The 57,671-nt window shown below is 62.5% G+C and carries 51 protein-coding genes (1 of these 51 running past the window's edge); 31 read left to right on the top strand and 20 right to left on the bottom strand.

The features are described 5' to 3' along the window. The 6 genes from QCE58_RS19220 to QCE58_RS19245 form a co-directional block, all read left to right on the top strand. Positions 1–71, top strand: partial view of a LysR family transcriptional regulator gene (locus QCE58_RS19220; RefSeq protein ID WP_008347704.1) — the 3' portion only. Its footprint begins 826 nt before the window's first position; the window shows 71 of its 897 coding nt (coding positions 827–897); the start codon falls outside the window, past its left edge; its stop codon occupies positions 69–71. A gap of 196 nt (positions 72–267) precedes the next feature. After that, the gene (locus QCE58_RS19225) at positions 268–1,506 is read left to right on the top strand and encodes an ABC transporter substrate-binding protein (protein WP_409014133.1); all 1,239 of its coding nucleotides are present in this window, start codon (positions 268–270) and stop codon (positions 1,504–1,506) included. A 113-nt stretch (positions 1,507–1,619) separates the two neighbouring features. Further along, a complete protein-coding gene (locus tag QCE58_RS19230) occupies positions 1,620–2,495 on the top strand; it encodes a branched-chain amino acid ABC transporter permease (protein WP_008347709.1) in 876 nt (291 codons plus the stop codon). Between the two features lie 2 nt (positions 2,496–2,497). Next, on the top strand, positions 2,498–3,424 hold the full coding sequence (locus tag QCE58_RS19235; protein WP_008347710.1) for a branched-chain amino acid ABC transporter permease: 927 nt from the start codon (positions 2,498–2,500) through the stop codon (positions 3,422–3,424). After that, entirely contained in the window at positions 3,421–4,935 is a 1,515-nt protein-coding gene (locus tag QCE58_RS19240; RefSeq protein WP_250522250.1) for an ATP-binding cassette domain-containing protein, read from the top strand. Before QCE58_RS19235 ends, QCE58_RS19240 begins: the two co-directional genes overlap by 4 nt. A gap of 207 nt (positions 4,936–5,142) precedes the next feature. Continuing rightward, positions 5,143–6,279, top strand: coding sequence for a porin (locus tag QCE58_RS19245; protein ID WP_250522251.1), 1,137 nt, complete (start codon positions 5,143–5,145; stop codon positions 6,277–6,279). Between the two features lie 7 nt (positions 6,280–6,286). Here the strand turns inward: QCE58_RS19245 and QCE58_RS19250 are convergent, their stop codons facing one another. Next, positions 6,287–7,315 carry an aldose epimerase family protein gene (locus QCE58_RS19250; protein ID WP_250503581.1) on the bottom strand — a complete coding sequence of 343 codons (1,029 nt, stop codon included), beginning with the start codon at positions 7,313–7,315 and terminating at the stop codon, positions 6,287–6,289. A 13-nt stretch (positions 7,316–7,328) separates the two neighbouring features. Continuing rightward, positions 7,329–8,003, bottom strand: a complete 675-nt coding sequence (locus QCE58_RS19255) for an HAD family hydrolase (RefSeq protein WP_309780076.1) — start codon at positions 8,001–8,003, stop codon at positions 7,329–7,331. Between the two features lie 177 nt (positions 8,004–8,180). On the opposite strand from QCE58_RS19255, the gene QCE58_RS19260 reads away from it, so the two are divergent. Continuing rightward, positions 8,181–9,299 (top strand): 3-deoxy-7-phosphoheptulonate synthase, encoded by a 1,119-nt coding sequence (locus QCE58_RS19260; protein ID WP_284502609.1) that lies wholly within the window; start codon positions 8,181–8,183, stop codon positions 9,297–9,299. A gap of 105 nt (positions 9,300–9,404) precedes the next feature. Here the strand turns inward: QCE58_RS19260 and QCE58_RS19265 are convergent, their stop codons facing one another. Continuing rightward, a complete protein-coding gene (locus QCE58_RS19265; protein ID WP_250522252.1) occupies positions 9,405–14,276 on the bottom strand; it encodes a response regulator in 4,872 nt (1,623 codons plus the stop codon). Positions 14,277–14,570: 294 nt separating this feature from the next. On the opposite strand from QCE58_RS19265, the gene QCE58_RS19270 reads away from it, so the two are divergent. Beyond that, positions 14,571–14,825, top strand: a complete 255-nt coding sequence (locus QCE58_RS19270) for a DUF6723 family protein (protein WP_008347724.1) — start codon at positions 14,571–14,573, stop codon at positions 14,823–14,825. Between the two features lie 278 nt (positions 14,826–15,103). Next, a complete protein-coding gene (locus QCE58_RS19275) occupies positions 15,104–16,525 on the top strand; it encodes an MFS transporter (RefSeq protein WP_008347726.1) in 1,422 nt (473 codons plus the stop codon). Positions 16,526–16,636: 111 nt separating this feature from the next. On the opposite strand, the gene QCE58_RS19280 is transcribed toward QCE58_RS19275, so the two are convergent. The 5 genes from QCE58_RS19280 to QCE58_RS19300 all read right to left on the bottom strand — a co-directional run bounded on the left by QCE58_RS19280 (position 16,637) and on the right by QCE58_RS19300 (position 22,446). Beyond that, positions 16,637–17,590 (bottom strand): ABC transporter permease, encoded by a 954-nt coding sequence (locus QCE58_RS19280; protein WP_309780080.1) that lies wholly within the window; start codon positions 17,588–17,590, stop codon positions 16,637–16,639. Between the two features lie 8 nt (positions 17,591–17,598). Beyond that, positions 17,599–18,579 carry an ABC transporter permease gene (locus QCE58_RS19285; RefSeq protein ID WP_008347730.1) on the bottom strand — a complete coding sequence of 327 codons (981 nt, stop codon included), beginning with the start codon at positions 18,577–18,579 and terminating at the stop codon, positions 17,599–17,601. After that, positions 18,569–20,131 carry a sugar ABC transporter ATP-binding protein gene (locus QCE58_RS19290; protein ID WP_008347732.1) on the bottom strand — a complete coding sequence of 521 codons (1,563 nt, stop codon included), beginning with the start codon at positions 20,129–20,131 and terminating at the stop codon, positions 18,569–18,571. Before QCE58_RS19290 ends, QCE58_RS19285 begins: the two co-directional genes overlap by 11 nt. Before the next feature lie 71 nt (positions 20,132–20,202). Further along, the gene (locus QCE58_RS19295) at positions 20,203–21,219 is read right to left on the bottom strand and encodes an ABC transporter substrate-binding protein (RefSeq protein ID WP_008347733.1); all 1,017 of its coding nucleotides are present in this window, start codon (positions 21,217–21,219) and stop codon (positions 20,203–20,205) included. A gap of 138 nt (positions 21,220–21,357) precedes the next feature. Continuing rightward, positions 21,358–22,446, bottom strand: coding sequence for a LacI family DNA-binding transcriptional regulator (locus QCE58_RS19300; RefSeq protein WP_008347735.1), 1,089 nt, complete (start codon positions 22,444–22,446; stop codon positions 21,358–21,360). 211 nt (positions 22,447–22,657) lie between these two features. Here QCE58_RS19300 and QCE58_RS19305 point away from each other — a divergent pair, with 211 nt between their 5' ends. Together QCE58_RS19305 and QCE58_RS19310 are read left to right on the top strand one after the other, a co-directional pair. Further along, on the top strand, positions 22,658–23,458 hold the full coding sequence (locus tag QCE58_RS19305) for a phytanoyl-CoA dioxygenase family protein (protein ID WP_008347737.1): 801 nt from the start codon (positions 22,658–22,660) through the stop codon (positions 23,456–23,458). Then, entirely contained in the window at positions 23,455–24,387 is a 933-nt protein-coding gene (locus QCE58_RS19310; RefSeq protein WP_250522254.1) for an aldose 1-epimerase, read from the top strand. Before QCE58_RS19305 ends, QCE58_RS19310 begins: the two co-directional genes overlap by 4 nt. A gap of 10 nt (positions 24,388–24,397) precedes the next feature. Here the strand turns inward: QCE58_RS19310 and QCE58_RS19315 are convergent, their stop codons facing one another. From QCE58_RS19315 to QCE58_RS19325, 3 genes are all read right to left on the bottom strand, one after another. Beyond that, a complete protein-coding gene (locus tag QCE58_RS19315; protein WP_008347741.1) occupies positions 24,398–24,697 on the bottom strand; it encodes a hypothetical protein in 300 nt (99 codons plus the stop codon). A gap of 308 nt (positions 24,698–25,005) precedes the next feature. Next, entirely contained in the window at positions 25,006–25,320 is a 315-nt protein-coding gene (locus QCE58_RS19320; RefSeq protein WP_250457194.1) for a hypothetical protein, read from the bottom strand. A gap of 107 nt (positions 25,321–25,427) precedes the next feature. Beyond that, complete coding sequence (locus QCE58_RS19325; protein ID WP_008347744.1) at positions 25,428–25,649, bottom strand: hypothetical protein; 222 nt, start codon at positions 25,647–25,649, stop codon at positions 25,428–25,430. 113 nt (positions 25,650–25,762) lie between these two features. On the opposite strand from QCE58_RS19325, the gene QCE58_RS19330 reads away from it, so the two are divergent. Both QCE58_RS19330 and QCE58_RS19335 read left to right on the top strand, forming a co-directional pair. Next, a complete protein-coding gene (locus QCE58_RS19330; protein WP_250522255.1) occupies positions 25,763–26,974 on the top strand; it encodes a putative DNA modification/repair radical SAM protein in 1,212 nt (403 codons plus the stop codon). Next, a complete protein-coding gene (locus QCE58_RS19335) occupies positions 26,974–28,395 on the top strand; it encodes a UdgX family uracil-DNA binding protein (RefSeq protein WP_034470996.1) in 1,422 nt (473 codons plus the stop codon). Before QCE58_RS19330 ends, QCE58_RS19335 begins: the two co-directional genes overlap by 1 nt. A gap of 5 nt (positions 28,396–28,400) precedes the next feature. Here the strand turns inward: QCE58_RS19335 and QCE58_RS19340 are convergent, their stop codons facing one another. Then, on the bottom strand, positions 28,401–29,189 hold the full coding sequence (locus tag QCE58_RS19340; protein WP_008347750.1) for an SDR family NAD(P)-dependent oxidoreductase: 789 nt from the start codon (positions 29,187–29,189) through the stop codon (positions 28,401–28,403). Between the two features lie 258 nt (positions 29,190–29,447). On the opposite strand from QCE58_RS19340, the gene QCE58_RS19345 reads away from it, so the two are divergent. From QCE58_RS19345 to QCE58_RS19355, 3 genes are all read left to right on the top strand, one after another. Further along, a complete protein-coding gene (locus QCE58_RS19345) occupies positions 29,448–30,227 on the top strand; it encodes a DUF4410 domain-containing protein (RefSeq protein ID WP_250436391.1) in 780 nt (259 codons plus the stop codon). A 78-nt stretch (positions 30,228–30,305) separates the two neighbouring features. Beyond that, on the top strand, positions 30,306–31,577 hold the full coding sequence (gene cls / locus QCE58_RS19350; protein ID WP_175980618.1) for a cardiolipin synthase: 1,272 nt from the start codon (positions 30,306–30,308) through the stop codon (positions 31,575–31,577). Positions 31,578–31,683: 106 nt separating this feature from the next. Continuing rightward, positions 31,684–33,753 carry a bifunctional diguanylate cyclase/phosphodiesterase gene (locus QCE58_RS19355; RefSeq protein ID WP_008347756.1) on the top strand — a complete coding sequence of 690 codons (2,070 nt, stop codon included), beginning with the start codon at positions 31,684–31,686 and terminating at the stop codon, positions 33,751–33,753. Between the two features lie 83 nt (positions 33,754–33,836). On the opposite strand, the gene QCE58_RS19360 is transcribed toward QCE58_RS19355, so the two are convergent. Beyond that, positions 33,837–35,378, bottom strand: a complete 1,542-nt coding sequence (locus QCE58_RS19360; protein WP_250522256.1) for a DHA2 family efflux MFS transporter permease subunit — start codon at positions 35,376–35,378, stop codon at positions 33,837–33,839. 145 nt (positions 35,379–35,523) lie between these two features. Here QCE58_RS19360 and QCE58_RS19365 point away from each other — a divergent pair, with 145 nt between their 5' ends. Both QCE58_RS19365 and QCE58_RS19370 read left to right on the top strand, forming a co-directional pair. Then, the gene (locus tag QCE58_RS19365) at positions 35,524–35,967 is read left to right on the top strand and encodes a MarR family winged helix-turn-helix transcriptional regulator (protein WP_175980620.1); all 444 of its coding nucleotides are present in this window, start codon (positions 35,524–35,526) and stop codon (positions 35,965–35,967) included. Positions 35,968–36,054: 87 nt separating this feature from the next. Further along, positions 36,055–36,342, top strand: coding sequence for a DUF4148 domain-containing protein (locus QCE58_RS19370; protein ID WP_008347763.1), 288 nt, complete (start codon positions 36,055–36,057; stop codon positions 36,340–36,342). A gap of 45 nt (positions 36,343–36,387) precedes the next feature. Here QCE58_RS19370 and QCE58_RS19375 read toward each other — a convergent pair whose 3' ends face one another. Beyond that, the gene (locus QCE58_RS19375; RefSeq protein WP_175980622.1) at positions 36,388–36,570 is read right to left on the bottom strand and encodes a hypothetical protein; all 183 of its coding nucleotides are present in this window, start codon (positions 36,568–36,570) and stop codon (positions 36,388–36,390) included. Here QCE58_RS19375 and QCE58_RS19380 point away from each other — a divergent pair. Further along, complete coding sequence (locus tag QCE58_RS19380) at positions 36,569–38,476, top strand: M60 family metallopeptidase (protein ID WP_250522257.1); 1,908 nt, start codon at positions 36,569–36,571, stop codon at positions 38,474–38,476. The two genes, QCE58_RS19375 and QCE58_RS19380, sit on opposite strands and share 2 nt — an antisense overlap. A gap of 77 nt (positions 38,477–38,553) precedes the next feature. Here QCE58_RS19380 and QCE58_RS19385 read toward each other — a convergent pair whose 3' ends face one another. Further along, positions 38,554–39,423: an EAL domain-containing protein gene (locus QCE58_RS19385; RefSeq protein WP_008347768.1), complete on the bottom strand. Its 870-nt coding sequence runs from the start codon at positions 39,421–39,423 to the stop codon at positions 38,554–38,556. A gap of 454 nt (positions 39,424–39,877) precedes the next feature. Further along, complete coding sequence (locus QCE58_RS19390; RefSeq protein ID WP_250522258.1) at positions 39,878–40,999, bottom strand: ABC transporter ATP-binding protein; 1,122 nt, start codon at positions 40,997–40,999, stop codon at positions 39,878–39,880. Positions 41,000–41,189: 190 nt separating this feature from the next. On the opposite strand from QCE58_RS19390, the gene QCE58_RS19395 reads away from it, so the two are divergent. From QCE58_RS19395 to QCE58_RS19420, 6 genes are read left to right on the top strand one after another with little or no spacing between them, the layout of a single operon-like run. Then, on the top strand, positions 41,190–42,560 hold the full coding sequence (locus tag QCE58_RS19395) for a sugar ABC transporter substrate-binding protein (RefSeq protein WP_008347772.1): 1,371 nt from the start codon (positions 41,190–41,192) through the stop codon (positions 42,558–42,560). A gap of 28 nt (positions 42,561–42,588) precedes the next feature. Continuing rightward, positions 42,589–43,518 carry a carbohydrate ABC transporter permease gene (locus tag QCE58_RS19400; RefSeq protein ID WP_235366216.1) on the top strand — a complete coding sequence of 310 codons (930 nt, stop codon included), beginning with the start codon at positions 42,589–42,591 and terminating at the stop codon, positions 43,516–43,518. Positions 43,519–43,529: 11 nt separating this feature from the next. Further along, a complete protein-coding gene (locus tag QCE58_RS19405) occupies positions 43,530–44,381 on the top strand; it encodes a carbohydrate ABC transporter permease (RefSeq protein WP_008347776.1) in 852 nt (283 codons plus the stop codon). 34 nt (positions 44,382–44,415) lie between these two features. Continuing rightward, complete coding sequence (locus tag QCE58_RS19410; RefSeq protein ID WP_008347778.1) at positions 44,416–45,396, top strand: sugar-binding transcriptional regulator; 981 nt, start codon at positions 44,416–44,418, stop codon at positions 45,394–45,396. A 10-nt stretch (positions 45,397–45,406) separates the two neighbouring features. Beyond that, positions 45,407–46,153 (top strand): SDR family oxidoreductase, encoded by a 747-nt coding sequence (locus QCE58_RS19415; protein WP_008347780.1) that lies wholly within the window; start codon positions 45,407–45,409, stop codon positions 46,151–46,153. A gap of 41 nt (positions 46,154–46,194) precedes the next feature. Then, positions 46,195–47,265: an alcohol dehydrogenase catalytic domain-containing protein gene (locus QCE58_RS19420; protein ID WP_250522259.1), complete on the top strand. Its 1,071-nt coding sequence runs from the start codon at positions 46,195–46,197 to the stop codon at positions 47,263–47,265. 120 nt (positions 47,266–47,385) lie between these two features. Here the strand turns inward: QCE58_RS19420 and QCE58_RS19425 are convergent, their stop codons facing one another. Beyond that, on the bottom strand, positions 47,386–48,510 hold the full coding sequence (locus QCE58_RS19425; RefSeq protein WP_008347784.1) for a VIT1/CCC1 transporter family protein: 1,125 nt from the start codon (positions 48,508–48,510) through the stop codon (positions 47,386–47,388). Between the two features lie 148 nt (positions 48,511–48,658). On the opposite strand from QCE58_RS19425, the gene QCE58_RS19430 reads away from it, so the two are divergent. The 4 genes from QCE58_RS19430 (at position 48,659) to QCE58_RS19445 (ending at position 53,241) form a co-directional block, all read left to right on the top strand. Then, the gene (locus tag QCE58_RS19430) at positions 48,659–48,946 is read left to right on the top strand and encodes a hypothetical protein (protein WP_309780091.1); all 288 of its coding nucleotides are present in this window, start codon (positions 48,659–48,661) and stop codon (positions 48,944–48,946) included. A gap of 333 nt (positions 48,947–49,279) precedes the next feature. After that, a complete protein-coding gene (locus tag QCE58_RS19435) occupies positions 49,280–49,735 on the top strand; it encodes a (2Fe-2S)-binding protein (protein WP_008347788.1) in 456 nt (151 codons plus the stop codon). A gap of 1 nt (position 49,736) precedes the next feature. After that, positions 49,737–51,971, top strand: a complete 2,235-nt coding sequence (locus QCE58_RS19440; RefSeq protein WP_250522260.1) for a xanthine dehydrogenase family protein molybdopterin-binding subunit — start codon at positions 49,737–49,739, stop codon at positions 51,969–51,971. Positions 51,972–51,981: 10 nt separating this feature from the next. Then, the gene (locus tag QCE58_RS19445; protein WP_008347792.1) at positions 51,982–53,241 is read left to right on the top strand and encodes a cytochrome c; all 1,260 of its coding nucleotides are present in this window, start codon (positions 51,982–51,984) and stop codon (positions 53,239–53,241) included. A gap of 9 nt (positions 53,242–53,250) precedes the next feature. Here QCE58_RS19445 and QCE58_RS19450 read toward each other — a convergent pair whose 3' ends face one another. Continuing rightward, positions 53,251–53,520, bottom strand: coding sequence for a DUF1488 family protein (locus QCE58_RS19450; RefSeq protein ID WP_250522261.1), 270 nt, complete (start codon positions 53,518–53,520; stop codon positions 53,251–53,253). Between the two features lie 459 nt (positions 53,521–53,979). On the opposite strand from QCE58_RS19450, the gene QCE58_RS19455 reads away from it, so the two are divergent. Together QCE58_RS19455 and QCE58_RS19460 are read left to right on the top strand one after the other, a co-directional pair. Then, positions 53,980–54,420, top strand: a complete 441-nt coding sequence (locus QCE58_RS19455) for a DUF3331 domain-containing protein (RefSeq protein ID WP_008347795.1) — start codon at positions 53,980–53,982, stop codon at positions 54,418–54,420. 296 nt (positions 54,421–54,716) lie between these two features. Then, positions 54,717–55,118, top strand: coding sequence for an H-NS family nucleoid-associated regulatory protein (locus tag QCE58_RS19460; RefSeq protein ID WP_008347797.1), 402 nt, complete (start codon positions 54,717–54,719; stop codon positions 55,116–55,118). 14 nt (positions 55,119–55,132) lie between these two features. Here QCE58_RS19460 and QCE58_RS19465 read toward each other — a convergent pair whose 3' ends face one another. Together QCE58_RS19465 and QCE58_RS19470 are read right to left on the bottom strand one after the other, a co-directional pair. Then, complete coding sequence (locus tag QCE58_RS19465) at positions 55,133–56,605, bottom strand: amidase (protein ID WP_250522262.1); 1,473 nt, start codon at positions 56,603–56,605, stop codon at positions 55,133–55,135. 26 nt (positions 56,606–56,631) lie between these two features. After that, positions 56,632–57,567, bottom strand: a complete 936-nt coding sequence (locus QCE58_RS19470; protein WP_250522263.1) for an LLM class oxidoreductase — start codon at positions 57,565–57,567, stop codon at positions 56,632–56,634. Positions 57,568–57,671 lie beyond the last annotated feature (104 nt).

Raw genomic sequence — 57,671 nt, forward strand, 5'->3', positions numbered from 1 at the left:
ACTGGCATGAACGCGTGCATCGCGATCCTGCGCATCGATGGCTGCGTGAGTTCATCGCGCAAGCTGTTTGAAAGAATGACGCTGCATTGATGATCTTTTCGCATGATCGTCTTTATCGTTATTACTGATTCAGTGCTCGAAAGGCGAGTGCTACTGTTTGTCGGCAAATCCTTAATTGCTGCATGTGTCATGTGTCTGGCTGGCGTCGCTCCATGATCGAATACACAGAGGAGACTGATGATGTCAAAGCGCAAGACGTGGCGGGGAATGAGTACCGTCATTGCAACGGGTACGGCGATGGCGGCCTTGAGTCTCACGGTCACGGCGCACGCGGCAGGGGAGCCGATCAGGATCGGCGTCATCAGCGAAGAGTCCGCGGTGGCGGGCGCTTCGATCAGCAAGGCCGCGCAACTCGCAGCGGAGGAGATCAACGCGAAGGGCGGTGTCGATGGGCGGCAAATCCAGATCATCGCGTATGACGATCACTCGTCGGCATCGGACGGCGTGCGTGCCTTTCAGCGCGCCGCGAGTCAGGACAAGGTAGTCGCGATCATCGGCAGCTACATCAGCGAAGTCGCGCTCGCGATGGAGCCATGGTCCGCGCGCCTGAAGATGCCTTTCATCACGCCGGGCGCGGCGAGCAACGAAATCTCGAAGCGCGTGCATGACGACTACGATCACTACAAGTACACCTTCCACGGCTGGATGACGTCTGCGTTCATCGCGCAATCGATCTGCGATTTCTCGCATGACGTGCTTGTCGGCGAGTTCAAGATGAAGACGACCGTCGTGATGAGCGAGGACGCCGCGTGGACCAAGCCGCTCGACGAGCGCTACCTCGAGTGCCTGCCGAAAGCGGGCCTCAAGGTGCTGGATCACATCCGCTTCAATCCGGACACGTCGGACTTCACGCCGATCTTCAACCAGATCGAAGCGAAGCATCCGGACACGATCACGACGGGCATCAGCCATGTCGGCGTGCAGCCGACCGTCCAGTGGCACGATCAGCAAGTGCCGATTCCGATGTCGGGCCAAAGCTCGCAAGCGACGACCACGAGCTTCTGGAAGGACACCAACGGCGCGACCGAAGGTGTGATCACCGCATCGGCGGCGGCGCCGGGCGTCGCGTTGACGCCGAAGACCGTGCCCTTCGTCGAGTCGTATCAGAAGCACTTTGCCGGCGTATCGCCCGCGTATGACGGCTTCACGAGCTATGACCTCGTGTACATCATCGCGGATGCGATTCATCGCAATCAAGGCTCGACCGATCCCGACAAGATGGTCGATGCGCTCGAAAAGACCGACTATGTCGGCACCATCGGACGCTGGCAGTTCTACGGCAAGAACGATCAGTTCACGCACGCGTTGAAGTACGGCGAAGGCTATATCACCGGCATCAACCTGCAATGGCAGAACGGCAAGCAAGTGGCGATATGGCCGAAGTCGGTGGCGAACGCAACGGTCAAGTTTCCGGCCTTCGTGAAGGTGCAGGCAGCCGCGAACTAAGCGCGTTTGCGTCGTCGCGACGCGCGTGCGCTGCCGATAGCGCGCGCCTTGCGGCGCATGTTGCGGGGACCGGTTCCACGTTGGCATCGACATGGAAGACATAAAGGGCCGCTATGTTGCCACTGCAAATACTCATCGATGGCTTCGCGATCAGCTCGCTCTACGCGCTCGGCGCGATCGGCTTCACGCTGATATTCGGCGTATCCGGCGTGCTCAATCTCGCGCATGGCGGCGTGATGCTGGTATCCGCGCTGCTCGGCTGGGCGCTCGCGGGCGAAGCCGGATTGGGCACCTATCTCGGCACGCCGCTCGGCGTGGTCTGCGGGATGATTGCCGCATACGTCACCTATTTCATGGTGGTGCGGCCCATTCAACGCTCGACTGCGATCCCGCGTGAAGAGAAAGAGATCTTCGTGCTCACGGGCACGCTGCTCTGGGGCATCATGATCCAGCAGGGCATGGCGTATCTCTTCTCCGATAACCCCATCACGATGCGTCCGCTGATTCCCGGCGTCGCGAGCGTCGCGGGCGTGCGCGTGCCCTATAACGAGATCATGATCGCGGTCGTGTGCTGGGTCGTGATCGGATTGCTGTGGCTCTTCGTGAATCGCACGAAGGCGGGCAAGGCGCTGCTCGCGGCGTCGATGAATCCGCGCGGTCTCACGCTGCTCGGCTTCGAGCTGTCGAATATCTATCTGCTCGCGTGGACCATCTACGGTGTGCTCGCGGGCATCGCGGGCGTGCTGCTCGCATCGTTCCTTGGCGTGAGCACGAACAACACCGGACAGCTCACGGCGAGCGCGTTTTCCATCGTCGTGCTCGGCGGCCTGGGCAGCGTGTCGGGCTCGTTGATGGCCGCGTATGTCGTGGGTTATCTGGAGACCGTCACGGCGTACCTCATCTCGCCGACGCTGCGGCCATTGCCCGCGCTGCTGCTGCTCGTGCTCGTCGTATATGTGCGGCCGCAAGGCTTTCTCGGACGGCGCTAATCATGAAAGACATCGTTCGTTCGCGCTTGATCTGGGCTGCGGTCCTGCTCGCGATCGTCGGCGCGACGCTGCCGTGGTGGCTCACCGGGTATATCCTCGGCGTGCTGACGGTCGCGTATTACTTCGGCGTCTTCGCGATGTCGTGGGACTTGCTCTTCGGCTTCGCGGGCGAAGTGAATTTCGGACCGACGTTCCTGATCGGGCTCGGAGCGTATTCCGCCGCGATACTGAACGCGCACGCCGCCGCGCCGATACCGGTATGCGTGATGGCCGGCGGCCTCGTCGCGCTCGTCGGCGGCCTGCTGCTCGCCGTGCCCGCATTGCGATTGCGCGGACCGTACTTCGGTCTCGTCACGCTCGTCGCGGTGTTGCTGCTGCAGAACGCGATCGTGATCTTCGCGGGCGTCACCGGCGGCGAGATCGGCATGATGGTGCCCGACGTGATGTCCGTCGATGCGAGCCACAACTACTGGATCGCGCTCGCGTTCCTCATCGTCTGCGCGATCATTCTGTTCGGCTTGTCGCGCTCGGCCATCGGTCTCATTCTGCAGGCGAGCGGGCAGGATACCGTCGGCGCGCAGGCGCTCGGCTTCAACGTCGTGAAGCACAAGCTCGCGGCGTTCTGCATCAGCGCGGTGTTCTCAGGCGTCGCGGGCGCGATGCTCGTGTTCTATCAGGGCACGGCGTCGGTGAGCACGGTGGTCGATATCGGCATCGGCGTGCAGATCATCATCGCGGCTGTGCTCGGCGGCCGGCGCACGATACTCGGCGCGGTGCTCGGCTCGATCTTTCTCATCGTCGCGGGCGAATTCCTGCGTCCGCTCGGGCAGATCAATACGTTCGTGGTCGCGGCTGTCGCGCTCGCGGTCATCCTGTTCTTTCCCGATGGATTGCTCGGCAACATCCTGCGTGTGAGGGAGCGCGAATGAGCGATACACCTTTGCTTTCGGTGCGCGGCCTCACGAAGCGCTTCGGCGGTCTCGTCGCGGTGAAGGACATCGGCTTCGATATCGAGCCCGGCGAGATACTCGGCCTCATCGGTCCGAACGGTTCCGGCAAGTCGACGGTGATGAAGCTCATCATGGGCATCGAGCGGCCCAACGCGGGATCGATCAAGGTCGATGGCGTCGAGATGGCCGGATGGCTGCCGCATCGAATCGCGCGCGCGGGCGTGGGCATCGTGTTCCAGCATTCGCGGCCGCTGCATCGGCAGACAGTGCTCGAACACATCAAGCTCGCGCTATTGCCCGATTCGCTCGTGAAGCTCGCCGCCGATCCGCATGTGAATCGCCGCGCACGCGAGATCGCGGAGCGCGTCGGACTCGGCAAGGTGATGCATCGTCATCCGGCGACGCTGCCCTTCGCCGATCTGCGTCGCATGGAGATGGCGAAGGCGATCGCGCGCGATCCGCGTGTCGTGCTCGTCGACGAGCCTTTCGCGGGTCTCACCGCCGCCGAATCGGAAGCGTTCTCCGAACTGATTCGCGGCTTTCGCGCGGAAGGGCGCGCGGTGCTGCTCGTCGATCACAACGTGAAGAGTCTCGCGGCGCTCGCGGATCGCGTGCTTGCGATGTATCTCGGCGAGTACGTCGCGGAAGGCACCGCCGAACAAGTGATGCAGAACGAGACCGTGCGGCGCGTCTATCTCGGCGGCAAGATCGAGGCACGCGAGCGTGGCGCGGAAGTCGTGAGCAACAAGCCGTCGATTCTTCAGGTCGAGAGCGTCGGCGTGTTGTACGGCAAGGCGCGCGCGCTCGATAGCGTGGACATGCATGTGCGCGAAGGCGAATTCGTGTCGGTCGTCGGATTGAACGGCGCGGGCAAGACGACGCTCTTCAATGCGATTTCCGGACTCGTGGCGTATCACGGAACCATTCGCTACGGCTCGCGCGATTTGAAAGGCATGAGCGGCGCGGCGATCGCGCGTGGCGGCATCGTGCAGTGCCCGGAGACGCGCGAGCTGTTCGGCGACATGACCGTGCGCGAGAATCTCGATCTCGGCGGCTATCATCTTTCCGACAAGATGCGCGCCGATCAGCTCAAGTGGCTCTTCGAACTCTTTCCGATACTCGAATCGCGTCAGGCGCAGACCGCGCGCACGTTATCGGGCGGCGAGCAGCAGATGCTCGCGATCGCACGCGCGCTGATGATGCAGCCGAAGCTCCTCATCCTCGATGAGCCGACGCTCGGCCTCGCGCCGGTGATTCTCGAGCAACTGTCGAAGGCGATGGAACGGCTGCAGAAGACCACGCCGATCACCGTGCTGCTGGGCGAGCAGAACGTGACGTTCGCGTTGCCCCATGCGGACCGCGTGTATGTGCTCGAACATGCGCGCATCGTGTGGGAGGGCAGTCCGTCGCGCTTCGAGAAGGAGATGGGACGAGGCTTTCTCGAAGCGGTGCGGTCGGAGCCAGCGCAAATTGCGCAGGCGAAAGTTTGAAGCGTAGCGCGCGCAACTAAACACGCGCGCCTTGTTGCCTAAAACGCCACACGTATTGCACCGAATGGGCATCGCGTCATTTGATGTGTTAAAAAACCGCGAGCTTTCGATGCGTCGCGCCAAGCTGCTTTAGCCAAGACAGTTATCTGAAAGGCGACGCGTCGAAGCCATGAAAAACGGCTAACGAATACGCGCTCCCAATACATCATGAAGACATTCACATCGCGTGGCATCGCGGGCATCGGCGCGTCGGTCGTCGCGCTCGCGTGTCAATCCGCATTCGCGCAAAGCTCGGTCACGCTGTACGGCGTCGCCGATGTCAGCGTGCGTTACCTCACGAACGCCAACGCCAACAACGACGGCAAGCTGTTCATGACGAACGGCGCCATTACCAATAGCCGCATCGGCTTCAAAGGCGTCGAAGATCTCGGCGGCGGCCTGAAAGCGATCTTCCAGCTGGAAAGCGGCGTGGAACTGGAAAACGGCCAATACTCCGACAGCGCTCGCGCATTCAATCGCGCGGCTTTCGTCGGCCTGTCGAATCCATATGGCACGCTGACGCTCGGCCGTCAGAAGACGCCGCTCTTCGACATGCTCGGTGACGTCTACGATCCGCTCACGGTCGGCAATTACTTCGAGAACGCATGGTTGCCGGTTGCGTTGGGCGCGGGTCTCTATGCGGATAACGCCGTCAAGTACAACGGCACGTTCGCGGGCCTCACGATCGGCGCGATGTACTCGTTCGGCACGAACTATACGTCGACGGGCGCGGGCGGCTTCTCGGGCCAGGTTCCGGGTCATATGGGCGCGGGCAACATGTACGGCTTCACGGCGTCGTATGCGATGGGCCCGCTGTCCATCGGCGGCGGCTATCAGCAGAACAGCGACAACGCCGCGAACAAGCAGAAGATCTGGAACGCGAACGCGGTCTATGCGATCGGCGCGGCGAAGCTCTATGTCGGCTATCTGCATTCGACCGATGACACCGGCTTCGTCGACAGCATCCTGCAACAGCGTGGCCTCGTATCGGGCACGGATATTTTGAAAGGCTCGGGCCGTCGCGACGATGGCCCGTTCGCGGGCGTCACCTATCAGGTCACGCCGGCGCTGTTGCTCACGGGCGCGTTCTACTACGACCACATGAAGAACGCGGCCATCGGCGGCGGCGCGACGGGCAGCGGCAATCGCTATACGGGCGTCGCGCTGGCGGAGTACGCGCTGTCGAAGCGCACGGAAGTCTACGGCACCGTGGACTTCAACAAGGTGACGGGCGCGGCGGATGTCGAACTGCCGGGCCGCTCGAATCAGACCGGCGTGTCGATCGGCTTGCGCAACATCTTCTGATGACGCTTCAGCGCACGCGCAATGTATAGCGCGTGCGCTGACGATACACGTCGCCGGGCCGCAAGACAGCGCGCTCGCTGTCTTGCATGTTGATCTCGTTGGGAAAGCCGCCCGCTTCCAGGCACAGTCCCGCCTGCTTGCGATAACGCGAACCGCCGCGCGCGGGCACATCTTCCAGATAATTCCCCGAGTAGAACTGCAAGCCGCGCGCATCGGTCGACACGCTCAGTTCGCGTCCGCTCGATGGATCGAACAGCACAGCGACCGTGCGCGGTTCGTTCGCTTGGTCGCTCAACACGTAGCAATGATCGAAGCCGCCCGCGATCGCGAGCTGCGGATGAACCGCATCGAGACGCGTACCGATCGATGCAGGCGCGCGCAAATCGAACGCGCTGTCCCCGACGCTTTCGCGCGCGATTGGAATCGAGGTCGCATCGATTGCGAAGTACGTATCCGATGCAATCGATATCTCGTGGTCGCGAATGCTCGCGCCGTCGTTCAAATTGAAGTACGCGTGATTGGTCAGGTTGATGGGCGTCGGCGCATCGGTGCGAGCTTCGTAATCGATCGATAACGTGCCGTCGTCATCGAGCGCATAGCGCACGGTCACATCCACATTGCCGGGAAAGCCAGAAGCGCCCGCAGGCGATTGCAGCGTCATGACGAGCGCGCCGTTCGCCGCCTGCACACGCCACATCTGCCGATGAAAACCCGCCGAGCCGCCATGCAGAAGATTCGCGCCTTCGTTGCGCTCCGCCTGATGCGCGATGCCATCGAGCACGAAGCGCGCATCGCGGATGCGATTCGCCCAGCGCCCGATGATCGCGCCCATGAACGCGCTGCCGTTGCGGTAATCGTCGGGCATGTCGTGACCGAGCAGGACATTGGCGAGATGTCCATCGCGATCGGGCGCGAGCCATGAAACGAGCGTCGCGCCGAGGTCGCTGATATCGACAGACATGCCCGATGCATTGCGCAACGTGTAGAGATTCGCGTCACCCCAGGGGCGAACGTCGATGGAAGAAGAGGTCGTCATGCGCGAGATCATCTCATGGCCGCGCCGCGACTTCATCGAGATGCAACAGTAAGTCCGCTGGATCTTCATACACGCGCAACGCGCCGGAGCGCTCGAGTTCATCGCTGCCATAACCGCCCGACAGCAAGCCGACGCCGAGCGAGCGGCAACGGCGCGCGGCCAGCATGTCCCAGATGCTGTCGCCGACGACGACCGTATGCTCGATCGGCACGTTCAGACGCTCGGCGGCGGCGAGGAACAGATCCGGATCGGGCTTTGCGTACTTCACCATGTCGCGCGTAACGACCACTTGCTTCGACGGATCGACGCCCAATGCTTCGAGATTGACCTGCGCGGTTTCCATGCGCCCGCTCGTCGCGATGGCCCAGCGCGTGCCGGCGTTCGTCAACGCTTGCAGCAATTCGCGCGCGCCGGGCAGCGGACACACCTGCGCGCGCAGCCGCTTGTACGCCTCCGCATGCAACTGACGCAGCCGCTCGACGCGATCCGCGCTGATCTCGCCGTGCGTCTCGCGCAGTAACTGATTGGTGAAGAGTCCGCCGCTCATGCCGATCTTGCGGTGAATGCGCCACACCGACAATTCGATGCCCTCGGCGTCGAGCGCTTCTTTCCACGCGAGCACATGTTGATAGACGCTGTCGACGAGCGTGCCGTCGAGGTCGACTAGAAATGCTGTTTCGATGCGCATGGTCTGCTCCCTTTGATCGGGTTCGGGCGTGTCGTATCGCTTCATCATACGCACGATCGGGCGAACAGGCTGTTCCAGGTGCGATAATGGATGTTTGCGCCCGCGAGCCGGTTATATCGCGGAATCGCCGCATGAAGTCCCTGAATTTTGCATCAATTACGCATCACGGAGCCTATCTTGACCCGCATCGACAATCCCTCCCGCGATCACGAGGCAGGCGTGGCCGACTCCACGCAAGACACGACCCGCATCGACGATACGCGCATCGGCGCGGTGCGTCCGCTGATCTCGCCCGCGTTGCTGCTCGATGAACTGCCGGTCACGCCCGGCGTGCAGACCCTCGTCGAGGAAAGCCGCGCGGCCATTGCGAATATTCTGCATGGCCGCGATGACAGGCTCGTCGTCGTCATCGGTCCGTGTTCCATCCACGATCACGATCAGGCGATGGAATACGCAGAGCGTCTGAAGAAAGTGGCGTACGAACTGCGTAACGATCTCTTCATCGTGATGCGCGTGTACTTCGAAAAGCCGCGCACGACGGTAGGCTGGAAGGGCTATATCAACGATCCGCGTCTCGATGGCAGCTTCCGCATCAACGAAGGACTGCGCCGCGCGCGCGAACTGCTTCTCGACATCAGCGGCCTCGGTCTGCCTACCGCCACCGAGTTCCTCGATCTGCTCAGCCCGCAATACATCGCCGATCTCATCGCGTGGGGCGCGATCGGCGCGCGCACGACGGAGAGCCAGAGTCATCGTCAGCTTGCGTCGGGGCTTTCTTGTCCAATCGGCTTCAAGAACGGCACCGATGGCGGCGTGCAGGTTGCCGCCGACGCAATCGTCGCGGCGCGCGCGAGCCACGCGTTCATGGGCATGACAAAGATGGGCATGGCGGCGATCTTCGAGACGCGCGGAAACGACGACTGCCACGTCATTCTGCGCGGCGGCAAGAAGGGGCCGAACTACGACGCCGAAAGCGTCGCGGCGGCGTGCGGCGCGCTCTCCAAGCTCGGCCAGCGCGAACAGGTGATGATCGATTGCTCGCACGCCAACTCGAACAAGTCGCATCTGCGTCAGGTCGATGTCGCGCAGGACATCGCGCGGCAACTGGAGGCGGGCGAACGGCGCATTACCGGCGTGATGATCGAGAGTCATCTGGAAGAGGGCCGTCAGGATCAGAAGCCGGGCGTGCCGCTCAAGCACGGCGTATCGATCACCGATGCATGCCTTGGCTGGACGCAAAGCGAACCTGTGCTCGAACTGCTCGCTCAAGCAGTGAGAAAACGCCGCGCGGGGTGATGACAAAAACCGTGGGCGCGGCAAGGGAAGCGTTGCCGTTCGCCGCATTCACGGCGACGACGGGCGATGCATCGGAGTTCGATGATCGCGTGATGTGACAAGCCCCTACCGCGCCACCGCCGCATTCAGCGCATTGAGCAACGCCAGCGGATCGAATGGCTTCTTCAACTGAATCGACTTCGGCAATGCGCGACGCTCGTCCTCGCTGAGCGCGAGGTCGTAGCCCGTCACGAACACGACGCCCAGTCCCGGCGTTTTGCGGCACGCCGCGATAGCCAGTTCCACGCCGGACTGCCCGGCAAGATCCACATCCGTCAGCAGCAATTCGAAGCGATGCTCGCGCATGAGCGCCAGCGCTTCATCGACGCTGCCCGCTTCCGTCAGATCCAGCCCGAAGGTGCGCAGCAATTCGGCGGTGCTATCGCGCACGAGTTCGTTATCTTCGACGAACAGCACGCGCATTCGCGAGAGCGCATCGTTTTGCGCGACGCTCGGCACGCTGACATCGGCGCTGGCAGGCGCGCCCGCCGATGCCCTCATGCGTTGTCCCAGAACCTGCCGCACCTTGCGCGCCAAAGCCTCATGCGTATAAGGCTTGCTCAGCAGATCGATGCCTTCGTCGAGCCGCCCCGCATGCACGATCGCGTTGTCCGTATAGCCCGACGTGAACAGCACCGCGATACCCGGCACGCGTTCACGCGCCTTGCGCGCCATTTCGTTGCTGCGCAGCGGGCCGGGCATCACGACATCGGTGAAGAGCAGATCGACGGGCACGCCGCTTTCGACGATCGCCAGCGCGCTCTGCGCGTCCTTTGCCCGCAATACGCGATAGCCCAGATCCGCGAGCATCTCGACGACGGTCGCGCGCACTTCCTCATCGTCCTCGACGACGAGAATGGTCTCGCTGCCGCCCTTGGCCGGACCGGCATCGATGGTCGTTTCGATATCCTCTTCCTCGCGCGCGCGCGGCAGATAGATACGCACCGTCGTACCGTGCCCTTGCTCGCTGTACACCTTCACGTGGCCGCCGGACTGCTTGACGAAGCCGTACACCATCGAAAGGCCGAGGCCCGTGCCTTGTCCTTCGCGCTTGGTCGTGAAGAACGGTTCGAACGCGCGTTCCTGCACTTCGGGCGACATGCCCGAACCGGTGTCGGTCACGGCGACCATCACGTACTGGCCGGGCGCGACGTCGGCGTTGCGCATCGCGTAGGTTTCGTCGAGCGATGCATTGCCGGCTTCGATCGTGAGCTTGCCGTGACCGTTCATCGCGTCGCGTGCGTTGATCGCGAGATTGAGCAGCGCGTTCTCGACCTGGAATGGATCGACGAGCGTATTCCACAATCCGCCCGACACGATGGTTTCGATCTCGATGCCATCGCCGAGCGCACGGCGGAACATGTCGTCGAGGCCGCGCACGAAGCGGCCCAGATTCACGACCTTCGGCGCGAGCGGCTGGCGTCGGCCGAACGCGAGCAATTGCGACGCGAGATTCGCGCCGCGCGCGACGCCCGCGAGCGCGCTTCGCACGCGCTGCTCGGGCTTGTCCTGTCCGGCGACGTCTTTCGCGAGCAATTGCAGATTGCCGCCGATCACCTGCAGCAGATTGTTGAAGTCGTGCGCGACGCCGCCCGTCAGTTTGCCGATGGCTTCCATCTTTTGCGCCATGCGCAGCGCTTCTTCGGCGTGGCGCAGCGCGTCGGCGGTTTCGCGGTCGGATGTGACGTCGCGGCCCACGCCATGAATGCGCCGCGTGGCCGGATCGAGCGATACGGTCCACGCGATCCAGCGCCAGCCGCCGTCCGAACGGTTCATCCGGCATTCGTAGCGCACCGGCAAGCCGTTCGCGCGCAGCTTGCCGAGTTCCTCGGCGGCGGCGGGCGCGTCGTCGGGATGAAGGAGGTCCATCACCGTGTGCGAATGCAGGCGCTGCGAGTCGAAGCCGAGCACCGTCGTCCATGAAGGACTCACGCGCAGCAGCGCGCCCTCGAAGCTCGCGACGAAGAACAGATCTTCGCTCAACTCCCACAAACGATCGCGATCCGCGACGGCATCCGCGACGCGGCGTTCCAGCGTTTCGTTCAGATCGCGCAGCGCGTCCTGCGCCTTCGTGCGCTGGGCGATCTCGTCCTGCGCGGCCTGAAAGAGCCGTGCATTGTCGATGGCGATCGCCGCTTGCGACGCGATGCCCGTCAGAATGCGCTCCGAGCGCTCCGTGAAGACGCCCGGCTCGGGATGCCCGAAGAACAGCCCGCCGAGCACTTCGCCCGTGCGCGAGAGGACCGGCGCGGCGAGATAGCTGCACACGGCGAGATGGCCCTTCGGCATGCCGTGATGCGGCGCGTTGTGTCCATAGCGCGGATCTTTCGTGATGTCGTCCGAGCGCACGATGCCTTCGCCCGCGAACGTCGGACCGAATACGGCCGTGTTGCGCGGCATCGGAAATTTGGCGAACGTATCCTTCGGCACGCCCGACAGGGTGTAGAGCGTGTAGCTGCCGCCCTTGTCGTCGAGCACGTTGTAGAAGAACGAGCCGAAGGCGGCGCCGGTCAGCTCCGTCGCGGCATCGACGACGACCTGCACCGCGCGGCTCAGATCGAGTTCGCCCGCGACCGCCGTGCCGACGCGATTGAGAATCTCCAGCGTGCGCGATTCGTCGCGCAGCTTCTGTTCGGTCGCGCGACGCAGCCGCGCGAGCCGCAGATTGCTCGCCACGCGCGCGAGCAGTTCGCGTGCGGAAAAGGGCTTGGTCAGATAGTCGTCCGCGCCCGCTTCGAGGCCGTCGACGCGCGCTTCCTCGCCCGCGCGCGCCGAGAGCAGCACGACAGGCGTTTCGCGCAGCGCTTCGTCTTCGCGCAGCGCGCGCACGAGCGCGAAGCCGTCGAGGCGCGGCATCATCACGTCGGAGACGATGACTTCCGGTCGCACGTCGCGCGCGATCGCGAGCGCGGCTTCGCCGTCGGCGGCGACGTTCACGTCGTGGCCCGCCGCGATCAGCATGCGGCGCATGTAGTCGCGCAGATCGGCGTTGTCGTCGACGATCAGCACGCGGCCCGGCAACGCATTGGCGAGCGCCGGGTCGTCGGCCGCGTCCGCGCCGAGCGGCGCGTCTTCCTCGCTTTCGACGACCGGCGGCTCTCCGTCCGGCATCCAGCGCATGGCGGCATCGACATACGAGCGCGCGCGGATGCTCGCTTCGGCATGGGGCGCGGCTTGCGCATCGAACGCCGATTCGCGCGACGAGGGCAGCGTGACGGTGAAGCACGCGCCTTCGCCGAGCGTGCTTTGCACGCGGATCATGCCGCCGTGCAGCTTGACGAGCTCGTGCACCATCGCAAGGCCGATGCCGCTGCCTTCCACCGAGCGGCCCGCCGCGCCCGTCACGCGATGGAAGCGCTCGAACACGCGCGTGAGCTCGTCTTCGGGAATGCCGATGCCGGTATCGCGCACGCTCATTTCGATGCTGCGATCGGCGTTCGCGTGCAGCGAGATGCGGATGGCGCCATCGAACGTGAACTTGAACGCGTTCGACAGCAGGTTCATCACGATCTTTTCCCACATGTCGCGGTCGATGTCCGCGATCACCGGCGCCTGCGCGATATCGATCTCGAGGCGCAGGCCGGCCGTTTCGATCGCCGAGCGAAACAGCGACGCGAGCTCGGCGGTGAATACGGCGATATCGGTCGGCTGACGATGCATCTCGATGCGCCCGGCCTCGATGCGCGAGAAATCCAGCAGCGCGTTGACGAGCTTCAGGAGCCGCAGGCCATTGCGATGCATGATCTCGACGAGCCGCAAATCCTCGCGGCCTACGCGTCCGGGACTGGCCAGCAGTTCTTCGAGCGGACCGAGCATAAGCGTGAGCGGTGTCCTGAACTCGTGGCTGATGTTGGAGAAGAACGTGGTTTTCGCGCGGTCGATTTCGGCGAGCGCTTCGGCGCGGCGGCGCTCTTCCTCGTACGCGTGCGCATAGCCGATCGCCGCGCCGATCTGGCCCGCGACCAGATTCATGAACGCGCGATAGGCGTCGTCGAAAAGCCGATAGGGGTTCAACGCCGCGATCAGCATGCCCGCGCGGCCCGTCTCGCCCGAAGGCGCGATGGGCACGAGCACCGCGCTCGAAGGCGCGACGTTCCACGCGCCGGTCGGCAACGGCGCATCGACGAGGCGTTCGAGGTTCGTCACCACGCGCGCCTGGCCGTCGCGCAGCACGCTTTGAAACGGCCACAGCTCCGCGTGCGACGCATGCAGCGTTGCGGGCGCGGCGGCATGGCCCGGCGCGATGCCGCACGCTCCGGCGAGCGTCGCCATGTCGCCGCCCGGCTCGGCGATGTAGAGCAGCGCGAAGGGCATGTCGCGCGATGCGCCTGAGAGCGCGTTCATCGACAGTTCGCATGCCTCGCGCCACGAGCGCGCATCCGCCGCCGATGCGGCCAGCTCGCGCAGCACGTTAAGTTGACGTTCGCCGAGGACGCGCTGCGTGTCGTCGCTGTTCGCGCAGATGATGCCGCCCGCGCCGCCGCGGTCATCGGGAATCGGGCTATAGGAGAACGTGTAATACGTTTCCTCGGGAAAGCCGTTGCGCTCCATGATGAGGAGCTTCTGTTCGACGAATGTCCCTTCGATGCCCGCGAGCGCCGTGTCGAGCAGCGGGCCGATATCGTTCCAGATTTCGCGCCACACGACCGAGGTCGGCTGGCCGAGCGCATGCGGATGCTTGCCGCCGATGATCGACTTGTACGCGTCGTTGTAGAAGAAAAGCAGGTCCGACCCCCAGCCGACCCAGATCGGCTGGCGCGACGTCAGCATGATGCGGATGGCCGTCTTGAGACTTTGCGGCCAGTTTTCGGGCGAGCCGAGCGCGGTCTGCGTCCAGTCGAAACCGCGGATAAGCGCGCCCATTTCGCCGCCGCCCAGGAGGAAGCTCGGGTCGAGCCCGTTCATCCTCGTATCCGCGATCAGGTTTTCGGCTTTCATCGACGCTTGATCTCCTCGCCCGGCCTCTCGATGGGGCGATGCAGGTTTGTCAGGGACGCTGCCCGTCGTAGGGTTCGAATCGTTCATGTGCGCTTCCGGACGCGGGTGCGAACGATACCGGATTCTCGCACGGAAAACCCATTTTCTTGCAATGGCCGCACGCGCGTCAGCCCCGTCCTGCAAGGCGTTCGGGACAGTGCGGCACGGGATTTGCTGGACGTGTCGCTCAAATCGATAACGTGCGCGTGACCGTCAGGCGCCAGCATCACATCAAGCGAAACCATGTCCAGACCGATGCCTAAAGCCCCCTCGACATCAGGCGCAGGCGCGCACGAAGACTTCGATATCTACGCGTCGTATGTGGTGAATGCGACGGGCCTGCACATCGGCACGCTGAAGGTCGTGAGAAAGCGCGACAAGCGCGTGCTCTATCCGTTCGATGGCTGCGAGACCATCGGCCCGTTCGAATCGAGCGAGGACGCGCGGCGGGCGGCCGAAGCGCTCGGCCACCGCATCGTCGCCGCGGATCTCGCCAATCCCGAGCCATGATCCGCGCTCGCGCATTGTCCTATGACATGCGCTTTCGACGCAGGCGGAACGTCTCATCCCCGTGAGCGCGTCGAGGCTGCGAGCCGCGCGGTAAGAAGCCCCGGCGAGTCCACAGACGATCGGCAAGAATGGCCCGCGCGCTCGGGAAAACCCCAGCGCCGTCATCGTCCTAGGACATGCCAGGCAAGCGGCATGCGTCTGTATCTTGATCTCAAGGCGGTGCATGGCGCGCGAACTCGAGCGCAGCACCGGGTCCATGACGCATCCGGAAGACGACTATGAGTGACGTGCAACCATCCACGAGGCAGGGTCAACACGCGGCGCCCGATGAGACGCCCTCGCGCGCGCCGATACGACGCGCCATGGCCGCCTCGGCAATAGGCAATGCGACCGAGTGGTTCGACTACGGCATCTACAGCTACGGCCTGACCTACATTTCGGCCGCGCTCTTTCCCGGCAGCACCGCGCAAGCCACGCTCTTCGCCCTCGCCACGTTCGCGATTTCGTTTCTCGTGCGTCCGCTCGGCGGCCTCTTCTGGGGACCGCTCGGCGATCGTCTCGGCCGCAAGCATGTGCTCGCGCTGACCATCATCATCATGTCGATGGCGACGCTGCTCGTCGGCTTGCTGCCTTCATATGGAAGCATCGGCATATGGGCGCCCGTGGCGCTCGTCGCGTTGCGCATGATCCAGGGCTTCTCGACGGGCGGCGAGTATGGCGGCGCGGCCACGTTCATGGCCGAATACGCGCCCGATCACAAGCGCGGCTTTTGCGGCAGCTTTCTCGAATTCGGCACGCTCGCGGGCTTTTCGCTCGGCGCGTTCCTGATGCTCGGCTGCTCGGTGCTGCTCGGCAACGACGCGATGCACGCGTGGGGATGGCGCCTGCCGTTTCTCGTCGCGGCGCCGCTCGGTCTCATCGGACTGTATCTGCGCTCGAAGATGGAGGACACGCCGGTGTTTCGCGAATGCGCCGAAGCGGCGGAGCGAGAGCATCAGACGGGTGTGTCGTTGGGCGAACTGTTCGCGAGCTACTGGAAGCCGCTCTTGCAGCTCGGCGGGCTCGTCGTGGCGCTCAACGTCGTGAACTACGTGCTGCTCGCCTATATGCCGACGTTCATGAAGAAGGAGCTCGGCATGAGCGACAACCTCTCGCTGCTGCTGCCGCTCATCGGCATGCTGTCGATGATGGTGCTGCTGCCGTTCGCGGGCGCGCTGTCGGATCGTATCGGACGCAAGAAGGTGTGGTGGCTTTCGCTCGTCGGCATCTTCGTCGCGGCCGTGCCGATGTTCTCGCTGATGACCCATGGCATTGCCGGCGCGCTGATCGGGCTTGCGGTGCTGGGGCTGCTGTATGTGCCGCAACTCGCGAGCATCTCCGCGATGTTTCCCGCGATGTTCCCGACGCAGGCGCGGTATGCGGGGATGGCGATCGCCTATAACGTGTCGACGTCGATCTTCGGCGGCACCGCGCCGATGGTCACCGATTGGCTGATCGGACGCACAGGCAGCACGCTGGTGCCGGCGTATTACATGATGGGGGCTTGTGCGGTTGGCGCGGTTGCGTTGGTGTTCGTTACCGAGACGGTCGGGTGTTCGCTGCGCGGGCGGGGGATTCCTGGGGCCGGGACTGGTGCTGGTGCCGGGACGCAGCGGGACGATATGGCGCATGACGTGTTGCCCGAGCATCGGCATGCTTGATGTTTTTTTCGCCGGATCCCGTTTTCGCGTTGGACCATTAGCACAGGGGCAACGCTAATAAACCGAAAGCAAAACGGGATCCGGCGAAATCCACCGTAGAGAAAGCAAACCTCAGTGCGCCACTTTCACCTTATTGTTCCCACTCAAAACCCGCGCCTGCAGCAAGATCACGAGCAGTAGAAACGCACCGCGAATCACCGACTGCCAGTAGGCGGAAAGCGAAATGAACCCGAGCCCGTTCTCGAAGTTGAGCAGATTGAACACGAGCCCGAGCAACGCGACGCCCGCGACGGTCATCGCGATGGACCCATCGCCGCCGGTCAGCCGCGTGCCACCGAGCACGACCGCGGAAATCGCGAACAACTCCCATCCGACGCCTTCATTCGGCTGTCCCGCGCCGAACTGCGCGGCCAGAATCGCACCGGCGATGCCCGCAAGCAAGCCGCTCAGCGCATACACCATGACCAGCGTGCGGTCCACGTTCAAGCCCATCAGCCGCGACGCTTCCTCACTTCCGCCGATGGCGAGCGCATGCCGCCCGAAGCGCGAACTGCGCAGCGCGATCCATCCGGCAAACGCGGTCAGCGCCGACACGATGCCCGGTATCGGCAAGCCGAACAGATCGCCCTGACCGAATGCGGCGAAGTTCGAATCCGATGAAATGCCGACCGCGTCGTTATGCCCGAGCAGCAACGCAAGCCCATGCGCGCCGAGACTCGTCGCGAGCGTGACGATGAACGGCAGGATCCGCATATGCGTGATGACGAGCCCGTTGAGCACGCCCACCGCGAGTCCCGCGAACGAGCCGGCAAGCACCGCGGCGAGCCCGCCATGCGGGCTCGCCAGCGCCGACACCACGCTCGCGAGCGCGGCCACCGCGCCGACGGACAGATCGATGCCGCCCGTGATGATGACGAACGCCATGCCGATCGAGATCAGCAGGAACATCGAGTTGTATCGCCAGAACGACGTGATGTTGTACGCGTCCGCGAAATGTTCGTAACGCATGACGCCGAGCACGAGCAGCGCCGCGAGCGCGATGAGAATCGGCAAGTTCTTTTTCATGTCGACGTTCAACCTCGCTTGCGTTGCACGTACACCGCGACGATGATGATCGCGGCCTTCAGCACCAGCGCGGCGGCATCCGGAATGCCGTGCGCGAGCAGCGTATAACGCAGCAACTGGATGATGAGCGCGCCGATCAGCGTGCCCGTGATATACGCCTTGCCGCCCGTCAACGCGGTGCCGCCGACCGCGACCGCCGCGATCGCATCGAGCTCCACGCCGAGACCGACGACATTCGCATCCGACGACGAATTCACCGAGATCGAAATCAGCCCAGCTAGCCCGGCGAGCGCCGCGCATACGGTGTACGCGATCATCTTCACGCGCGCGGTCGGAATGCCCGAGAGATACGCGGCGTCCTCATTGCCGCCCGTCACGAGCAGGAACTTGCCGAACAGCGTCTTGCGCACGATCCACGTAAAGAGTGCGACGAGCACGAGCATCAGGAGAATCTGGAACGGCACGCCCGCGATCTTGCCGAGCGCGATCCATTGAAACGCGGGATTCGTGAACGCCTGAAGGCTCCCATCGGTGACGACTTGCGCGATGCCGCGGCCCGCGATGAAGAGCACGAGCGTCGCGACGATCGGCTGCACGTTCAGTCGCGTCACGAGAAAGCCGTTGAAGACGCCGCATAACGCGGCGGCGACGATCGGCAGCGTGAACGCAAGCACGATGCCGAGCGGCCCGTCGATGTTCATGAAGAGCATCGGCGCGAGCGCACCGGCTATCGCCATCGACGCGCCCACGGACAGGTCGATGCCGCCCGTCGCGACGACGAGCGTCATGCCGATGCCGACGATCACGATCGTCACCACTTGCGTGAGATTCACGTTGAACGTCTGCAGCGAAACGAAGTGCTGCGTGAAGATCAGATTGAAGACGATCATCGCGAGCAGCACGGCGACTTCGCGCTGAATCGCCACGCCACGCTTCTTCTTTGCCGATGCCTGCACGATCGGCGCGGCCCGTTGCGTATCATCGATCATGTTTCGCTTCCTCTACCGCCTCGGCGAGCGTCGACTCGGCGCCCGCGCCATACGCGATCGCATCCATGATCGACGCCTCGTTCATCTGCGCGCCGTCTAGTTGTGCGACCGTTTCGCCGTCGCGGATCACGACTGCGCGATCCGCCACTGCCGTGAGTTCTTCCAGTTCCGATGCGGACAGCAGCACCGCCATGCCGGCATCGCGCAATTCGCGCACGATCTTCGCGACGTCGGCTTTCGCGCCCACGTCGATGCCGCGCGTGGGCTCGTCGAGCAGCAAGAGGCGAGGGTGCGTCGCGAGCCAGCGCGCGAGCAGCACCTTCTGCTGATTGCCGCCGGAAAGTTCGCGTATCGGCTGATCGGGCGAGCGTAGCTTGATGCCGAGCGATTCGATGAAGCCATCGACGATCTCGCGCTGCTTCGCGACATCGACGACGCCGCGTTTCGTCAGCGCAGGCAGGCAGACGAGCGTGAGGTTGTCGCGCACGGAAAGCTCCGGCACGATGCCTTCGGCCTTGCGATCTTCCGTCAGATACGCGACGCCGCGCGCGATCGCATCTTTCGGCGATTTGAACGATGCTGGCTCGCCGTTTATATCGAGCGTTCCTTTCGCCGGGCGATCCGCGCCGAAGAGCAGGCGCATCGTTTCCGTGCGGCCCGAGCCGAGCAGGCCCGCGAGGCCGACCGCTTCGCCCGCGTGAACATCGAGCGATACGTCCGTGACCTTCGCGCCCGCCGCGAGCCCTTGCGCCGCGAGCGCGACCGGACCGCGCTTCGCGAGATTCGCTTCCTTCACCGCGCTGTCTTCATGCACGACGGCGGCGAGCGTGCGGCCGAGCATCGTCGTGACGAGCTTCAGCTTGTCCATCTGCTGCATCGTGTTTTCGGCGACGGTCTGGCCGTCGCGCATCACGGTGACGCGATCGCACAGCGCATAGAGTTCATCGAGCCGATGCGAGACGAAGATGACCGCGCGCCCGTCGTCGCGCAAGCGGCGCACGACGGTGAAGAGCAGCTCGACTTCGCGCTCGTCGAGCGAGGACGTCGATTCATCCATGATGACCATCTTCGCATCCGACGACACCGCGCGCGCGAGCGCGACCATCTGCTGAATCGCGGTGGAATAGTCGCGCACGGGCTTTCTCACATCGATACGCAATCCGAACGATTCGAGCAATTCGCTCGCACGCCGTTGCACTATCTTCCAGTCGATGAGACCGAAACGGCGCGGCTCGCGCCCGAGAAAGATGTTTTCCGCGACGGAGCGGAAAGGCACGAGATTGATCTCCTGATAGATCGTGCTGATGCCCGCTTCGCGCGCTTCCTTCGGCGTGCGGAAATCGACTTCGCGGCCATCGAAGCGAATCGTGCCCGCGCTCTTGCGATACGCGCCCGTGAGAATCTTGATGAGCGTGGACTTGCCCGCGCCGTTCTGGCCGATGAGCGCGTGCACTTCGCCCGCTGCGACGGTCAGGCGCGCGCGCTTCAACGCAGCGACGCCGCCGAACGCGATATCGATGTCCTGCATGTCGAGAAGGGGAGTCTGAGCCATGCGTGATATCCGTCGAAATGAAAAAGCGAGCGCCTCCGATCAGACGCCCGCAAGTCACACACACACTTCGCTCAGTACCCGTACTGCATGCTTGCGTCGACGTTGCTCTTGTCGTAGAAGCGATCCGAGACCTTCACCCACGGCGGCACCGTTTCGCCCTTCGCGTACTTCTGCGCGACGTCGCATGCGAGCGGTCCGAAGAACGGGCTGGATTGCACGCTCGCGCCGAGCTCGCCCGCCTTGATCGCTTCGAGGCCGCCCTTGGTGCCGTCGATCGTCACGAGAACGATATCCTTGCCCGGCTGCTTGCCCGCCGCCTTGATCGCCGCGATCGCGCCGAGCGCCATTTCGTCGTTGTGCGCGTAGACCGCGGTCACGTCGGGATGCGCCTGCAAGAGCGTCTCCATCACCTGACGGCCCTTGTCGCGCGCGAAGTCGCCGCTTTGCGACGCAACGATCTTCATGCCGGGATTCTTCGCGATGACATCGTCGAAGCCTTTCTTGCGATCGTTCGCGGCGGACGCGCCCGTCGAGCCTTCCAGCTCGATGATGGTCGCCTTGCCGTTGGTCGCCTTCACGAGCCAGTCGGCGGCGCGCTGACCCTGATCGATGAAGTCCGAGCCGATGAACGTGATGTAGTCCTTGCCCGCCTTCGCCATCGACTGATCGATGTTGCGGTCGACCAGAATCACGGGAATGCCCGCTTTCTTCGCCTGCATCACGACCGGCACGAGCGGCTTTTCCTCGCGCGGCGGGAAGACGAGCAGATCGACGTGCTGCGCGATCATGCTCTGGATGTCCGAGACCTGCTTCGCCGCGGAACTGTTGGCGTCGGTCATGACCATCTGCCAGCCGCATTTCGCCGCGATGTCCTTGAAGCTCTTCGTCTCCGCGAGACGCCACGGATTATTGCTCTCGGTCTGCGCAAAGCCGACCTTCAACGGCTTCTTGTTCGGGATCTTCGGCAGGCCGTCGTCGGCGGCGTGGGCGGCGGTGAAGCCGGCCGCGAGCGTGAGTGCGGTCAGGGCGGTCAGTGCGGCAGCGAGCGGGCGCAGGCCCAGGCGCGATTTCTTATCTAATGACAGCATGTCTTCCTCCATTGAATGGTTAGGCTTTTTCTAATGACGCCGATGCTTGGTGTTGCCCGGTCTGCCTGCTGCGAGAGTCAAACTGCGTACCGCGTTCCGTGCGAATGCGGCGATTGCTTCAGCGCATTTCATTAACGATCAATCGCTAATATTATTAATGGCCAACTGTTTCGCCTCGGTGTTTTCCGCGACGGAGCCGCGCTCGATCAGCGGTCCGTCCAGCTTCACGGTGCGACGCCGAACGGGCGCGCCCGCGGCCCGGTTCTCTTCTTCCTGCAGCAGCGTCTCGACCGCCCAGCGCCCTAGCTCATAGTTCGGCAGCACGACGGTCGAAAGCGGCGGATGCGTATGCCGCGCGATTTCCTGATCGTCGTAGCCGAGCACGGATACATCGTCGGGCACGCGCAGTCCGAGTTGCTTCAACGCCTCGATCGCGCCGAGCGCCATCAGGTCGTTCGCGCAAAAGATCGCGGTCGGCGGATTCGGCTCGCGCATTAGCGAGAGCGTCTGTTCGAAGCCGGTGTCGGGACTCCAGTCGCCTTCGCGCACCAGTTCCGGCGCGAACGGCAGATCGGCTGTGGCGAGCGCGGTCCGATAGCCCTTCAGACGATCGCGCGCCGCGTCCTGCCACGGCTCGCCGTTGATATAGCCAATGCGCTTGTGCCCCGCGGCCAGCAGATGATCCGTCGCGGTGTGCCCGCCCGCGACTTCCGCCGGCACCACCGAAGACACGCTCGCATCGCTCGTGTAGCAGTTGAGCAGCACGGTCGGCACCTTGGCGAGCACGGCCGGCAGCGTGACGCGGCGGGTATAGACCGTCGCGTAGATCACGCCGAGCACGTTCGGATTGCCGAGCGTCGCGTCGAGCACGCGCGCCTCGATCTCCGCATTGCCGTGCGTCGAATAGACGGCGAGCATGCGCCCGTTGGCGAAGGCCGCGTCCCGCGCGCCGTCGATGCTTACGACCGGATGTGGGCTCGTCGAAATTTCGTCGGCGAGATAGACGATCAGATTGCGCTCGCGCTGGCTATCGAGCGCGGCGACCGGTTCGCGCTGCGTCATGCGATAGCCGAGATCTTGCGCGGCGCGCAGCACCTTGTCGCGCGTGGTGTCGGAGAACTTCGCGCCGCTTGCGTTGTTCAGCACGAGCGAGACCGTCGATTGCGAGACTCCGGTGAGCTTCGCGATGTCGGTCATCGTCGGGCGGCGTTGCGTGGATTTTTTCATTGTGCGTGCCGCGCCGGGCGGCTGAACTCTGCGCGAAACCTGTCTCGCGGGCCGGAGAAACTTGCCACTAATATTAGTGATGAACGACGCGGAAAGCACGTTTTTATTGGTCATTTCTGCTCAGGGTTTTCACTGGTTATTACTAATAATATTGACGAGCGGATTACACGCATGCGATTCTGTTTTCGCACTCGCAACGAGGAGAAAGTGCATGGGCAAGTACGACGAGAGCGCGCGAGACGCGCTCGCCGAAGCGTTCGAACGAGACGGCTTCGTCCTGCTGCGCGATCATTTCCCGCGCGCGACGATCGACGCATGGCGCGATGCGTTCGCGCCGCTTCTGCAACCGCACGTCGATGCAGCGCGCGAGGCGTCGGCGAGCGGCAATCGCGGACCGGGCCGCTATTACGTCACGCTGCCGTTCGAAGGCGAGTTCGCGGACCCGTCGGTCTTCTGCGATGAAGACATCGTCGGGATCGTCGAACGCGTGGCCGGGCGCGATCCGGTGATGTGCCAGCTCGCCACCGACACCCCGGTGCTCGGCTCCGAGTTCCAGGACTGGCATCGCGATACGCCGCCGCTCTTCGACGATGCGCCGGAAACGCCTTCGTTTCAGCTCGCGGTGAATTTCCCGCTCGTCGATGTCGATGACCGCAACGGTCCGCTCGAAACGACGCGTGGCACGCATCGCATGTCGCGCGATGAGGCGCTGGCCGGTCTCGAAGCAGGGCGCTTCCCCGCCGAGCGCGTGCCGATGAAAGTCGGCGACGTGATGATTCGCGATGTGCGCGGCCTGCATCGCGGTACGCCGAATCTCATCGGCGAGCCGCGTCCGATGGTCGTGATCGGCTACAGCCGCGCGTGGTATTTCCGGCCCGAGGTGCATATCGACGTGCCGCGCGACGTCTTCGCCGCGTTGCCTCCGCGCGCGCGGCGGCTGCTGCGCTTCAATCCTCAGGTGGAAACGACGGCGCGCACCTTCGACGAAAGCTATCGGCAGTTTGCATATTGAGCGCCGCGCCGTCCGATCCGCTCGTCGAACTGCGTCATGGCGCGCGGCGCGTGCTGCTTGCGCCGCACGTGGGCGGATCGATCGCGGCCTTCGACGAAACGCGCGACGGACGTACGATCGACTGGTTGCGTCCCGCGACGCCCGCCGCGCTGGCCGCACGCGATCCGCTCGGCATGGCGAGCTTTCCGCTCCTGCCGTACTGCAATCGCATCCGCGATGCGCGCTTCGTGTTCGACGGTGCGCTCATCGATCTTTCCGGCGACGGCAACGCCTTTGCGCACGCGCTGCACGGCAACGCGTGGCGCTTGCCGTGGCGTGTCGGCGATGTGTCGGACGCGCGCGCGCGTCTGCATTTTTTGCACGAACCCTCGCGCGATGCCGCGCGTCACTGGCCGTTCGCATACGAGGCGACGCAGGACATCGCGCTCGATGACCACACGCTAAGCGTGACGCTCTCCGCGCGCAACCTGTCCGATCGGCCGATGCCGTTCGGCATGGGACATCACCCGTACTATCCGCGCACGCGCAATACGCGCGTTCACGCACGCGTCGCGTCGATGTGGCACAGCACGCCCGATCTGCTGCCCACGCATGCGGGCGCGCATCCGTGCGTCGATGCGATGGCGTCGCAAGAAGGCATGTCCGCCGATGCCTTCGATCTCGACAACAACTTCGCCGGTTGGTCGCGCACGGCGACGATCGCGTGGCCCGACGAACGCCGCGCGGTCGCGCTCAGCGCGCAAGCGCCGTTCGATGCCCTGGTGGTGTATGCACCGAAGTCGCATCCCGATTTGCTCTGCGTTGAGCCGGTGAGCAACGTGGCGGACTGGGTCAATCTCGATGTCGACCGCGCCGCGAAGGGCGGCGCGGTGCTGGAACCGGGCGAGTCGGTCAGCGCGACATTCGCCTGGACGACTCACACGGAATAAGGCGTCGCGCCTACTGACCGAAGAAAACGTTGCAGTTCGCCGGGCTGCAGTCGCTATCGCGATGTCCGCTCGCGGAGGCGGGCTTCATGCCGCCGTACGCGGAGTCGCCGCCGGAGGCTTGTTGCGGCGTCGCGGCGGTTTGCGTCTGAGATTCATCGGGCATGGCCTGCGACATGTACATCGGGCGCATCGTCTGGACGAGTTGCTGCGCATCGGCGGGCATGCCTTGCGCGTGCGCGACACCGATTCCTGACACGACCGCGCATGCTGCCATCATCGCGAGAAATTTCGGGTTGATCTTTGCCTTCATGTTCCAGCTCCTTGAAACGAATGCACAAGCAGCCGGGAACGCGAGTCTCGGACTCCTTGCCGCTTTGCCGATGGACGGATGAATGGATCGAGCGCGAGCTCGCTTCGTCCGACGCGACAAATGACGACGCACCGGGCGCGACGAATGGCGCTCGGGGATTACCTTACGGCGATGGGAAGGCGCGAGAAATCCCTATCTGGCAGGGATACCTTGGTGGGGATAGGCGTGCGGGTTTAAAGAAGAAGCACGAAAAACGCGCCCGGACTTGCGAAAGGCCGGGCGCGCCGAAACGTGGAAACTCAATATGTTTATTCCGACTTGCCGGAGGTGCCGCTCGACATGTTCGATCCCGAGCTGCCCTTCTTGTGCATCTTGCTGCTGCCCTTGGACGAATCCATCGTGTTCGAGCCCGATGCGCCCGACGTCGAGCCGGTTACACCGTTGCTGTTCGGCGTGCCCATTCCGGTGCCGCCCTGACCGGCCCCGTTGCCGCCCGCGGTGCCGCCACCCGCGCCTGCGCCACCCGCGCCGCCGGCACCGCCGCCCGCGCCTTGCGCGAATGCCGCGCCCGACAAGCCCAGAATCATGGCCGACACAATCAAACTTCTCTTGGCGTTCTTCATGGTTTCCTCCCGTTGATCAATGATCTCGATGCGCGCCGCCTTGCGCAAAGCTGCGGCGTCGCAGATTACATTGCGCAATCACCGTGCCGCGGGAAGAAATCGAATTGTCATGCAGTCGCCTCGTCACACCACTCGATGGCCCACGCCCGCGCGCAATGGACGGCATCCGACTCGCTCGCGAACGCATCCAGCTCGCCGGATTCGAATACTTCCGCATGCGCGGTGCGCTCGTCCGCCGGACGCGTGATGCGTGCGTGCGCGTAGTAGCTGCCGTCTTCGTCGTGATGGGCGGTGCAGTCGATGTGAAACGTCTTGTAGTCGAATCGCATGAAAGGCTCCGAAAGAGATTGCGAGGGCAGGCGCGAAGCGTGCGATGCCGTGATTACCTTTGACTCCGCGCCTCTCGTGAGGTACTGTATAAACATACAGTACCATAATCAAGATGGATCTCTCCGAAAAGCTCGAAATTCTCGCCGACGCCGCCAAATACGACGCGTCGTGTGCGAGCGGCGGCGCGCCCAAACGCGAGTCGCGCGGCGTCGATGGCCTCGGCGCGAGCACCGGCTCCGGCATCTGCCACAGCTTCACGCCCGACGGGCGCTGCGTCTCGCTGCTCAAGATTTTGCTGACGAACTTTTGTCTGTACGACTGCCGGTACTGCATCAATCGCCGGTCCAGTAACGTGCCGCGTGCGCGCTTCACGCCGGAAGAAGTCGTTACGCTCACGCTGGATTTTTACCGTCGCAATTACATCGACGGGTTGTTTCTCAGTTCCGGAGTGATTCGTTCGTCGAACTACACGATGGAGCAGCTCGTCCTCGTCGCGAAATTGCTGCGTGAGAAGCACGGATTTCGCGGCTACATCCATCTGAAGACGATTCCCGATGCCGATCCCGAACTCATCGCGCAAGCGGGACGCTATGCCGACCGTCTGAGCGTGAACATCGAATTGCCGACGGAAATCAGCCTCGAGCGGCTCGCGCCGGAAAAGAGCGGCCGCACGATCAAGCTGGCGATGGGCAACATCCGCGTCGCGCGCGAGGAATCGGAAGCGGAGCCGCGCGCGCCGAAGTTCGCGCCGGCGGGGCAGAGCACGCAGATGATCGTCGGCGCCGATGAAACCGACGACCGCACGATCCTCGGCACCGCCGAAACGCTGTACGGCTCTTATCAGCTAAAGCGCGTGTATTACTCGGCGTTCAGCCCGATTCCTGACAGCCCCTCGGGCGTGCCGTCGAAAGCGCCGCCGCTCTTGCGCGAGCATCGGCTGTATCAGGCGGATTTTCTGATGCGCGGCTACGGTTTCGCCGCCGCCGAACTGCTCGGCGATGCCGGCAACCTTCCGCTCGATGTCGATCCGAAACTCGCGTGGGCGCTTGCGCATCGCGAGCGCTTTCCCGTCGATCTGAACGCCGCGCCCGCACGCATGATCGCGCGCGTGCCGGGCATCGGCATGCGCAACGCGAAGCGCATCGTGGAGTTGCGGCGCGAGCGGCGCGTGCGCTATCACGATCTCGTGCGGCTGCGCTGCGGCATGGACAAGGTGAAGCCGTTCGTCGTCACGGCGGATTACCGGCCGCCGCTCGACGAAGCGCCTTCGGACAGTCTGCGGCGCGCGCTCGCGACCGGCCCGGTGCAGCTCTCGCTGATCTGATGCACGTCATCGCCATCGACGACGAATTCGACGCCTGGCGCGTCGCCGCGCTCGATGCGCTCGCGCAAAAGCTCCCGCCCGAATCGATCGACTGGCGTACGGCTCAGGCGGAGCCGGCGTTGTTCAACGAGTCGGCGCGATCGGCGAAAGCGGCGAAGGCAGCGGATGCGCCGCCTATCCGCGTGTCGCGCGAACTCGCATCGCTGCTGAAAGACGCCGCGCATTTTCGCGACGCGCGCCGCTGGAGCTTTTTATATCGCGTGCTGTGGCGCTGGGCGCAGGGCGACCGCTCGGTGGCATCGCCCGCCGATGAAGACGGCGCGCGCCTCTACAAGATGGCGAAGGCGGTGCGCCGCGCGCAGCACGACATGATCGCGTATGTGCGCTTCCGGCAGCGCGACGCGTCGCTCGGCGCGCCGGAATTCGTCGCGTGGTACGAGCCGGATCACGACGTGCTCGCGTGGGGCGCGGAGCATTTCGCCGCGCGCATGGGACGCTCGACGTGGCTCATCGCAACGCCCGACGGCGCCGCGATGTTCGACGGCGAGCGCCTGCAACTGGAGCGCGGCCGCGCGCTGGCGTCGGATCATGCGGCGGTCTTGCCGGATGCCGCCGAAGCGCTCTGGATGACCTACTACCGCAGCATCTTCAATCCGGCGCGACTGAACGAATCCGCGCTCGAACAGCATATGCCGGTGCGTTTCTGGAAAGGGCTGCCGGAAGGCGCACTGATCCCGAAGCTCGTCAGCGATGCGCGCGGCGGCGCGCGACGCGTCGCGCAGGCGCAAAACGTCGGCGCGCTCGGCGGCAAGGCGGTTCAGGTCGATGCGCTCGCAGCGCAGCCGGAGCGGGACGCGCCCACATCGCTCGATACTTGCCGCCGCTGCGATCTGTGGCGCAACGCGACGCAGGCGGTGCACGGCGCCGGTCCGTCCGATGCGCGCATCATGCTGCTCGGCGAACAGCCCGGCGATCAGGAGGATCTGAAGGGCGAGCCGTTCGTCGGACCGGCCGGGCAGCTGCTTCAGGACGCGATGCAGCGTGCCGGCGTCGTGCGCGAGCACGTCTATCTGACCAATGCGGTGAAGCACTTCAAATGGGAGCCGCGCGGCAAGCGCCGTCTGCACAAGACGCCCGCGCAGCAGGAGGTCGAAGCCTGTTCGTACTGGCTCGAACAGGAACTGCACGACGTCGGCGCGAAGGTGATCGTCACGCTCGGCGCGACCGCGTTGGCCGCGCTTTTCGGACGGCGCGCGACGCTTTCGGCGCATGTCGGGCGCGTCGTGCCGTATCGGGACAAGCTGGTCGTCGCGACGTATCACCCGTCCTACGCGCTGCGCCAGAACGACGAAGCCGCGCGCGAAAAAACCGTCGCGGCTATCGTTGCGGCGCTGGAGCTGGCGTCGTCGTTGAAGGCCTAGCGCGCTCAGAACGCCGCGCGCACGACGCCGCCATCCGCGCGCAACGCCGCGCCGTTCGTCGCCGATGAAAGCTCCGAGCACACGTACGCCACCATGCTGCCGATTTCCTCGGGCGTGATGAAGCGCTTGAGAATCGACGTGGGCCGCGCTTCTTCGAAGAACTGCTTCTCGAATTCGCCGAAGCTCTTGCCGCCCGACAGTTTCTCGACGAACTCGGTGACGCCTTCGGAGCTCGTCGGCCCCGGCAGCACCGAATTGACGGTCACGCCGGTGCCCGCGCAGGTTTCCGCGAGGCCGCGCGCGAGCGAAATCTGCGCCGATTTGGTCACGCCGTAATGAATCATCTCGACGGGAATCTGAATGCCGCTCTCGCTGCTGATGAACACGACGCGGCCCCAGTTCTTCTCCTTCATCTTCGGCAGATACGCGCGCGACAGGCGCACGCCCGACATCACGTTGGTGTTGAAAAAGCGCAGCCATTCGTCGTCGGGAATCTCTTCGAACGGCTTCGGATCGAAGATGCCCATGTTGTTCACGAGAATATCGACGTGCGGAAAGCGCTTCACGAGCGCGTCGACTTGCGCTGCGTCGGAGACGTCGCCGGCGAAGCCTTCGCCCTGCGCGTTGGGCACGAGTTCGCGCAGTTTCGCCAGCGCCGCATCGACAGACGCCTGCGAACGGCCGTTGATGATCACGCGCGCACCTTCTCGCGCGAGCGCCACGGCAATGGCATGTCCGATGCCCTTCGTCGATCCGGATACCAGCGCGAGCTTGTTGCCGATCTTGAGATCCATATCTGCTCCTTCGATTGGGTTGGCGGAATGCGCCGGCGATTTCGCCACGACGCGTTCCGGGATGTTAGCCATAAGCGCAGTACGTTGCTGAAGCCGCGTCCGGCAAGCGTTCGCCGCCCGTGAAACCCCGCGACATAAATGCTCGATGGCTTCCGCCGCGGTCATCGTCCATAGTTGCGTCCAGCGTGAAACGAAGCAGATGCAGCAGCGAGAACCGAGCCGTGTCACGCATCCACTAATCCACACAGGAGGTGCAACATGTCCAGCTCGATCAACTTGTTCAAGAAAGTGCGCGGCGCGGCGCTCGCCGGTTTCGTCGTCGGCACGGCGCTGCTTGCGGGATGCGCGAGCAATCCGGCGCAGGCATCGAATCAATACGGGCAGTACGTGCAGACCGTCGCGGCTGCGCCCGCCGTGCGCCCCGACACGATCTACGTCTACGCATTCGCCAGCGACGCGAACGACGTCAAGCTCGACAATCACGGCCTGATTTCGAAGCTCGGCTCGGCGATGTCCGGCGATTCGCAAGCGCGGAAGCAGACGCAAGACGCCATCGCGGCGCGCGAGGAAGTTGCGAACGAAATCGTCGCCAAACTGCAATCGATGGGTCTGCCCGCGATCCGCGCCGACGTGCCGCCGCCGCAAGATCGGAGCGTGCTCGTCGTCGAAGGAAGCATCAATACGATCGATGCGGGCAATCGCCGCCGCCGCATGGTGATCGGCCTCGGCGCGGGCGAAAGCAAGGTCGGCGCGACGGTGCAGCTCGTCCTCAAGCCCGCGAACGGCGTGCCGCAACTGCTCGAACAATTCGACGCGAAAGCCGACAGCGGCCACGCGCCGGGCGTCGCGGAAATGGCGGGCGTCGGCGCGGCGGCGGGGCACGTCGCGACATCGCTCGCGGTGTCGGGCGGGCTGCACGCGGTGTCGGAGACGAAGCACGCGGATGTGTCGTCCGATGAAAAGCGCCTCGGCGACACCATCGCCAAGCAGATCGCCAAGCTCGGCCAGGAGCAGGGCTGGATGCCGGCGAAGAGCTAAGGAAAGCGGCGGCCGTTGCGCGGTCCGGAACGTGCTTGCACTAGAATCCGGACGAATGTTCGCTTCGCGAGGCCGCGCATGCCGACGATTGCCCTGATTGTCCTGACCGTTGTCGTGACGCTCGTCGTCGTGCTGGTGATCGCAAATCTGACGAGCGGCGAAAAGAAGATCGAGCACAGGATCGAACGGCTGTACGCGAGCGACGACCCGCAGTTTCTCCGTTCGATGGGCTTGCTGCTCGGTCCGCCCGTGGTCGGCGGCAACCGCTTCGAGGTGCTCGTGAACGGCGACGAGATTTTCCCGTCGATGCTCGAAGGCATTCGCGCGGCGCGAGAGACGATCACCTTCGAAACCTTCATCTACTGGTCGGGCGCGATCGGCGAGCAAATCGCGCAGGCGCTCTCCGACAAGGCTCGCGCGGGCGTATCGGTGCATGTGCTGCTCGACTGGGTCGGCACGTCGAAGATGGACAAGCGCTATCTGCGCATGCTGCGCGACGCGGGCGCGGAAGTGATCCAGTATCACAAGCCGCACTGGACCGGGCTCGGCCGCATGAACGACCGCACGCACCGCAAGCTGCTCGTAATCGACGGGCGCATCGGCTTCACGGGCGGCGTGGGCATTGCCGAGGAATGGACCGGACACGCGCAGGACGAGAAGCACTGGCGCGACACGCATTTTCGCGTCGAAGGCCCGGCCGTCGGGCAGATGCAGGCCGTGTTCATGGACAACTGGATCAAGACGACGGGCAACGTGCTGCACGGCCCGCGCTATTTCCCGGACATCGACGATGCGGGCGGCGGCTTCGCGCACATGTTCAGCAGCTCGCCGTCCGGCGGCAGCGACGACATGCAGCTGATGTACCTCATGGCGATCACCGCGGCGACGCGTTCCATCCACTTGTCGAGCGCGTACTTCGTGCCGGACAAGCTGACGATCAACGCGATCGTCGAGGCGGCGCGGCGCGGCGTGCGGGTTCGCATCATCACGCCGGGCAAGCGCATCGACACGCATACGGTGCGCGAGGCATCGCGCGCGTGCTGGGGCGACCTGCTCGCGGCGGGCGTCGAAATGTTCGAATATCAGCCGACGATGTTCCACTGCAAGCTGATCGTCGTCGATGAGTATCTGGTGTCGGTCGGCTCGACGAATTTCGACAGCCGCTCCTTCAAGCTGAACGACGAAGCCAATCTGAACATCTACGACCGCGACTTCGCGCGCCAGCAAACGGCGATTTTCGATGACGACGTCGCCCGCGCGAAACGCATCACGTTCGAAGACTGGCGCCGCCGTTCGCTCACCGAGAAGCTGCTGGAGCGCGTGGCCGCGCTGCTCGATCCGCAGCTTTGACTTTCGCGCATTCCGTGTTGCGAATATTTCTCATCTTGGCCTAAAGATCGCCTGACGAAAGCCGATAAGACGCTCACGCAAACGGGTCTCTCGGTCTACGGCAATCATGCACGGCACCTATAACTTTTGGCTGGTCGCGGCATCGCTCGTAGTCGCCACGCTCGCTTCCTTTACTGCGCTCGATATCTCGGGCCGCATCGCATCGCTTGCGCAGTCGCGCACGCGGCACGTCTGGCTCGCGGGCGGTGCGGCGTCGATGGGCATCGGCATCTGGTCGATGCATTTCATCGGCGTACTCGCGTTCGAATTGCCTATCCCGCTCGGCTATGACCTGAAGATCACCGCCGGGTCGCTCGGCATCGCGGTGCTCGTGTCGTTCTTCGCGCTGCTCGTCATCACGAGCAGGCGTCTGACGATGAAGCGCCTCGTCGCGAGCAGTCTCTTGATGGGCGCGGGCATCGCGGCGATGCACTACACGGGCGATGCCGCGATGCGGATGCAGCCCGCGATCACGTACGATCCGCTGCTGTTCGCGGCGTCGATCGTGATTGCGGTGGTCGCATCGGGGGCGGCGTTGTGGATCGCCCATACGCTCTCGGATGCGAACCAGACCAACGTGCTCGCCAAGCGACTCGGGTCGGCGCTGGTGATGGGCCTCGCGATCACCGGCATGCACTACACGGGCAACGCGGCGGCGGAGTTTCTGCCGGGCTCGATCTGCGGCGCGGCCAACGACATCGACTCGCGCTGGCTCGCGACGACTGTCGTGCTATTCACGCTGACCATTCTGATTATCACGCTCGTGCTGTCGCGCTTCGATGCGCGCACGGCGCTGCTTGCAGGTTCGGTGTCGCGGCTGAACGGGCAGATCGTACGCATGGCGACCTTCGATACGCTCACGGACCTGCCGAACCGCCGCACGATGAACGAGCGCATCGATCGCGCGATTCGAAACGCGCGGCACAGCGACAGCCGTTTCGCGATTCTCTTCATGGACCTGGATGGCTTCAAGACGATCAACGACTCGTTGGGCCATACGGTCGGCGACGAAGTGCTGAAGGCATTCGCGCGACGTCTGCAGGAATGCGTGCGCGGCGGCGACACGGTGGCGCGTCTGGGCGGCGACGAGTTCGTCGTGATGCTCGAACACCTGCACGCGCCGACGGATGCCGAGAAGATGGCCGAACGCATCCTCGATACGATGAAAAAGGGACTCGTCGTCGGGAGTCATCCGTTGCAGGTGATGCCGAGCATCGGCATTGCGCTCTTTTCGCAGGATGGCGACAGCGTCGAATCGCTGCTCAAGCACGCGGACGTCGCGATGTACGAAGCGAAGCGCGGCGGGCGCAGCACCTATCGCTTCTTCGAGGCGAGCATGAACGAGGCGGCGGTGCGGACGTTGCAGATTCAGCAGGCGTTGCACGAGGCGCTGAATGGCGGCCATTTCTATCTTCTGTTTCAGCCGAAGTTCCGAGGCAAAAGCGGCGAGCTGGCGGGCGCGGAAGCGTTGATCCGGCTGGATCATCCGGAGATCGGCACGTTGACGCCGCTCGAGTTCATCCCGATCGCGGAGCGTTCCGGACAGATCGTTCAGATCGGATACTGGGTCGTGCGCGAAACGTGCCGGCACATGTCGCGTTGGCGCGCGGAAGGGCGTCCGCCGGTGAAGGTGGCGATCAACCTGTCGCCGCGGCAGATGCACGAGGCGGATCTTGTCGCGAACATCATGACGATCGTGCGCGAGGAAGGCGTCGAGAGCGAGCAGATCATGTTCGAGATCACCGAGTCGGTGGCGATGCAGGACGCGCCGCGCACCATCGAGATGATTCGCGCGTTTCAGGAGAATGGTTTCGAGATCGCAATCGACGATTTCGGCACCGGATATTCGAGCCTCGCGTATTTGCAGCGGTTTCGCGCGAAGCAGTTGAAGATCGATCGGTTCTTTACGAACGGGCTGGATGAGAACGGGCAGGAGGGGCGCGCGATCGTATCGGCGATTATTGCGCTCGCGCATTCGCTCGATATGGATGTCGTGGCGGAAGGCGTCGAGACCGGGTCGCAGCTCGATCGCTTGCAGGACATGATGTGCGATGAGATGCAGGGGTTCTTGCTGGCGATGCCTTTGTCGGCGGATGCGTTTGGGGGGATGCTGGAGAAGGCTGCTGTCGGTGTTTGATTTTTGGTCGTGGAATCCTGTGAAATCAGGATTTCACGAAACGAGCCCAAAGGAAAGCCACACAAAAGACGCAAACACGAACCTCAATCCATCGCCGCATGCGACACCGACTCCTCCGCCGCGGTCTTCTTCGCCGGCCGGATCAGCAGCAGCAACGGCACCACCAACAACGTCGCGACAAACATCAGCTTGAAGTCGTTGAGATAAGCAATCATCGAAGCCTGCTGCGTGATCGTTTGATTGAGCATCGCCATGTCCGTCATCGAGCCGCCGGACAGCATCGGCTGCATCGCCGGATTGAACGGCGTCACTTGCGCGGCGAGGTCCGCGTGGGCGACCTGCGTGTTGCGCGTCATCAGCGTCTGCACGATCGAAATACCGATACTGCTGCCGATATTGCGCATCAGGCTGTAAGTCGCGGTGCCATCCGCGCGCAACTCGGGCGTGAGCGTCGAAAACGTCAGCGCCGACAGCGGCACGAACACGAGTCCCAGCCCGAAGCCCTGAATCACGCCCGGCCAAACGATATCCGATGCCGACAGCACGATCGTGTAATGCATCATCTGCCAGAGCGCGAACGCCGAAATCAGAAATCCCGACAGCAGCAGGACACGCGCATCGATGTGCTTCAGCAGGCGTCCGGCGACGAGCATCGCGATCATCGTGCCCGCGCCGCTCGGCGCCGTGACGAGGCCTGTCGTCGCGACCGGATAGTTCATCAGGTTCTGCAACATCGGCGGCAACAGCGCGCGCGTCGCGTACATCACCGCGCCGATCACGAAGATGAAGCACGTTCCGGTCGCGAAGTTGCGGTCCTTCAGCAACTGATATTTGAAGAACGAGCGCGACCCGGCCGTCGCCGTATGCGCGATGAAGAACACGAAACTCAGCGCCGCGAGAATCGCCTCGATGCGGATTTCCATCGATCCGAACCAGTCGAGTTGTTCGCCGCGATCGAGCATCGCCTGGAACGCGCCGATCGCAAGGCCGAGCGTCGCGAAGCCGAACGCGTCGAACTTCACCGCGCGGCGCGCGATCTGCGCGGGCAGAAACGTCACTACGCCGAAGAGCGCGAACGCACCGATCGGCACGTTGATGAAAAAGACCCAGCGCCAGTTGTAGCTGTCCGTGAGCCAGCCACCGAGCGTCGGACCGAGAATCGGACCGACCATCACTCCCATGCCCCAGACGGCCATCGCCTGGCCCTGTTTCTCGCGCGGATTGATGTCGAGCAGGATCGATTGCGACAGCGGCACGAGCGACGCCCCGAACACGCCCTGCAACAGCCGCGACGCGACGATCTGCGTGAGCGTCTCCGACAGCCCGCAAAACGCCGACGCGACGGTGAAACCCGCAATCGAAATACACAGCAGCTTCTTCACGCTCAACTGGTCCGAGAGCCAGCCAGTGAGCGGCGTAGCGATCGCGGCGGCGACGATATACGAGGTCAGCACCCAGGTGATTTCGTCCTGCGACGCCGACAGCGTGCCCTGCATATGCGGCAGCGCGACGTTCGCGATGGTGCTGTCGAGCGTCTGGATCAGCGTGGCGAGCATGATCGAGACAGTCAGCATGCCGCGGTTCAATGGCGCTGCGGCGCGTTCCGTGGGGACTTCGAGGGACATGGACGTGGCCGCAAGGCGGCGGCTTTTGTAAGTACGATGATGATAAGCAGGCTTATTATAGAACGGCCGCGATCTCGCGCAATGCGGTCAATTACCGGGTGTACACGAGATGCGCGCATCGAAAGGCGTTACATATAATCGCGCGATGGAAACCCAACTCGACAAACGCTTCGGCTTTCTGGTCGCGGACGTGGACCGCCTGTGCGGCAACCGCTTCGACGTGCTGGCGAAGTCATCGCTCAATCTGACGCGCGCGCAATGCCGCGTGCTTGCGTATCTCTCGCATTACGGCGAGGTCAATCAGGCGCGGCTCGCCGGGCTGCTGGAAGTCGCGCCGATTTCCGCCGGCCGTCTGCTCGATCGCATGGAAGAGGGCGGCTGGATCGAGCGCCGCCCGAATCCCGACGATCGTCGCGAGCGTCAGGTTCGCATGACCGCGAAGGCGGAGAAGGCGCTCGACCGCGCGCGGCGCGTCGGCGACGAGATCGCAGCAGAAGCGCTCGCGGGCTTCAGCCGGCAGGAAAGCGAGCAATTGATCGCGCTTCTGCAACGCGTGCGCGGCAATCTGAGCCGTATCGTCGATCGGTGATTCATCCGCGCTTGGATCGCCGATTGCTTCAGCGTTGTCCGCAAGCGTCGTTGTCCAGCGCCGCCATCCATCCGGAGAAGATCGATCATGAACAAACGCACCGCACCGTTGGCCGTCCTCGCGCTGTCCGTCGCCGCTTTCGTCTCGATGCCCATCGCGCAGGCGCAAGACACGGCCGCATCCACGCCGAAGCAGATCAAGAAAGCCCAGCGAAAGGAAGCGCGCGCGAAGAAGAACGCCGAGCTGAAGCAACTCGAACAGAACGGCTACAACCCCGCTGGCGAGCAGACCAACTATCCGCAGAATCTGCAAAACGCGCAGTCGAAGATCAATGCGCAGAAGGCGGGCAAGCCGGCGCCGGCATCGACGCCGTAATCGGACGCTTGTTCCGGGACGACGCGGAAAACGCCATCCGCTTCATTAAGGCAGTCGATACGACGAGATCGCGTTGATCGCAAAGCGCGCGACGCATGATGCGGCAATCGCGTGATGTCCGCGCTCGACGCCGACGGCGGGATACGGCAGTATCTCGGCATCAGGCGCAAGTTCCAGATATGCGACGAAGAGCCGGAATACGGCCGATGTATCGGGGAGGCCACGCATGCGATGGCGGTCATGGCTGTTGATCTTCGCCCTGTGCGACGCACACGCGGCATCGCGCTACTACGCGCCCGTGACGTTTTATCCGCACGACGCGGTGCGGGTATCGCGTTTCGCATCGAAGACCGGGGCGATGCAGGTGCCTTACGGCGCAGGCGCGAAAGTCGAGGAAGGCGACTTCTATATCGTTTCGAATGCAACTTTCAAGGCGCTGACCGCGCAAGTGCAACGCGATGGCACGATCGCGCTCGTGCAGTCCGAGTGGACGCCCGAACGCGCCGCGAGCCAGATCTGGACCATCGACAAGGAAGGCAGCGGCTTTCGTCTTTACTCGAAGCTATATGGACGTTACGTGACGCTCGGCGCGCGTGTCGAGCTCGAAGCGCCATCGGGCGATGCGCGGCAGAACTGGAGCATCGAAGCCGATGCGAACGTCGTGACCATCGCGGCCACCGGCACGAAGACGGGACTCGTCGTCGGGCATCATGCGTTGCGCGACGGTGCGTCCGTCGAAGTCAATGCGCAGGCCGGACAGTGGCGTCTGTACAAGACCGGAAGCGATGGCGGCGATCATGCGTATCGCATGCTCGATGCTTCGGCGCGCTCGACTTACGACAACATCGGCAGGCGCTATCACTTGAGCGCGTATGCACCCGATGCGATCGAGGCCGAACGGCTCGGCGGTTTTCGCTGGACTGACTATCATCCGTCGGGGCTGTATGTGTCGAAGGGCGAAACCGTCGTGATCGATGTGAACGGTCTCGCCGACGATGGTCCCGATGGCCTCATCGTCATGGTCGGCAACAAGAACGGCTTCTATCGGCGGCAAGCCGCGGGCGATCCGCAAACGATCCTCGCGACCGAAGGACGCAACGCGTTCGTCGCATCGCGCGATGGCTTGCTCTACTTCGAATACATCGACAGCGGATACAACGAGAGGCCACGTACGTCGATCGATGTCATCGTGCGCGAAGGCGGCAAGCCGGTGCCGTTCTATGTCGAAGGTGCGACGACGCCCGCCGAATGGCGCGCGATGCTGCAGCGTCATGCGGATGCGCCGCTCGTCGAGATGGTCGGCAAGCGCACGATGTTCACCGTCGCGCGCGCCATGTACGACAAGTCGGGCGCAGCGGATCCGGCCGCATTGCTCGATTATGTCGAGCGCATCATGGGCTATCACGACGAACTGTCCGGACTCGATGGCACGGAAGCACTCGATGCGCCGTCGCCGTTGCGCGTGCATTTCGTGCAGGACGCGATTTCGACCCACGCCGAGTTGCAGAACACGTATCTCTACGCGACGTACTACATGATCGGCCTGCCGCTCAATAGCGCGGCCGAGACCTTGCTCAAGCCCGCGAAAGCCGACGAATGGGGCGTATGGCACGAGATGGGACACATGTATCAGCAATGGGACTGGACATGGCCGGGCGTGACGGAGACGACGGTGAACGTCTATTCGCTGCATGCGCTGGAACGCCTCGGCACGCCGATGCCTTCGCCGCTGCTGCAAGTCGTCGACGCGCGCGGCAAGAAGAATCGCATCGATCTCGCGGCGCAGTATTTCGCGCAGCCGTCACGCAATTTTCTCGACGATGCGTCGTTTCCGATGCCATCGGAAGCGCTCTGGATCAGGCTCGTCATGTACGAGCAGTTGCGCCGCGCACTCGGCAACGGCTTCTATGCGCGGCTGCACAAGCTGTATCGGCGGCATCCGCTGACGGAGGATGAAGGCGGCGACCAGAACGAAGTGCAACGCTTCGTGCTGCGTGCGTGCATGGCGGCCAATCTCGATCTGACGGATTTCTTCGAGCGATGGGGACTGCCGGTCGATGCTGGCACGCGTGCGGCGATTGCCGGGCTGAAGCTGAGCGCGCCGAAGACCGATTTGACGCGCACGCGGATTTAAGGCAAAAAAACGCCGACGCATGCACGCGTCGGCGAAGTCCTGGCTTTTACGAGGGCTGCCAGAAACGCTTCAGTTCCTCATGCTGCATCCGCGAGCCGAATGGTCTGCTGTTCTTTGCGCCGCGTCCCCGGCCGGCCGATGAGCGCGCCCGGCACATTACCGATGCCGAACGCGGGTCGCGCGAGAAAGAAACCCTGCGCGAGCACGTGCGGCCACTGCGCAATCCATTGCGCCTGCGCGGCCGTTTCCACACCTTCGACGACGATCGCCACCTTCAGCCGCGTAAGAAGCGTGAGCACCGACGAAAAGACCAGACACGCGTTCGGGCAGCGCGGCGCTTCGGCGAGCAGTTCCTTCGCGATCTTGACGGTGCCGAAGTCGATCGGTCCGAGCGCGGCGAGACATGAATAGCCGGTGCCGAAATCGTCCATCGCGACGCTCACGCCCTTGTTCTTGAGACGCCGCACGACCTTGCGCATCGCCGGCATGCGCGCGAGATCCTCGCTTTCCAGCAGTTCGAGTTCGATGCAATCGGGCGTGATGTCGTGCGCGCGGCAAATCGATTCCATCCGCTCGGCGAAGCCCGGCAACGCCGCGACCGATGGCGGGACATTCACGGCGACCGAATAGTGTGCGCCGCCACTTTCGCGCCACTCGCCAATCTCGGACGCGACCGCGTCCAGCACGAACCATGTCAGTTCGCGCATGATGTCGGCGTCCTTGAACGCCTCGCTGAATGCGCCTGGCAGCAATACGCCGTATTCCGGATGACGCCAGCGAATGAGCGCTTCCATTTGCGCGAGTTCGCCGCCGTGGACTCGGTAGATTCCCTGATAGGCGATGCAGAATTCTCCGGCCTTGAGGCCTTCGAGTATGCGATGCCTGAATGCATGATCTGACTCCGGCGCGGCTTTCGCGACAGGCGAGCCGTGTGTCGTTCTTTTCATGCTCTAGCCATCCCTCCCAGTTGGTCGTGGAAGCGGTTGCACGAGTCGTGCCAGAAACTATGATCGCGCGTCGTCCAATCCAAGTAAATTCGGTGAGCCCCTTGGAGACAACGTTTGCCTCCTTAAGGGGAGCGTTTGCGCTTGCGTGTGGACGCATCGTTCAGCCATCCCGAGTCACGTAACGCAACCGTAACGCGTGATGGTCTGTGTGGGCTGGCGCACATAACGCAAGCACATATTGCGCTGCATCGGCATGGCGTTTTGCAGTTTTGTATATAGCGATTCCGGAACATTTGTAATCCCGACTAGTGTCGGCGCCGGAAAATGATCGCTGCGAACGGCGGGCGCGCACCAAAATTGGGACACGCGGCGCTTCCGCACAGGCGACCGCCGGTCGATGAGCATGGGTATGCCGCTGTCTTCGCTTACGACAGTCTTTCCGCGACGTCGACCGTCAGGCGGTCGCGGTTTCGGCGATAGGGCGCATGCGTTCCAGCGCGCTGCCATCCTCGCGGAACAGATGCACATGGCGAATGCTGAAGCCCGCGTTCAGGCGCTGTCCTTCGACGGCCGTCGATTCGCCCGAGCCTTTCACCTGAATCACGAGTTCGTTCGGCAAACGGACATGCAGCAGCGTCTCGCCGCCGAGATGCTCGATCACCATGACTTCGCCTGCAAGGCCGCTGTCGATATCGCCGGCGCCCGATTCGACGAAATGCTCGGGCCGGATGCCAAGCGTAAGCGTCTCGCCCGCGTGCACGGACGAAGCCGCGAACGGCAGCGTCAACGACTCGCCGCCCGGCAATTCGATGGTGACGCCCATAGCATCCACGCGCAGCACGCGCACATCCATGAAGTTCATTTTCGGCGAGCCGATGAAACCCGCGACGAAGCGATTGTGCGGCGTGCGATACAGCTCCAGCGGCGAGCCGATCTGTTCGACGCGTCCATGATTCAGCACGACGATGCGATCGGCCATCGTCATCGCTTCGGTCTGATCGTGCGTGACGTAGATCATCGTCGCATTGAGCTGCTTGTGCAGCTTGATGAGTTCGAGGCGCATCTGCACGCGCAATGCGGCGTCGAGATTGGAGAGCGGCTCGTCGAAGAGAAAGACTTTCGGCTCGCGTACGATGGACCGACCGATCGCCACGCGCTGACGCTGCCCGCCCGACAGCGCGCGCGGACGCCGTTCGAGCAACTGGCCGATCTGCAAGATCTCGGCCGCGCGATGCACGCGTTCCTTGATCTGCGCTTCGGGCAACTTGAGCATGCGCAAACCGAACGCGATGTTCTCGTACACCGACATGTGCGGATAAAGCGCATACGACTGAAACACCATCGCGACGCCGCGTTGCGAAGGCTCGAGTTCGGTGACGTCCTCGCCGCCAATCAGTACTTGCCCTGAGTCGCAGCGTTCGAGTCCGGCGATGGTGCGAAGCAAGGTCGACTTTCCGCATCCCGAAGGACCGACGAAAACCATGAACTCGCGATCGGTCACTTCTATGTCGACGCCCTTCAGCACGTCGACGCCAGCGAATGCCTTGCCGATCTGCTGCAAATGAACTGCGCTCATGCGTTGTCTCCCGTTTGCTGCTGCGGCAGCGCAGCATCCGATGCGTCGTCGAATTTGTTCTTGACAAGCTGTTCGCGCCAAAATATACAATTGTAAAACCGAAATTACAAGTGAAACGACGCGCACCAGGGGTCACGAACGAACGCACCAGAGAAGCCGTATCCGCTCGAAAAATACCAAGGAGACAGGCATGAAGAAGCGCTTCATTCCGGCCATGCAAGCCGGTCCGATCAAACACGCCGCGGCAGTCGCGCTCCTCACGGCGAGCGCGGCGTTCGCAACATCGAACGCGCAGGCCTGGACTCTGAAGGAAGCGGCGCAGCCGTATTCGGGCACCACGATCAAGGCCATCTTTCTCGATCGTCCCGGCTACAAGGCCGCGCAGCAACTCATTCCGCAGTTCGAAAAGGAAACGGGCATCAAGGTGCGCTGGGAAGTGATTCCCTATGAGAATACGCGCGAAAAGGAAGTGCTCAACTTCGTCGGCGGCGGCGACCAGGACATCGTGCTCGTGGACGTCGTGTGGATCGGCGAATTCGCGAGCAACAAGTGGCTCGTGCCGATCAAGAAGTTCACCGACGATCCGAAGCTCGCGGATCCGAATCTCAACCTGAAGGGCTTCTTTCCGATCCTGCTCGATTCGTTCGGCTCGTGGGACAAGGTCACATACGGCCTGCCGTTCGATAACTACTCGGGCCTGATGTTCTACAACAAGTGCATGTTGAAGGACGCGGGCTTCGACGAGCCGCCGAAGACCTGGGACGACTTGCTCAACACCTACGCGCCGAAGCTCACGAAGGGCGACAAGTTCGCGTTCGCGCTGCAGTCGCGGCGAGGCGAAACGCAGTCGGCCGATAGCTTCATGCGCGTGCTGTGGCCGAACGGCGGGTCGCTTCTCGATGCGAAGTTCAAGTCGAATCTGATGTCGCCGCAATCGCAGGCGGGCCTCGAATATCGGCAGAAGCTGATGAAGTACATGCCGCCGGGCATCGTCGACTTCGATCACGCCGAAGCGGTGAACGCGCTTGCGCAAGGACAGGTCGCGATGATCACCGAATGGTCCGCGTTCTATCCGACGCTCACCGATCCGAGCAAGTCGAAGATCGGCAACTGTCTCGCGATCACGACCGAACCGAAGGGACCGGCCGGACTTAAGCCCGCGCTCGGCGGCTTCTCGCTTGCAGTGAACGCGAAGTCGAATGCGAAGAAGCAGGCCGCGTCGTGGCTCTTCATTCAATGGATCACGTCCGAAGCCATGGCGAAGCCTTATCTCGAAGCGGGCGGCGTGCCGGCGCGCATGGCGATCTATGAGGACAAGGCCGTGCAGGACAAGTATCCGTTCGTGAAGCCGATGGTCGAATCGTGGCAGGGCGGCGTGCCGGATTATCGTCCGCGCTTCCCGGAGTGGCCGGCGATTTCAGAAGTTATCGGCGAATGGGGCAGCAAGATGATGCTCGGCCAGGTGACGGTGAAGGAGGGCGCGCAGACCATCGGTCAGAAGACCGAGGACATCCTGAAGAAAGCGGGCTATTACGACGGCAAGAAGCCTTTGCTGAAGTAATTCTGTTCACGGGACCGGAGGCGATCGAATGGCATCACCTGTAATGCATGCGCGCGGACCGCGCAAGCCCGCGCGCTACTTCGGCGTCCTGCCGCGTTCGCCCGCCTTCTGGTTCCTGATACCCGCGATCGCGGCGCTCGCGATCATCGGCATCTATCCGCTGCTGCTTGCGCTCTATAACTCGTTTCATCAATACAAGCTCGCGGACCTGGCCTCGGGCACGCCGTTCGTCGGCGTCGATAACTACATCGCGACGCTGACCGATCCGACCTTCTGGGAAGCGCTCGGACGCACGGCATTGTTCCTGTGCGTGACCTTGCCGATCGAAGTCGCGCTCGGGCTCTTTGCAGCGCTGCTGTTGCATCGCACGGAGCTGCCGTGGATGCGCGCGGCGGCGCGCGTGAGTCTCGTCATTCCGATGGCGACGACGTATGCGGTGGTCGGGCTCATCGGCCGCCTGATATTCAATCGGCAGTTCGGCGTGGCGAACTATCTGACAGGTCTCATCGGCATTCCGCCGCAGGACTGGCTTGCGGACCCGACGCTCGCGTTCGTCTCCGTGATGATCATGGATATCTGGCAATGGACGCCCTTCTGCGCGCTGATCCTGCTTGCCGGGCTTTCGATGGTGCCGAAGGAAGCCGAAGAAGCAGCGCGCCTCGAAACGCCGAAGTGGAGCATGATTTTGTGGCACCTGCAGCGTCCGTATCTTCTTCCGGGTCTCACTGCGATTCTTATTCTTCGTTCCGCCGATATGCTGAAGATGTTCGACGCCGTCTTCACGATGACGCGCGGCGGGCCCGGCGCCGCGACGGAATTCATCAGCGTCTATATCCAGCGCGTCGGCTTTCGTCTCTTCGATCAGGGCATGGCTTCCGCACAGGCGATCATCCTGCTCATTCTGACGATCGTGCTGTCGCGTCTCTATATTCGCTTCGTGTATCGGGAGGCCGCGTGAGTTCGATAGGCATGCAAGGCACGCAACGCGCAAAGCGCGCACGCGCGGCAAGAAAACGCGCTACTGTATGGCACTTTCTGGGCCTCGTCGTAGTGTTCATGTCGTCGGTGTTTCCGTTCTACTGGATGGTCACGACGAGCCTCAAGAGTCAGGCCGATGCGCTCGCGTACCCGCCGAAATGGCTGTTCTCGCCGACGTTTCATCACTACTCGGCGGCACTGTTCGAACATGACGTCGCGAGTAGTCTGCTGAACTCGCTCATCATCGCGAGCAGCACGACCGTCCTCGCTATCCTGCTTGGCACGCCAGCCGCTTATGCGCTCGCGCGCTACGAATTTCGCGGCAAGGAAGACCTCTGGTTCTGGTTCATCTCGAACCGCATGGTGAGCCCCGTCGTGCTCGCGGTGCCGTTCTTTCTGATCGCGACGAAGCTCGATCTCGTCGATACGCATATCGTGCTGATCCTGCTGTATCTGACGTTCTCGCTGCCCATCGTCGTATGGATCTGCACGGACCAGTTCCGCAACATTCCCGTCGAGCTCGACGAAGCCGCGCGTCTCGATGGCGCATCGCCGTGGCGCGTGTTCTGGCGCATCAATCTGCCGCTCGCGATGCCGGGCATCGTCGTATCGGCGATCTTCGCGTTCATCTTCTCGTGGAACGATCTGCTCTATGCGCTCGTGCTCACGCGCAGCGACGCGATTACCTCGCCGGTTGCGGCGACGAGCTACATGAGCGGTTATGAATTGCCCTGGGGCGAGATCATGGCGACGGGCACGCTGATCGTGCTGCCCATGGTCGTGTTCGCGCTGGCCGTGTCCGGGCGATTGGTGCAAGGGCTCACGATGGGCGCGGTGAAATAAAATCGCGCGGCCTTTCATTGAACAACAGGACAACATGAGCAAGAGCGCACCGCCCATCGCCATCGCGGAAGCGGACGATTCCATCGATTCGGAAGAAGAACTGCAGGCGCGCGTCGCGTGGCATTACTACGTCGGCAATCTGACGCAGCAGGAAATTGCGCAGCGGATCGGAAGCAATCGCGTGCGCGTGAACCGGCTGCTTGCGGCGAGCCGCGAGTCCGGCCTCGTGCAGATCACGATCAATAGCAAGATCGTGCCATGCGTCGCGCTGGAAGAAGCGCTCGCGAAACGCTTCGGCCTCGAATGCGCGGTGGTCGTGCCGAGCGGCGCGAACAACGAGGCGAACAATGCGGCGCTCGGCATCGGCGCGGCGTCGTACTTCGCGAGGCAGATAGTTGCAGGGCAAACTATCGGCCTCGGCTGGGGCCGCACGATCCGCGCCGTGTTGCGCGCGCTGCCGCAGCGCACGTACGGCGCGGTGTCGGCGGTGTCGCTGCAGGGCGGGCTGTCGCATTGCCCGAGTATCAATACGTTCGATATCGTGTCGGACTTCGCGAACATCTGCCGCGCCGACAGTTATCTGTTCGCCGCGCCGATCTACGTGAGCAGCCAGAAAGCGCGCGACGTGATCCTGCAGGAAGAAACCGTGCGCGAGACCTATGAACTCGCGCGCAGTGCCGATCTCGCCTTGCTGACGTGCGGCGATCTGACGGAATCGCTCGTCGTGACATACGGCATCGACAATCCGGAGCAATTGCGCACGTTGCAGAAGGCGGGCGCGGTCGGCGACATGCTCGGCCACTTCATGGATGAAGACGGGGAGCTGATCGATCATCCGTTGAATCGACGCACCGTTGCGATCACGCTGGACGACCTGCGCAAGATCAAACGCGTGATTCTCGTGAGCGGCGGCAAGAAGAAATTTCATGTCACGCGCGCGGCATTGCGCGGGCGTTATCCATCCGTGCTCGTGACCGACGAGGACACCGCAAGACGCCTGTGCGACGAGCCGTGAAGACGACACCATGACGACCATCGACAGAAATCGCGAATTCGCGGGCAAGACCGTGCTCGTCACGGGGGCGGGCAAGGGCATCGGTCATGCAACGGTTCATCTGCTGATCGAGCGTGGCGCGCGTGTCATTGCATTGAGCCGCAGCGCAGCCGATCTCGATCTGCTGAAGAAGGAGACGGGTTGCGAGATCATTGCCGCCGATCTCGCCGATGCCGACGCCGCACGCGAAGCGGCGCGCGCCGTTCAGCCCGTCGATCTGCTCGTGAACAACGCGGGCATCGCGGTGTTGGAGCCGTTTCTCGATACGACCGTCGAAGCCTTCGATCTGACGATGAACGTCAACGTGCGCGCAGCGATGATCGTCGCGCAAGAGTGCGCGAAGAACATGATCGCGCGTGGCGCGGGCGGTTCGATCGTGAACGTATCGAGCCTGTCGGCGAATGTGGGCTTCGCGCTGCACGCGTCGTATTGCGCATCGAAAGGCGGACTCGACGCGATGACGCGCGTCATGGCCAACGAGCTCGGCCCGCACGGCATACGCGTGAACGCGGTGCTCCCGACCGTCACGATGACCCCGATGGGTGAAAGAGCGTGGAGCGATCCCGCCAAATCCGAACCGATGCTTGCGCGCATTCCGATGAACCGCTTCGTGGAGCCGGTGGAAGTCGCGCGCACGATTGCCTATCTGCTTTCCGACGATTCGAGCATGGTCAGCGGCGTGAGCCTGTTGGTCGATGGCGGATTTCAGGCGCGCTGAGATTAGCTTCGCGATTCAATCAACGACACCGGAGACTTGTAATGACCGATTCACAGATGACCGCGATCGTATGCCGCGCGCCGAGAGACTATCGCGTCGAACGCGTGCAACGCCCGAGCGCGGCGAGAAACGAACTCGTGATCCGCATTGCGGCATGCGGCATTTGCGCGAGCGATTGCAAATGCTGGTCGGGCGCGAAGATGTTCTGGGGCGGCCCGAATCCGTGGGTCAAGGCGCCGGTCATTCCGGGACACGAGTTCTTCGGTTATGTCGAAGAACTGGGCGAGGGCGCGGAAGAACATTTTGGCGTGAAGAAGGGCGATCGCGTGATTGCCGAGCAAATCGTGCCTTGTGCGAAATGCCGCTATTGCAAGTCGGGCGAGTACTGGATGTGCGAAGTGCATAACATCTTCGGCTTCCAGCGCGAAGTCGCCGATGGCGGCATGGCCGAATACATGCGCTTTCCGCCGACGGCGATCGTGCATAAGATTCCGGACGGCATTTCACTGGAAGATGCGGCGATCATCGAGCCGCTTGCGTGCGCGATCCATACGGTGAATCGCGGCGATATCCAGTTGAGCGATGTCGTTGTGATCGCGGGCGCGGGGCCACTCGGTCTGATGATGACGCAAGTCGCGCATCTGAAGACGCCGAAGAAGCTCGTCGTGATCGATCTCGTCGAAGAGCGGCTAGCGTTGGCGCGCGAGTACGGCGCGGACATCACGATCAACCCGAAGACCGACGATGCGCTCGAAACGATTCGCTCGATCACCGATCGCTATGGCTGCGACGTATATATCGAAACGACCGGCGTTCCTGCGGGCGTTACGCAAGGACTGGAGCTGATTCGCAAGCTCGGCCGCTTCGTCGAGTTCTCCGTGTTCGGCGCGGATACAACCGTCGACTGGTCGATCATCGGGGATCGCAAGGAGCTCGACGTGCGCGGCGCGCATCTCGGACCGTATTGCTATCCGATCGCGATCGATCTGCTCGCGCGCGGACTCGTCACGTCGAAGGGCATCGTCACGCATGGCTTCACGCTCGACGAGTGGGACGAAGCCATCAGGATCGCGAATTCGCTCGATTCGATCAAGGTGCTGCTCAAGCCGTAACGACTGCCGGCGTGCGCGTCGCGATTCCGATGCATGCGTTCGCGCCGGAGACGTTCGAGTCGTTCAGGATCTGATGATGTGAAAACCATGCGCCATGCGTTGCATTGCATGGCGCATCGTTCACGAAAGCGACACGCCCAGCAACTTGCCGATTCCATATGTGCAAGCGGCCGCGATCATTCCGATCAACGCTTGTCGCACGGCGGAAAACAGCGCGCCGCGTCCATTGAACAGCGACGTGAACACGCCGATGCCCGCAAGCCCGAGTCCGCTCAAAACGATGCACTGCACGATGCCTTCCGTACCGCTTGCCCAAAGAAAGGCGATGGCCGGAATGATCGCGCCCACGGCGAACAACGTGAACGATGCGAGCGCGGCCGTCCAGGGATTGCCGCCCAACTCGCGCGGATCGAGGCCGAGTTCTTCGCGCGTCAGCGTGTCGAGCGCCTTGTCCTTGTCGCGCATGATTTGCGCGGCGACGCGTTTCGCTTCGGCTGCATCGATGCCCTTTGCCTGATAGATGAGCGCGAGCTCATGCCGCTCCGCGTCGGGCATATGATCGAGCTCGTCCTTCTCCCGCGCGATTTGCGTGCGCGCGAGTTCGCGCGCATTCGTGACAGAGAGCCATTCGCCGAGCGCCATCGATGCCGCGCCCGCGATGAGTCCCGCGAACGCCGTGAGCAGGACCGTTTTGCTATCGCTGCCTGCACCCGCGACGCCCATGATGAGGCAAAAGTTCGACACGAGGCCATCGTTCGCGCCGAGCACTGCGGCACGTAAATCGTTGCCCGATGCGACGCCGCGATGCCACGACTCGGCCGCTGCGATCGCACCGCCTTTACTCAGCCCTTTGCTGCGACTCGCGACTTCCTGCACGATATCCGCGTGATGCCGCTCTTCCGCCGACATCTGCGCGGCATCGGGTTGGCCGGCATATTTATCGCGATCGGCCATTTCGTTTGCGGCGACCGAGCGCAACACGAAGTCCGGTCCGAACGCGCGTGCGAGCGTACGCATGATCCGCGTTTTTGCGCTGATGCGATGCGTTCGAACGGACACGCCATTCGCGCGCAATTTCGCGGCCCATATGTCCGCATGACGGCGCTCCGCTTCGGCCAGCTCGGCATAGACGCGCCGCTTGTCGTCCTGCTTTTCCGCTCGTGCGAGCGTGTCGTAGAGCGCGGCGCTGTCGAGTTCGTCCGCGAGATTGGAGGTAAAGCGCTTGAGTTCTGTCTGGGACGCCATGACGTCACCTTTATCGTTCGTCTCGTTGATTCAAGAGTAAAGACGAACGACATGTCGCGTTGCTAATAGCCCTACGATGCGCGCTGAGTGAGAATTGAATCGCGTCTCATCGTCGTCATTGTTTAGATGGGGCTTGATTGAATCTCGAATGGAGCGACGTGCGAATCTTTCTCGTGACTGCGCGAAGCGGTACGTTCGGCGCGGCAGCGAGGAGCGTGTTTCGCCTAAAGCGAAGATCGTTTTCGGCAGCAACAATCGCGATGCGCAGGCAACGATGTGCGCATCGAGTGCCGGCTATGCGGTATTGCCGTGTCCGTTAGGCGATGCCGATGCGCGCCTCAAGCGCTTCGATGTTGGTGTAGCGCCAGCCGGAAGAGACGTATGGTTGGTTATCACCGCGATCTCAGGCGAGTCGCGCGCTTGCGAGCTTTATTGAACGAAACGATGCCGACGCTAGGCGAAGGTATCAATCGGTATCAATCGCTTAACGATGCAACTAACTTTCCTTTGCGCTTATCCACTTCGAATCCGAGCCCAGGCCAGCAAAAGAATCAAATAAGCGAGCAGTCGGAGTTTTAGGCAATCAAAGAACTACTCCAGGGCCGCGCACCAAATCGATGCGTATTAGCGAAGCTGTCCGCAAGCGCTACACGATCCAAGCTCGATTTTTAAAGCGGCGCTACAATCCCGATGCCTAAAACCGACTGGCGCCCCACACAGTCGGCTATTTGCGATATCCGCTGAAACCACTCAAAAAGCCGGAGCGCTCATGACCACGCTTTCCATTAACGGCCAGAATCATTCGGTCGATGCGCCACCCGACATGCCGCTTCTCTGGGTATTGCGCGACATCGTAGGACTCACAGGAACCAAATTCGGCTGCGGCATTGCGCAATGCGGTGCGTGTACCGTTCACCTCGATGGCGTCGCGGTTCGTTCATGCGTTTTACCGATTGCCGCCGTTGGCGATCGCAAGGTGACGACGATCGAAGGCATCGGGGAAACACCCGCCGGCAAGAAAGTGCAAGCGGCCTGGCGTTCGCTCGATGTCGTGCAATGCGGGTACTGTCAGTCTGGACAAGTCATGTCCGCCGCGGCATTGCTCGCGACAGTCTCCGATCCCAACGACTCCGATATCGATGCCGCGATGGCGGGCAACATCTGCCGCTGCGGCACTTATCACCGCATTCGCGCCGCCATCAAGCAGGCCGCAAAGGAGGCGTGACATGTCGCAAGGATTGATCGAGGCGGGGCGTCATGCGGCTCGCGCGGGATTGTCGCGTCGCACGTTTCTGAAGTTCGGCGTGACCGCCGGCGTCGCTGCAAGCGGCGGATTGCTGATCGGCTTCAGCTTGCCGGCCGCGAGCCAGGATCAGGGCAAAGGCAAGTCGGTTATCGGAGGCGATGGCGTCGAGTCCGCGCAAGAAGGCGTATTCGCACCGAATGTGTTCGTGCAGATCGACAAGAGCGGCAAGGTCGTGCTCATCATGCCGAAGGTCGAAATGGGACAAGGCGTCTATACCGCGTTGCCCATGTTGATAGCCGAGGAGCTCGAAGTGCCGCTCGATAGCGTCACGATCGATCATGCGCCGCCGAACGAAAAACTTTTCACGGACCCGCTGTTGGGCGGTCAATTGACAGGCGGTTCGACGTCCGTGCGCTATGCGTGGGAGCCGTTACGCAAAGCGGGCGCGGCCGCACGCATGATGCTCGTCGCGGCGGCGGCGCAGGAATGGAAATGCGATCCATCGTCTTGCCAGGCGCAAGGCGGCAAGGTTATGCATGCATCGGGAGAACGTAGCGCGAGTTATGGCGAGCTCGCCGAAGCGGCCGCGAAATTGCCCGTTCCGCAAGACATCAAATTAAAGGATCCGAATAACTTCAAGATCGTCGGCACGCCGGTGAAAAGGCTCGATTCGCCAGAGAAGGTCGATGGCACTGCAATGTTCGGTCTCGATGTGCGCTTACCCGACATGGTGTATGCAGCAATCGTGAATTGCCCCGTGTTCGGCGGAACGCTCGCATCCGTCGACGACAGCAATGCGAAGAAGATTCCCGGCGTGCGTCAGATCGTAAAGTTCGACAATGGCGTCGCGGTGATCGGCGATCATACGTGGGCCGCCAAACGCGGCGCGGCTGCCTTGCAGATTCAATGGAACGAAGGCGCGAGCGCCAACGTATCGACGAAGCAGATCGTCGACGACATGGCCGATGCATCGCAGCGCACGGGCGCGGTGGCGCGTAAGGAAGGGAATGTCGACAATGCGTTTGCCAATGCGAAGACGCGCGTCGATGCGGTGTACGTTCAGCCGTTTCTCGCGCATGCGACGATGGAGCCGATCAACTGCACGGTGCACGTGCGCCCGGATGGGTGCGATATTTGGCTTGGCACGCAAGTGCCCACGCGTATCCGCGATGCCGGAATGAAAGCGACTGGATTGCCTGCGGAAAAGATTCATGTGCATAACCATTTGCTCGGCGGCGGCTTCGGCAGGCGGCTCGAATTCGACATGGCCACGCAGGCGCTCAAGATCGGCAAGGCGCTCGGCGTTCCGGTCAAAGTAACGTGGTCGCGCGAGGAAGACATTCAGCACGACATGTATCGGCCGTGCTATTACGACAAGTTATCTGCGGGACTCGATGCCAACGGCAAGCCGGTTGCATGGACGCATCGCATCGTCGGGTCGTCTGTGCTTGCGCGTTTTGCGCCGCCGGCAGTAAAGGATGGGGTCGATCCCGATGCCGTCGAAGTGGCATCCGATCTTCCGTACGACTTACCCAATCAGCTCGTCGACTATGTGCGGCTCGAACCGCATGACGTGCCCACCGCATTCTGGCGCGGCGTGGGACCGACGCGTGGCACGTTCGTCGTGGAAAGCTTTATCGACGAATTGGCCGTGCAGGCGAAAGTCGACCCCGTCAAGTATCGGCGAGATCTGCTTGGCAAGTCGCCGCGCGCACGCAACGTGCTCGATGTCGCGACGCAGGCGGCGGGCTGGGGACAGCAATCCGTGCCGCAGGGACAAGGGCGCGGCGTTTCGGTGATGCACGCATTCGGCAGTTTCTTCGCCATCGTCGCGGATGTCGCTGTCGACAAAGACGGCGAGGTGAAGGTGAATCGCATCGTGTGCGCCGTCGATTGCGGCATGGTCGTCAATCCCAATACGGTCGAAGCGCAAGTGCAAGGCGGCATCATATTCGGCATTACCGCCGCGCTCTATAGCGAAATCACGATCAAGGACGGACGCGTCGAACAAAGCAATTTCACCGACTATCGAATGCTGCGCATTCACGAAACGCCGCCGGTGGAGGTGCATATCGTCAAAAGCACGGAAGCTCCTGGCGGCATCGGCGAACCAGGCACAGCGGCGCTTGCGCCGGCTATCACGAATGCGATCCATGCCGCAACGGGCAAGCGATTGAGGCGCTTGCCCGTAGGCGATCAATTGCGTAGCGCCTGAGGAGCCCGTCATGAAGAACGCATTCAAGCCTCTCTTTGCGATGCTGTTTGCATTGGCGTCCTCGGCTCATGCAGCCGACGATGCACTCGTCACGCGTGGCGCCTATCTCGCGCGAGCAGGCGATTGCGTCGCTTGTCACTCGACTCAAAAGGGCAAGCCGCTCGCAGGCGGTTTGCCGATGATGACGCCGTTGGGCGCGATCTATACGACCAATATCACGCCCGATCCGGACACGGGAATCGGCCGCTACACGGAAGAGGACTTCGCGCGCGCCTTGCGCGAAGGCGTTGCGAAGGATGGGCATAACCTTTATCCGGCGATGCCTTACCCTTCTTATGCAAAGATAAACGACGAGGACATGCATGCGCTTTACGCGTATTTCATGCATGGCGTCACACCCGTCAAGCAGGCCAATCGTGAGCCGGACATGAAATGGCCGCTCAATATGCGCTGGCCGCTTAAGCTATGGAACGCGGTCTTTCTGGAAAAGGGCGTTTATCAGAACAAATCCGGAAAGGATGTCGCGTGGAATCGTGGCGCTTATCTCATTCAGGGACTCGGACATTGCGGCTCATGCCACACGCCGCGGGGCATCGCATTTCAGGAAAAAGGACTCGACGAAAGCAATAGCGCCTATTTGACGGGCGGCTTGCTCGATAACTGGTTCGCTTCCAACCTGACGGGCGAGCACAATACCGGCCTCGGGCGCTGGTCGGAGCAGGACATTGCCAGCTTTCTCAAGACGGGCGCGAACGCGCACGCGTCTGCATTCGGCTCGATGACGAGCGTCGTCAACAACAGCACGCAGATGTTGAGTGACGACGATCTTGCCGCGATGGCGCGCTATTTGAAGTCGTTGCCCGCGTCGGGGGGCAATGGTGGACCGCGCTATTCATATGATCCCAAAGCGACGAAAGTGTCCTTGTCGCGTCCGGCCGCATCGGATTCGGGAGCGCGGGTCTATACCGCCTATTGCTTGCATTGTCATGGTGCGGACGGCCGTGGCTTCGCACCCATGCTTGCGCCGCTCGCGGGCAATCCAAACGTTCTGGAAAAGGATGCATCGTCGCTGATCAACGTGACGCTGAACGGCACCGGCGATCTGGTTATCGGCGGCGTGCCCGCGCCTTACCCGATGCCGCGCTATGCACCCGTGCTGAACGATCAGCAGATCGCGGACGTACTTACTTTCATCCGGGGCGCGTGGAACAACGGCACGCCGGCTGTGCAGGCATCGGACGTGACGAAGATGCGCAAGGCGACGCAGTGACTGTATGGGTCAGGAAGAAAAATCGATGATATCCAGGTGAATCGAACTGGATGGATGCGCGAGGAATTTGCGATGCACACGTGCACTGATGCGCTCATAACCATCGCTCAGGGCTTTTAGCAAGCGCTCGTCGCTTGCTCCTGTCGGTGCCCAAAAGCACTGTTCCAACGCCTTGCGCGTGATGTTGCATTGAATGGCCTGCTCGCGAGAGAACGCGACGAAGCTGACGGAGGCGCGGTCCGCCGAAATAGTGGCATGGATCAGGAGCTTGCTCGTCATGGTTCGACAGGAGAGATACGTTTCGCTGAATTTTATTGTGTCAGAATTTGGTGAACTCGCGAATCCTCGAATGAGCGCGAAACGTGCGCAAACGGCCAGAAGCAGGCGTTTTTCGCTTCAAGGCGGTTCCAACGCGGGGACAAACTTCATATGAATGAATCGAACGTTCGTATTCGGCGTTCACCGACGTTAAACATTTGCGGAGTAGTCTGAGGTGCAACCTGCGGGATTCGACGCCGCGCGAGATCCCATACCGGCAACACTGGCGCGGTTGTCCATGAATGTCCATGAAAAATGAAAAGAAAAGCATGCTCAGGTGTACTACTCTAGGAACGATCATCCGAAGCGGCGCGGCACACCGCATCAGCAAGCGGGTCGTGCGGCGCATTCCCGGAACTTCACCGGCAACGTCTACGCGGCTTCTGTTGCGGCGGGCGTTGTCGCCAGCAGGAGCGGAACATGAAGCATCCATCGTTGATGGATCCCTGGAGCCGTACCCTGGCAATGCTCGACAGCCTTCCGAACCGCCCTTCGGAAGCGAACGAGAAGCTCTCACTGATGACACGACCGCTCGTACGGAATGTCCAAGGCAAGACCGCATGCATCGGATCCACCGACGGGCATTGCGTCAATATTCGCGTGCTGGAGCGCTTGAGCGAATCGACGCTCTCGCTATCCTGGCACGATCCCACGTCGTTCAATTACTCGGAGCAGGTTTGGGCCCTTTGCACTGCCCGCAAGCGCGGAACGTGCGCCTTGAGCGGTCAGGCGATCAGGCGCGGACAGCCTGTTTATAGGCCGAGGCGTGTCGGCAGTTCGGTCCCGCTCAATAGCGGCGCAATGATTCTGGCGCTTGCGCTCACTCCGGCTGAACAGGAAGCGAGCCTCGTTTCCGAGTGATCGGCTTTCGTCCGCGAGACGCGTGCGCGAAGCACGCGTCTGTGGCCATGCGCGAACTGCCTTGATGATCCAAAGGGATGCGTTATCGCGTATCGTCTGATGAGCGGACGATGACCAAGCTCGTTCAAGTTCAGGTGTATCTGCGAGCGCGCTAACGACATCTGCGTTTTTCTTGCAAGAGCGCTTGGCTTGGGCGTTATCCATATAAGATCTGCAAAGGATGGCAATCGTGCGTCGCGCGGACGCATTACATTGCTCATTCCATTCGCCGCTTGCAGAAATCTATGGGAGGAGTTATGGCCACATTGGCACAGTTGGAAAGCCAGATTCAGAAATTGCAGCGTCGCGCGGATGTATTGCGGGAAAGAAAGTCGATCGAGGTCATCGCCAAAATTCGGGCAATGATGGACGAGTTCGGCTTGACCATTGCCGATCTCGCCAAGGCCGGTTCAGGCACGCGAAAAACACGCGGCCGTCCTGCGGGTTCTGGTCAATCGGCCATTTCCAGAAAAGGAGCGACCAAGTCCAAGTTGCCGCCGAAATATCGCGACCCGGAATCGGGCGCCACCTGGAGCGGACATGCTCGTCCGCCCGCCTGGATCAAGGATGCGCCTGACCGCAGCGTGTATCTGATCAATGGTGCTGCCAGCAAGAACGGCGCGCGCAAAAGAAAGAGTGCACGGAACGCCGCTGCCTAAAGGTAAGGGAAGGCTTAGGCGAGCAAGGGACTGCGCACGCGGGAAAAACCGCTTGCCCGATCATAAGCAAGCCCGATCTGCAATACGCCAAGTTCGCCTTGCGTCGGTCCAATGATTTGCAATCCGGCCGGCAAGCCGCCGGCACCCAATCCGGCTGGCGCGCTTAGCGCGGGCAGCGATGCCATCGTCGCCGGAACGACGGTCTCCATCCAACGATGATAGGTATCCATCTCGCGGCCGTCGATAAGATGCGGCCAGTCCAAGTCCGCATCAAACGGAAAGACCTGCGCCGAAGGCAACACGAGATAGTCGAAACGATCGAATAGCGCATTGATTGCCTGATACCAGGCCGTCCGATCGCGAATTGCACGGGACGCATCTTCTCCCGATAACTTCAGACCTCGTTCAATCTCCCATACCGCTTCCGGTTTGAGCAACTTTCTCTTGGCGGCGTCGCGATAAAGCGGCGCATTGGTGCCGGAGAAGGTAAGGCTGCGCAAATCGATCCAGGCTTTCCATAGACAGTCGAGATCAAAGTCGATATCGGCAGCCTCCACGATGCAGCCCGCCGTTTCGAAGTGACGCAGCGCCGATAAATACGTCTCCATCAACCCCGCTTCCATCGGCAGATGTCCGTTCAGGTCGCCGAGCCAGCCAATACGCGTGCCGCGCACATCGCGCTCGAGCGCGTTCGCGAAGTCGGCGGGCTTGTCGTTTCTGCGTGAAAGAGGCGCGCGGACGTCGAAGCCGGCCTGTACCGACAACAATAGTCCCAGATCGGGAATGGTTCGCGCGATCGGCCCGGCGACGCTGAATTGCTGGAAGAAGACGTCGTCGCTTGGCGCATACGGCACGCATCCTGGCGTCGTGCGAAAGCCGAAGACGTTATTGAATGCAGCGGGCGTGCGCAGTGAGCCCATCATGTCGGTGCCGTCCGCGAAGGGCAGCATGTGCAACGCGACGGAAACCGCCGCGCCGCCGCTGCTTCCGCCCCCCGAACGCGATTGGTCGAAGGCGTTGCGCGTGGTCCCGTACACCGGGTTATAGGTATGTCCGCCCAAGCCGAATTCCGGCGAATTAGTGCGGCCAATGAATATCGCGCCCGCGTTGCGCATGCGCTCGAAGATGACGGCATCCATCTTCGAAAGTTCGCCTGCATAGAGAGGAGAGCCTTTCGTCGTGACCATTCCCGCGACGGGAAGGATATCTTTGGGCGCTTGTGGAAAGCCATGCAGAGGTCCAAGGCTCTCTCCGCGCGATAGCTGTGCATCGCGCTCGGCGGCGAGAGAGCGTAGTGCATCGCGATCTTGCATCGCAACGATCGCATTCACGACAGGATTGAAGCGATCGATTTGCGCTAGATAGGCGTTCATCACTTCGACGCACGAGACGTCGCGCGCATGAATTGCTCGAGTCAGCGCGATAGCTTCGAGCGAAACAATATCCTTATCGGGCGTTGAGACGGACTTTGCGTCGAGTGCGGTCATGGCTATGTCGTGAATGGCAGACGGATTCAGCAATGAAACTCGGGAAGAACATGTGCGGCGACTTCTTCGATGATATCGCGCGCGGCTCGTCGTTCCGATGTGATGTTGAGCGTCACATGATGCGTTCCGTTCTCGCGCATCTCGCGCAAGAGCGTAACGAGCGCGCGACGTCCCGTGCGATAGCCGAGCGATATGTCGACAGCGGGTTCGTTCGCATCTTCGCTGAGATCGAGCCGCATTGCGACGCCGAATGCACGAAAAGCGCCGGACGTCGCGCGATCGACCGCAGCACGCCACATGCTATATCGCCCGCGCTGAGCTTGCGGCTCGCGATGATAAGTCATCCAGCCAAGCGAATGACGCGCAATCCAGTCGACGCTCTGACCGCCCGAACCGACGGCGAGCATTGGAATGGAAGTGCTATGGCGAGGCAAAAGATAGAAGTCGGGCGCGCCTCCAGGTGCATGATCGGGGATCACGCGAGAGGGCACGGTGACGGCAGCGGCGAGCGTTTCCCAATGTTGCCTGTACAGATCGCGCCGTGTATCCGGATCGCGGCCGAACGCGGCGTATTCCGGTGGACGATCGCCTGAACCGACGCCCAGTATGAAGCGTTGCCGAGACAGGGCGTCGACGGAGATTGCGCCTTTGGCGACATGAAGGGGATGTCTGAGCGTCAGCACGATTGCGCCGCTGATGAGCGCAATGCGTTCCGTGTTCGATGCCAGCGCGCCGAGCAGCACCCAAGGGTCGAGATGTCCGACCGGATCGGGATACTCGATACTATTGAGCGGCACGTCGCGGACCCAGAGCGCACGAAAGCCGAGCCGGTCGGCCAGCCGCGCCAGCGATAGCTGTTCGCTGTAGTCGACGACGCTCTCGTTATCGCGCGTGATCGGCAGCGTGATGCCGATAGAGAGCTTGTCTTGCGCGAAAACCGAGTTCGCGATCGAAGACGACATTGGAGTGTTTTCGCTAGCGTTCATGACACGCGTTGCGTCGAGGAAAGGGTCCGACGCTGATGGTATCACTGCCTTGATAAACGATGCCCGGCGCGATAAAGCAC

It is taken from the genome of Caballeronia sp. LZ028 (assembly GCF_031451415.1).
In the GTDB taxonomy this organism is placed as follows: domain Bacteria; phylum Pseudomonadota; class Gammaproteobacteria; order Burkholderiales; family Burkholderiaceae; genus Caballeronia; species Caballeronia zhejiangensis.

Bases quoted from the DNA above. Each gene is read 5' to 3' on its own strand.
- QCE58_RS19305 (WP_008347737.1), top strand. From the start codon at position 22,658: ATGGGCAAGTACGACGAGAGCGCGCGAGACGCGCTCGCCGAAGCGTTC.
- QCE58_RS19430 (WP_309780091.1), top strand. From the start codon at position 48,659: ATGGAGCGACGTGCGAATCTTTCTCGTGACTGCGCGAAGCGGTACGTT.
- QCE58_RS19365 (WP_175980620.1), top strand. From the start codon at position 35,524: ATGGAAACCCAACTCGACAAACGCTTCGGCTTTCTGGTCGCGGACGTG.
- QCE58_RS19405 (WP_008347776.1), top strand. From the start codon at position 43,530: ATGCAAGGCACGCAACGCGCAAAGCGCGCACGCGCGGCAAGAAAACGC.
- QCE58_RS19385 (WP_008347768.1), bottom strand. From the start codon at position 39,423: ATGAAAAGAACGACACACGGCTCGCCTGTCGCGAAAGCCGCGCCGGAG.
- QCE58_RS19300 (WP_008347735.1), bottom strand. From the start codon at position 22,446: ATGAAAAAATCCACGCAACGCCGCCCGACGATGACCGACATCGCGAAG.
- QCE58_RS19275 (WP_008347726.1), top strand. From the start codon at position 15,104: ATGAGTGACGTGCAACCATCCACGAGGCAGGGTCAACACGCGGCGCCC.
- QCE58_RS19295 (WP_008347733.1), bottom strand. From the start codon at position 21,219: ATGCTGTCATTAGATAAGAAATCGCGCCTGGGCCTGCGCCCGCTCGCT.
- QCE58_RS19460 (WP_008347797.1), top strand. From the start codon at position 54,717: ATGGCCACATTGGCACAGTTGGAAAGCCAGATTCAGAAATTGCAGCGT.
- QCE58_RS19255 (WP_309780076.1), bottom strand. From the start codon at position 8,003: ATGCGCATCGAAACAGCATTTCTAGTCGACCTCGACGGCACGCTCGTC.
- QCE58_RS19400 (WP_235366216.1), top strand. From the start codon at position 42,589: ATGGCATCACCTGTAATGCATGCGCGCGGACCGCGCAAGCCCGCGCGC.
- QCE58_RS19425 (WP_008347784.1), bottom strand. From the start codon at position 48,510: ATGGCGTCCCAGACAGAACTCAAGCGCTTTACCTCCAATCTCGCGGAC.
- QCE58_RS19250 (WP_250503581.1), bottom strand. From the start codon at position 7,315: ATGACGACCTCTTCTTCCATCGACGTTCGCCCCTGGGGTGACGCGAAT.
- QCE58_RS19325 (WP_008347744.1), bottom strand. From the start codon at position 25,649: ATGCGATTCGACTACAAGACGTTTCACATCGACTGCACCGCCCATCAC.
- QCE58_RS19435 (WP_008347788.1), top strand. From the start codon at position 49,280: ATGACCACGCTTTCCATTAACGGCCAGAATCATTCGGTCGATGCGCCA.
- QCE58_RS19315 (WP_008347741.1), bottom strand. From the start codon at position 24,697: ATGAAGGCAAAGATCAACCCGAAATTTCTCGCGATGATGGCAGCATGC.
- QCE58_RS19370 (WP_008347763.1), top strand. From the start codon at position 36,055: ATGAACAAACGCACCGCACCGTTGGCCGTCCTCGCGCTGTCCGTCGCC.
- QCE58_RS19330 (WP_250522255.1), top strand. From the start codon at position 25,763: ATGGATCTCTCCGAAAAGCTCGAAATTCTCGCCGACGCCGCCAAATAC.
- QCE58_RS19470 (WP_250522263.1), bottom strand. From the start codon at position 57,567: ATGTCGTCTTCGATCGCGAACTCGGTTTTCGCGCAAGACAAGCTCTCT.
- QCE58_RS19390 (WP_250522258.1), bottom strand. From the start codon at position 40,999: ATGAGCGCAGTTCATTTGCAGCAGATCGGCAAGGCATTCGCTGGCGTC.
- QCE58_RS19245 (WP_250522251.1), top strand. From the start codon at position 5,143: ATGAAGACATTCACATCGCGTGGCATCGCGGGCATCGGCGCGTCGGTC.
- QCE58_RS19320 (WP_250457194.1), bottom strand. From the start codon at position 25,320: ATGAAGAACGCCAAGAGAAGTTTGATTGTGTCGGCCATGATTCTGGGC.
- QCE58_RS19240 (WP_250522250.1), top strand. From the start codon at position 3,421: ATGAGCGATACACCTTTGCTTTCGGTGCGCGGCCTCACGAAGCGCTTC.
- QCE58_RS19280 (WP_309780080.1), bottom strand. From the start codon at position 17,590: ATGAAAAAGAACTTGCCGATTCTCATCGCGCTCGCGGCGCTGCTCGTG.
- QCE58_RS19340 (WP_008347750.1), bottom strand. From the start codon at position 29,189: ATGGATCTCAAGATCGGCAACAAGCTCGCGCTGGTATCCGGATCGACG.
- QCE58_RS19420 (WP_250522259.1), top strand. From the start codon at position 46,195: ATGACCGATTCACAGATGACCGCGATCGTATGCCGCGCGCCGAGAGAC.
- QCE58_RS19225 (WP_409014133.1), top strand. From the start codon at position 268: ATGAGTACCGTCATTGCAACGGGTACGGCGATGGCGGCCTTGAGTCTC.
- QCE58_RS19345 (WP_250436391.1), top strand. From the start codon at position 29,448: ATGTCCAGCTCGATCAACTTGTTCAAGAAAGTGCGCGGCGCGGCGCTC.
- QCE58_RS19445 (WP_008347792.1), top strand. From the start codon at position 51,982: ATGAAGAACGCATTCAAGCCTCTCTTTGCGATGCTGTTTGCATTGGCG.
- QCE58_RS19450 (WP_250522261.1), bottom strand. From the start codon at position 53,520: ATGACGAGCAAGCTCCTGATCCATGCCACTATTTCGGCGGACCGCGCC.
- QCE58_RS19230 (WP_008347709.1), top strand. From the start codon at position 1,620: ATGTTGCCACTGCAAATACTCATCGATGGCTTCGCGATCAGCTCGCTC.
- QCE58_RS19455 (WP_008347795.1), top strand. From the start codon at position 53,980: ATGAAGCATCCATCGTTGATGGATCCCTGGAGCCGTACCCTGGCAATG.
- QCE58_RS19355 (WP_008347756.1), top strand. From the start codon at position 31,684: ATGCACGGCACCTATAACTTTTGGCTGGTCGCGGCATCGCTCGTAGTC.
- QCE58_RS19235 (WP_008347710.1), top strand. From the start codon at position 2,498: ATGAAAGACATCGTTCGTTCGCGCTTGATCTGGGCTGCGGTCCTGCTC.
- QCE58_RS19290 (WP_008347732.1), bottom strand. From the start codon at position 20,131: ATGGCTCAGACTCCCCTTCTCGACATGCAGGACATCGATATCGCGTTC.
- QCE58_RS19415 (WP_008347780.1), top strand. From the start codon at position 45,407: ATGACGACCATCGACAGAAATCGCGAATTCGCGGGCAAGACCGTGCTC.
- QCE58_RS19360 (WP_250522256.1), bottom strand. From the start codon at position 35,378: ATGTCCCTCGAAGTCCCCACGGAACGCGCCGCAGCGCCATTGAACCGC.
- QCE58_RS19285 (WP_008347730.1), bottom strand. From the start codon at position 18,579: ATGATCGATGATACGCAACGGGCCGCGCCGATCGTGCAGGCATCGGCA.
- QCE58_RS19465 (WP_250522262.1), bottom strand. From the start codon at position 56,605: ATGACCGCACTCGACGCAAAGTCCGTCTCAACGCCCGATAAGGATATT.
- QCE58_RS19265 (WP_250522252.1), bottom strand. From the start codon at position 14,276: ATGAAAGCCGAAAACCTGATCGCGGATACGAGGATGAACGGGCTCGAC.
- QCE58_RS19410 (WP_008347778.1), top strand. From the start codon at position 44,416: ATGAGCAAGAGCGCACCGCCCATCGCCATCGCGGAAGCGGACGATTCC.
- QCE58_RS19335 (WP_034470996.1), top strand. From the start codon at position 26,974: ATGCACGTCATCGCCATCGACGACGAATTCGACGCCTGGCGCGTCGCC.
- QCE58_RS19270 (WP_008347724.1), top strand. From the start codon at position 14,571: ATGCCTAAAGCCCCCTCGACATCAGGCGCAGGCGCGCACGAAGACTTC.
- QCE58_RS19380 (WP_250522257.1), top strand. From the start codon at position 36,569: ATGCGATGGCGGTCATGGCTGTTGATCTTCGCCCTGTGCGACGCACAC.
- cls (WP_175980618.1), top strand. From the start codon at position 30,306: ATGCCGACGATTGCCCTGATTGTCCTGACCGTTGTCGTGACGCTCGTC.
- QCE58_RS19395 (WP_008347772.1), top strand. From the start codon at position 41,190: ATGAAGAAGCGCTTCATTCCGGCCATGCAAGCCGGTCCGATCAAACAC.
- QCE58_RS19375 (WP_175980622.1), bottom strand. From the start codon at position 36,570: ATGCGTGGCCTCCCCGATACATCGGCCGTATTCCGGCTCTTCGTCGCA.
- QCE58_RS19440 (WP_250522260.1), top strand. From the start codon at position 49,737: ATGTCGCAAGGATTGATCGAGGCGGGGCGTCATGCGGCTCGCGCGGGA.